Source organism: Anaerolactibacter massiliensis (assembly GCF_900290205.1).
In the GTDB taxonomy this organism is placed as follows: Bacteria; Bacillota_I; Bacilli_A; order Erysipelotrichales; family Erysipelotrichaceae; genus Bulleidia; species Bulleidia intestinalis.
Window position 1 is genome coordinate 1,164,640 of sequence record NZ_OLMH01000002.1, and the last position, 57,671, is coordinate 1,222,310.

General features: G+C 51.0%; 47 protein-coding genes and 1 pseudogene (2 of these 48 only partly in view). 5 read left to right on the forward strand and 43 right to left on the reverse strand.

Annotation, left to right across the window (positions count from 1 at the left end):
* The 27 genes and pseudogenes from C7E00_RS09135 to C7E00_RS16010 all read right to left on the reverse strand — a co-directional run.
* Window positions 1–100, reverse strand: the start of a protein-coding gene (locus C7E00_RS09135; RefSeq protein WP_105303998.1) for an ATP-binding protein. Its footprint begins 821 nt before the window's first position; the window shows 100 of its 921 coding nt (coding positions 1–100); its start codon is at window positions 98–100; the stop codon falls past the left edge of the window.
* Window positions 101–103: 3 nt separating this feature from the next.
* Entirely contained in the window at window positions 104–1,285 is a 1,182-nt protein-coding gene (locus tag C7E00_RS09140) for a DnaD domain protein (protein ID WP_105303999.1), read from the reverse strand.
* Entirely contained in the window at window positions 1,275–1,880 is a 606-nt protein-coding gene (gene coaE / locus C7E00_RS09145) for a dephospho-CoA kinase (RefSeq protein ID WP_105304000.1), read from the reverse strand. Before coaE ends, C7E00_RS09140 begins: the two co-directional genes overlap by 11 nt.
* 9 nt (window positions 1,881–1,889) lie before the next feature.
* Window positions 1,890–2,696 carry a bifunctional DNA-formamidopyrimidine glycosylase/DNA-(apurinic or apyrimidinic site) lyase gene (gene mutM / locus C7E00_RS09150; RefSeq protein WP_105304001.1) on the reverse strand — a complete coding sequence of 269 codons (807 nt, stop codon included), beginning with the start codon at window positions 2,694–2,696 and terminating at the stop codon, window positions 1,890–1,892.
* Complete coding sequence (polA, locus tag C7E00_RS09155; RefSeq protein WP_105304002.1) at window positions 2,696–5,308, reverse strand: DNA polymerase I; 2,613 nt, start codon at window positions 5,306–5,308, stop codon at window positions 2,696–2,698. The genes mutM and polA overlap by 1 nt, the downstream gene beginning before the upstream one ends.
* Before the next feature lie 71 nt (window positions 5,309–5,379).
* Entirely contained in the window at window positions 5,380–6,576 is a 1,197-nt protein-coding gene (locus C7E00_RS09160) for a metal ABC transporter solute-binding protein, Zn/Mn family (RefSeq protein ID WP_105304003.1), read from the reverse strand.
* A complete protein-coding gene (locus C7E00_RS09165; protein ID WP_105304004.1) occupies window positions 6,573–7,664 on the reverse strand; it encodes an AI-2E family transporter in 1,092 nt (363 codons plus the stop codon). Before C7E00_RS09165 ends, C7E00_RS09160 begins: the two co-directional genes overlap by 4 nt.
* Window positions 7,665–7,758: 94 nt before the next feature.
* Complete coding sequence (gene radC / locus C7E00_RS09170) at window positions 7,759–8,445, reverse strand: RadC family protein (RefSeq protein WP_105304005.1); 687 nt, start codon at window positions 8,443–8,445, stop codon at window positions 7,759–7,761.
* Window positions 8,430–8,903, reverse strand: coding sequence for a DUF3592 domain-containing protein (locus C7E00_RS09175; protein ID WP_105304006.1), 474 nt, complete (start codon window positions 8,901–8,903; stop codon window positions 8,430–8,432). The genes radC and C7E00_RS09175 overlap by 16 nt, the downstream gene beginning before the upstream one ends.
* Before the next feature lie 54 nt (window positions 8,904–8,957).
* Window positions 8,958–10,037, reverse strand: coding sequence for a PTS transporter subunit EIIC (locus C7E00_RS09180; RefSeq protein WP_105304007.1), 1,080 nt, complete (start codon window positions 10,035–10,037; stop codon window positions 8,958–8,960).
* Between the two features lie 7 nt (window positions 10,038–10,044).
* Window positions 10,045–10,776, reverse strand: a complete 732-nt coding sequence (locus C7E00_RS09185; protein ID WP_105304008.1) for an alpha/beta hydrolase — start codon at window positions 10,774–10,776, stop codon at window positions 10,045–10,047.
* 59 nt (window positions 10,777–10,835) lie between these two features.
* Window positions 10,836–11,852 (reverse strand): UDP-glucose 4-epimerase GalE, encoded by a 1,017-nt coding sequence (gene galE, locus C7E00_RS09190; protein ID WP_105304009.1) that lies wholly within the window; start codon window positions 11,850–11,852, stop codon window positions 10,836–10,838.
* Between the two features lie 17 nt (window positions 11,853–11,869).
* Window positions 11,870–12,931 carry an RIP metalloprotease RseP gene (gene rseP, locus C7E00_RS09195; protein WP_105304010.1) on the reverse strand — a complete coding sequence of 354 codons (1,062 nt, stop codon included), beginning with the start codon at window positions 12,929–12,931 and terminating at the stop codon, window positions 11,870–11,872.
* Window positions 12,928–14,094 carry a 1-deoxy-D-xylulose-5-phosphate reductoisomerase gene (locus tag C7E00_RS09200; protein ID WP_105304011.1) on the reverse strand — a complete coding sequence of 389 codons (1,167 nt, stop codon included), beginning with the start codon at window positions 14,092–14,094 and terminating at the stop codon, window positions 12,928–12,930. Before C7E00_RS09200 ends, rseP begins: the two co-directional genes overlap by 4 nt.
* A gap of 2 nt (window positions 14,095–14,096) precedes the next feature.
* Window positions 14,097–14,879: a phosphatidate cytidylyltransferase gene (locus C7E00_RS09205; protein WP_105304012.1), complete on the reverse strand. Its 783-nt coding sequence runs from the start codon at window positions 14,877–14,879 to the stop codon at window positions 14,097–14,099.
* Window positions 14,876–15,577 carry a polyprenyl diphosphate synthase gene (uppS, locus tag C7E00_RS09210; RefSeq protein ID WP_105304013.1) on the reverse strand — a complete coding sequence of 234 codons (702 nt, stop codon included), beginning with the start codon at window positions 15,575–15,577 and terminating at the stop codon, window positions 14,876–14,878. Before uppS ends, C7E00_RS09205 begins: the two co-directional genes overlap by 4 nt.
* 100 nt (window positions 15,578–15,677) lie before the next feature.
* Window positions 15,678–17,660, reverse strand: coding sequence for a PASTA domain-containing protein (locus tag C7E00_RS09215; protein ID WP_167836542.1), 1,983 nt, complete (start codon window positions 17,658–17,660; stop codon window positions 15,678–15,680).
* On the reverse strand, window positions 17,653–20,766 hold the full coding sequence (locus tag C7E00_RS09220; protein ID WP_105304015.1) for an N-acetylglucosaminidase: 3,114 nt from the start codon (window positions 20,764–20,766) through the stop codon (window positions 17,653–17,655). Before C7E00_RS09220 ends, C7E00_RS09215 begins: the two co-directional genes overlap by 8 nt.
* Window positions 20,767–20,778: 12 nt before the next feature.
* Entirely contained in the window at window positions 20,779–21,789 is a 1,011-nt protein-coding gene (locus tag C7E00_RS09225) for a hypothetical protein (protein ID WP_105304016.1), read from the reverse strand.
* 84 nt (window positions 21,790–21,873) lie between these two features.
* Entirely contained in the window at window positions 21,874–23,313 is a 1,440-nt protein-coding gene (gene gtfB / locus C7E00_RS09230) for an accessory Sec system glycosylation chaperone GtfB (protein ID WP_105304017.1), read from the reverse strand.
* Complete coding sequence (gene gtfA, locus C7E00_RS09235; protein ID WP_105304018.1) at window positions 23,286–24,782, reverse strand: accessory Sec system glycosyltransferase GtfA; 1,497 nt, start codon at window positions 24,780–24,782, stop codon at window positions 23,286–23,288. The genes gtfB and gtfA overlap by 28 nt, the downstream gene beginning before the upstream one ends.
* Window positions 24,783–24,793: 11 nt before the next feature.
* Window positions 24,794–27,121: an accessory Sec system translocase SecA2 gene (gene secA2 / locus C7E00_RS09240; RefSeq protein ID WP_105304019.1), complete on the reverse strand. Its 2,328-nt coding sequence runs from the start codon at window positions 27,119–27,121 to the stop codon at window positions 24,794–24,796.
* Window positions 27,118–27,564 carry an accessory Sec system protein Asp3 gene (gene asp3 / locus C7E00_RS09245; protein ID WP_105304020.1) on the reverse strand — a complete coding sequence of 149 codons (447 nt, stop codon included), beginning with the start codon at window positions 27,562–27,564 and terminating at the stop codon, window positions 27,118–27,120. The genes secA2 and asp3 overlap by 4 nt, the downstream gene beginning before the upstream one ends.
* Window positions 27,557–28,996: pseudogene (asp2, locus tag C7E00_RS09255) on the reverse strand (accessory Sec system protein Asp2). Before asp2 ends, asp3 begins: the two are co-directional and overlap by 8 nt.
* Before the next feature lie 31 nt (window positions 28,997–29,027).
* Window positions 29,028–30,632 (reverse strand): accessory Sec system protein Asp1, encoded by a 1,605-nt coding sequence (asp1, locus tag C7E00_RS09260; RefSeq protein ID WP_167836543.1) that lies wholly within the window; start codon window positions 30,630–30,632, stop codon window positions 29,028–29,030.
* A gap of 19 nt (window positions 30,633–30,651) precedes the next feature.
* A complete protein-coding gene (locus C7E00_RS09265) occupies window positions 30,652–31,851 on the reverse strand; it encodes a hypothetical protein (protein WP_105304024.1) in 1,200 nt (399 codons plus the stop codon).
* A 94-nt stretch (window positions 31,852–31,945) separates the two neighbouring features.
* Window positions 31,946–32,377 (reverse strand): hypothetical protein, encoded by a 432-nt coding sequence (locus C7E00_RS16010; protein ID WP_135358196.1) that lies wholly within the window; start codon window positions 32,375–32,377, stop codon window positions 31,946–31,948.
* Window positions 32,378–32,444: 67 nt separating this feature from the next.
* Between C7E00_RS16010 and C7E00_RS16015 the strand changes: the two genes are divergently transcribed.
* The 5 genes from C7E00_RS16015 to C7E00_RS09280 all read left to right on the forward strand — a co-directional run bounded on the left by C7E00_RS16015 (window position 32,445) and on the right by C7E00_RS09280 (window position 36,361).
* On the forward strand, window positions 32,445–32,753 hold the full coding sequence (locus C7E00_RS16015) for a hypothetical protein (protein ID WP_135358197.1): 309 nt from the start codon (window positions 32,445–32,447) through the stop codon (window positions 32,751–32,753).
* A gap of 345 nt (window positions 32,754–33,098) precedes the next feature.
* Complete coding sequence (locus tag C7E00_RS16020) at window positions 33,099–33,707, forward strand: hypothetical protein (RefSeq protein ID WP_135358198.1); 609 nt, start codon at window positions 33,099–33,101, stop codon at window positions 33,705–33,707.
* 51 nt (window positions 33,708–33,758) lie between these two features.
* On the forward strand, window positions 33,759–33,995 hold the full coding sequence (locus C7E00_RS16025) for a hypothetical protein (protein ID WP_135358199.1): 237 nt from the start codon (window positions 33,759–33,761) through the stop codon (window positions 33,993–33,995).
* A gap of 1,391 nt (window positions 33,996–35,386) precedes the next feature.
* Complete coding sequence (locus C7E00_RS16030) at window positions 35,387–35,797, forward strand: hypothetical protein (RefSeq protein ID WP_135358200.1); 411 nt, start codon at window positions 35,387–35,389, stop codon at window positions 35,795–35,797.
* A 132-nt stretch (window positions 35,798–35,929) separates the two neighbouring features.
* Complete coding sequence (locus C7E00_RS09280; RefSeq protein WP_135358201.1) at window positions 35,930–36,361, forward strand: hypothetical protein; 432 nt, start codon at window positions 35,930–35,932, stop codon at window positions 36,359–36,361.
* Between the two features lie 8 nt (window positions 36,362–36,369).
* Here the strand turns inward: C7E00_RS09280 and C7E00_RS09285 are convergent, their stop codons facing one another.
* The 16 genes from C7E00_RS09285 to C7E00_RS09360 all read right to left on the reverse strand — a co-directional run.
* Entirely contained in the window at window positions 36,370–37,077 is a 708-nt protein-coding gene (locus C7E00_RS09285) for a hypothetical protein (RefSeq protein ID WP_105304028.1), read from the reverse strand.
* Between the two features lie 288 nt (window positions 37,078–37,365).
* On the reverse strand, window positions 37,366–37,662 hold the full coding sequence (locus C7E00_RS09290; protein ID WP_105304029.1) for an HU family DNA-binding protein: 297 nt from the start codon (window positions 37,660–37,662) through the stop codon (window positions 37,366–37,368).
* 6 nt (window positions 37,663–37,668) lie between these two features.
* A complete protein-coding gene (locus C7E00_RS09295; RefSeq protein WP_105304030.1) occupies window positions 37,669–38,610 on the reverse strand; it encodes an ABC transporter permease in 942 nt (313 codons plus the stop codon).
* Window positions 38,611–38,612: 2 nt separating this feature from the next.
* Window positions 38,613–39,749, reverse strand: a complete 1,137-nt coding sequence (locus tag C7E00_RS09300) for an ABC transporter permease (protein WP_105304031.1) — start codon at window positions 39,747–39,749, stop codon at window positions 38,613–38,615.
* Window positions 39,746–41,296: an ABC transporter ATP-binding protein gene (locus tag C7E00_RS09305; protein WP_105304032.1), complete on the reverse strand. Its 1,551-nt coding sequence runs from the start codon at window positions 41,294–41,296 to the stop codon at window positions 39,746–39,748. The genes C7E00_RS09300 and C7E00_RS09305 overlap by 4 nt, the downstream gene beginning before the upstream one ends.
* A 288-nt stretch (window positions 41,297–41,584) precedes the next feature.
* A complete protein-coding gene (locus tag C7E00_RS09310; protein ID WP_105304033.1) occupies window positions 41,585–42,790 on the reverse strand; it encodes a BMP family ABC transporter substrate-binding protein in 1,206 nt (401 codons plus the stop codon).
* A gap of 143 nt (window positions 42,791–42,933) precedes the next feature.
* Window positions 42,934–43,482 (reverse strand): ribosome recycling factor, encoded by a 549-nt coding sequence (frr, locus tag C7E00_RS09315; protein ID WP_105304034.1) that lies wholly within the window; start codon window positions 43,480–43,482, stop codon window positions 42,934–42,936.
* Between the two features lie 19 nt (window positions 43,483–43,501).
* On the reverse strand, window positions 43,502–44,203 hold the full coding sequence (pyrH, locus tag C7E00_RS09320) for a UMP kinase (RefSeq protein WP_105304920.1): 702 nt from the start codon (window positions 44,201–44,203) through the stop codon (window positions 43,502–43,504).
* A 177-nt stretch (window positions 44,204–44,380) separates the two neighbouring features.
* Window positions 44,381–47,203, reverse strand: coding sequence for a diguanylate cyclase domain-containing protein (locus C7E00_RS09325; protein WP_105304035.1), 2,823 nt, complete (start codon window positions 47,201–47,203; stop codon window positions 44,381–44,383).
* A 60-nt stretch (window positions 47,204–47,263) separates the two neighbouring features.
* Window positions 47,264–48,235 (reverse strand): glycosyltransferase family 2 protein, encoded by a 972-nt coding sequence (locus C7E00_RS09330; RefSeq protein ID WP_105304036.1) that lies wholly within the window; start codon window positions 48,233–48,235, stop codon window positions 47,264–47,266.
* An 83-nt stretch (window positions 48,236–48,318) separates the two neighbouring features.
* Window positions 48,319–48,972: a hypothetical protein gene (locus tag C7E00_RS09335; RefSeq protein WP_105304037.1), complete on the reverse strand. Its 654-nt coding sequence runs from the start codon at window positions 48,970–48,972 to the stop codon at window positions 48,319–48,321.
* Entirely contained in the window at window positions 48,972–49,586 is a 615-nt protein-coding gene (locus tag C7E00_RS09340; RefSeq protein ID WP_105304038.1) for a hypothetical protein, read from the reverse strand. The genes C7E00_RS09335 and C7E00_RS09340 overlap by 1 nt, the downstream gene beginning before the upstream one ends.
* Before the next feature lie 11 nt (window positions 49,587–49,597).
* The gene (gene pilM, locus C7E00_RS09345; protein WP_105304039.1) at window positions 49,598–50,596 is read right to left on the reverse strand and encodes a pilus assembly protein PilM; all 999 of its coding nucleotides are present in this window, start codon (window positions 50,594–50,596) and stop codon (window positions 49,598–49,600) included.
* 14 nt (window positions 50,597–50,610) lie between these two features.
* Window positions 50,611–51,393 (reverse strand): prepilin peptidase, encoded by a 783-nt coding sequence (locus tag C7E00_RS09350; protein WP_105304040.1) that lies wholly within the window; start codon window positions 51,391–51,393, stop codon window positions 50,611–50,613.
* Complete coding sequence (locus C7E00_RS09355) at window positions 51,390–51,821, reverse strand: hypothetical protein (protein WP_105304041.1); 432 nt, start codon at window positions 51,819–51,821, stop codon at window positions 51,390–51,392. The genes C7E00_RS09350 and C7E00_RS09355 overlap by 4 nt, the downstream gene beginning before the upstream one ends.
* Window position 51,822: 1 nt before the next feature.
* Window positions 51,823–57,671, reverse strand: partial view of a CHAP domain-containing protein gene (locus C7E00_RS09360; RefSeq protein WP_105304042.1) — the 3' portion only. The gene runs 2,719 nt beyond the window's last position; 5,849 of the gene's 8,568 nt are visible here — the last part of the coding sequence; the start codon falls outside the window, past its right edge; its stop codon occupies window positions 51,823–51,825.

Genomic DNA, 57,671 nt, shown 5'->3' on the forward strand with positions numbered 1-57,671 from the left:
TCTTCACTGCCGGATCTTTCTTCAGCGAGGCAATCAGTTCCTGATCTTCCCGCAGTTCTTTTTCCGTCTTTTCCGGCATCCGGAACTCTGCTTTCTGCATAACTTATTTCCCCATTCTCTGAAGCTGCGCTTCCACAGACCGTGCTTCTTCTTCGCTGATCTTCTGTTCCGAAGCTGAATCCGGTTTCTGATAATATGCCGGCAGCACATTGCGATGCGGAGTTCTGCCGCTCTTATAGCCATTCATCTTCTTCGTTTCCGCAAGTGCCGTCTTCCGGTCATTCACGCCATCTCTTGCCCATTGCGAAGCAACGCTGTCGACAAACGACGGAACCAGCCGGTTTCCGCTCGTATTCAGCACATATTCCACGAGAATATTGATGACTTCTGAGCTGAAATGCATATCAAGCGACAGATGCTCGAGAATCTTCTTGTCGCCAAGCGTGACCTGGGCTCCGTTCTGCTTCGATTGCAGAAACGAAACCGGCGGAAGCTCATACGGATCCTTGACTTTCCTGACTTCTGTCTTCGCCCTTGCGCAGTACAGCTTCAGCTTCTCTTCATCAAACGTCATCGTGCTCAGATTGCATGCTCTGCTCACGCAGATCAGCATCTGATCCGGAGATATTCCGTAGATGCTGGCCAGCTGTCCGATCAGCTTCATGTTCTCCTGCGTTCTCAGTTCCACCGGGAAGATCAGATTCGTCGCCTTCTCGAGGAAGGACTGATAATCAAACGAGATCGAGACATCTTCCCCGCTGAACCGGTAGCGCGGCTTCACCTGCTGGAATGTCACCTCATTGTCATAATCCCTCAGCACGGAATGCGAGATCTTTCTGGTGATGTCTTCATATCCCTTCAGGTTCGTTCCAGTCATGAACTTTCCTGCACTCAGTTCCGCATTCTTTCTTCCCAGTGCCTGAACAAGTCTTGCATAGAACTCCCGGTTCTCCAGAAACAGAGAAGGAGACAGCGGCGCATTGAGATGATACAGATAGCTGTTCTTCGAATCGCCTTTCAGCACATAGCTTCTCACCAGCATCATCTCTTCCAGATGGATTCTGGCCCGTTCAATCTCATCTATCGAACGATTCAGAATCGCGGTCAGCCGGCTGTGCGGCTCCAGCGTCTTCTGCCTTCTGCCCTCGCTGTGCAGGGTCAGATACAGCATCACCGCATCCATGCCCACAATCGGCTGATACAGCGAAACAAGCGAAGAAATCCCATCCTCGCTCAGAAATTCCGTTCCTTCTGTCCGATACGTATCTTTCGGATCAAGCTCCATGCCGTTTCACCCCGCGAAGTTCTTTCAGAACTGCTCCGACTGTCTGATTCAGTTCTTTCAGGCTGCCATCATTGTGAATGATGTAATCCGCTTCTGCAAGCTGCTGCTCCTTCGAAATCTGAGAACGCAATCTTGCCTTGGCATCTTCTTCCGTGAAATTCCGGTATTCCACAAGCCTCTTCACCGCTGTTTCATCGCTGCATGTCACAACGAGGACCTCATCAAAATACTTCTCCCAGCCTGCTTCATACAGCAGAGGAATCTCAGCAAAGACGAGCGGATCTTTCTCATGACTGTCAAAGAATTTCTGCAGACCTTCCAGCACAAACGGATGCACGAGTCCATTCAGGGCATGCCGCTTCTCTTCAGAAGAGAACACGGTCGAGGCAAGCATCTTCCGGTCGATCTCCTCATGATCATCCAGGATCTCCGTTCCGAACGTCTTCACGATCTCTGCATAGACCGGCTGATCCCGGTGCATGCAGATGCGGCTGTAATGATCCGCATCAAATACCGGCAGATGCCTTCTCCTTAACAGAATGGATACCGTCGATTTGCCGGAACCGATCGTTCCGGTCACTGCAACTTTCTTCATGAATTCCTCCTAGTGCTGACAATGCGGGCAGTAGTAGCTGCTTCTGCCGCCGATCCATTTCATGCGGATCTCATTTCCGCACACCTTGCATACTTTCTGTTCATGGACCATGCACTCCAGCTGAAACCTTCCGGTAACCCCGAGACTCGATGTATAGGAACGGATCGTCGTTCCGCCCGCCGCGATCGCTCTCGTCAGGATTCTTCTCGTTTCCGTGACCAGATTTTCCCGGTCTTTCTTTGTCATCCTTGCACAGCTTCTGCCCGGGCGGATGCCGCAGGCAAAGCAGATCTCATCAGCATAGATATTGCCGATGCCTGCCACGAAGTGCTGATCGAGCAATAATGACTTGACCGGCTCTTTTCTGCCCTTGCAGTACTCCCTGATATAGTCCGCATTGAACGAATCCCAGAACGGTTCCGGACCAAGTCCATGAAACGTCAGGAGATCCGTATCCATCGGCAGTAAATTCATCCTCCCGAATTTTCTCGTATCCCGATAGCGCAGCTGTCTTCCGTCATCCAGCTGGAAGATCACATGCATGTGCCGGTCCAGCGGTTCTTCCGGGGCCTGCAGATAATACTTGCCTTCCATGCGCAGATGCGACAGGAACAGCACGGAATCCATATAGAGCAGCAGATACTTGCCACGTCTTTCAAACGTGCGGAAATGCTGTCCGATCAGCGTTTTCCGAAACTGGTCCGGATCGCATTCGAGAATCATCGGGGTCCGCACCGCAACATCCTCGATCTCTCTGCCCTGGATCTGATGTTCCAGCGTGCGGACGACGGTTTCTACTTCAGGCAGCTCCGGCATCACTTCGCCTCATACCAGTCAGAACCGGCCGCACACTCCACGGTCAGAGGAACATCCAGCTTCATCGCATTGCACATGCCGTCAGTCACGAGCTTCGTCATCAGCTCCAGTTCTTCCTTCGGCACATCGAAAATCAGTTCATCATGAACCTGGAGAATCATCTTCGATTTCACATTCTGCTTCTTCATCTCGGCATCGATCTTCAGCATCGCGATCTTGATCAGATCTGCCGCACTGCCCTGGATCGGCGCATTCATCGCGGCCCGCTTGCCGAACTCCCTCACCATCCGGTTCTTGTCATGAATCTCCGGAATCTCACGGCGTCTGCCGCAGAGCGTCGTCACATAGCCATGTTCCTCGCAGAACTCGACAATCGAATTCATATAGGTGCGGATCTTCGGGAATTTCTGATAATACGTCTCAATAAAGTCGGCTGCTTCCTTGCGGGAAATGCCGAGCTGTTCGGCCAGGCCGAAGTCGCTGATGCCGTAGACGATGCCGAAGTTGACGGTCTTGGCACGGCGGCGCTGTTCCGGGGTCACGTCTTCCGGACGATCGATTCCGAACACATCCATGGCAGTCTTCGTATGAATGTCGACGCCATTGCGGAATGCTTCGATCATCGAAGTCTCCCCAGCCATGCTTGCAAGCATGCGCAGCTCGATCTGATGGTAGTCGGATGAAAGCAGCACGCAGCCTTCCGAAGGCAGGAATGCCTTGCGGATCACTTTGCCCTGTTCATCGCGGACGCTGATATTCTGCAGATTCGGATCGCTGCTGCTGAGTCTTCCGGTCTGGGTTGCACACTGGTTGTAAAGCGTATGGATCTTTCCATCACTGCAGATGAAGCGCTGCAGTCCTTCTGCATACGTTCCGTAGATCTTCGAAAGCTTGCGGTATTCCAGCAGCTCGCCGATGATCGGATGGAACCCGTTGAGCTTCTCGAGAACATCTGCACTCGTGCTGCGCTTCTTCCCGCCCGGAAGACCGAGCTTGTCAAATAACACTTCCGCAAGCTGCTTCGGGCTGTTGATATTGAATGGTCCGCCTGCCTCTGCATAGATCGAATCCTGCAGGCGGTCCATCTTCTCTTTCATCTCTGCAGAAAGCTGACCGAGCGTCTCCTTCGAGCATGTGATGCCGGTCTCTTCCATCTCATAAAGGACTTCTGTCAGCGGCATCTCCATATCCCGGTACAGCGAATCCATCAATGACTCATGAATCTTCGGCATCATCTGTTCAAAGATCGCGTAGATGCCTGCCGCATTCTCGCACGCAAACTGCACGGCATCAGAGAGATCCGCAAGCTTCGGTCTAGCCTTTGTGCCGTAGATATCTTCCCGCTTCTTCGTCGTCTCAATGCCGCAGGCTTCATAGATCTTCTCCGGAGAAGTCAGGGAACTGTCGGCCAGGGAAGCAGCGATCATCGCATCTTCTGAAAAAGCAATCTTCAGCTTGGTGCGCTTGAGCTGGTGCATGGCCCGCTTGACATCAAAGCCGATCTTGGATGGCTGATTTCCGGCAAGATAGGCAAGAAGCTTCTGATCCTGCTCTGCATCTTCCAGTGAAATATAATAGGACATCTTCCCATCCGAGAGAGCCAGGCCGCTGATGGCTGAAGCATAGAACGGTTCCTGATCGCCATCGAGGTACACCGCCAGCTGCCGTTTCAGGAAGGATTCCGGAATCTCTTTCACTGCTTCATAAGTCTTTTTCGGAGCTGCAGATGGATCGGAAGACTTCTGTTCTTCCAGAATTGCCTGATACTTTCTCACCAGGCTGTTCATATCGACGCTCTCGAAAAAGCGGATCAGCGAAGCATAGTCCGGTTCGAACCTGCAGTCATCGGCCGTGAAGTCCAGCGGAACATCGCGCCGGATCGTCGCCAGGGTCTTTGAGAGCTGTGCAGAGGCGTGATTGTTCTGCACCTTCTCGCCGAGCTTGCCCTTGATCTCATGATCATGGGCAAGGACTTCTTCCACCGTTCCGTACTGCTGCAGCAGCTTGACTGCCGTCTTCTCGCCGATGCCCGGAATGCCCGGAATATTATCGGAATGATCGCCCATCAGGCCTTTGAGATCAATGATCTGCGCAGGCGTGATACCCATCTCTTCCTTCATGGCTGCAGGCGTCATCGGCGCCATATCGGTCAGCCCCTTCTTCATCAGCATGACCGTGGTCGTATCATCGACAAGCTGCAGAAGATCATGATCCGAGGTCAGAATCACCGTCTCATAATCCGGAGAAAGCCTGCTCATGGTGCCGATCAGATCATCTGCCTCGATATCCGGCATTTCCACCCAGCGAATATGAAAGCCGTCCAGATAGTCTCTGGTCATCTGAAACTGCGGCACGAGATCATCCGGGGCAGGTTTTCTGCCGCCCTTGTAGTCCGGATACAGATCATGGCGGAAAGTATGCTTGCCCGCATCAAATGCCACCAGCATCGAATCCGGCTGAACCAGATCGATTGCCTTCTGCAGCATGCTGGCAAAACCGAAGACCGCATTGGTCGGAATTCCTTTGGAGCTTGTCATCTTCTGTCCATAGGCTGTCGCATAATATGCCCTGAACAGCATCGAGTTTCCATCTACCAGCAGTAATTTCTTCATAAAATGCCTCCGTCCTTCATTCTACCATAGCCAAAGAACAGCCGCCCGCAGGCAGCTGTCCTGATGTTTCTTCAGTTTGCAGGATCGGCAGTCACCGTTCCTTCATTCTCGACTCTCGTGATCCAGTCGGTATTGCTCGAAGAAGTCACTGCCCCCGCATCTGGCGTGAAGGTCGGAGACGGCGTATCGAGCGGATCCGTCAGTTCCGCAGAAGAAGTATCGGTTTCCTGCTGCGTGTCATTGGTGTCGGCTGTCTGGCTGTCAGAAGCAGCTTCCGTAACCGGCCGGTCTTCCACCATCGTCTGCAGTGTGCTCAGATTCTCATACATGATCGAGAGATAGTCCTTGCCTGCTCCTTCATCATCCGCGGGCAGGCTCGACAGATTGCTAAGCTCGACTCTGGTGAGTCCGAGATCGTCTTCGATCCGGTTGAAGAGCTCGATCATATCATCCGTCATATTCGGTTCGTACACGATATAGCGCACGCCGTCATCCTGGATCCGCTGCTCGATCACAGCCAGCTGTTCTTCATTCGGCAGAACGCCGTACTTGGATAAGATGACCGGATAGACTTCAAAGCCATACGTTTTCTGCCAGTTGCCGAAGCTTGCGGTCATCGACACGAAGCGGATGACCTTGTTATTCTGCTGATTGCTGGTGGAAAGCGCCTGATATTGCGCATCAAGATTGATCAGATCATTCTCGAGACTTTCATAGTTTGTTTCGAACAGGGAAGTATCATCAGGATACGTCTCTTCAAGAAAGTCCCGGATATCCTTTGCCATCGACAGCATCGCAATGGGGTCGGTCCAGAGATACAGATCCTTCGTATCCGTGTCGACGAGATTGAATGCATCGCTCTTGTAGTAAGGACCCTCGACATAGGCTGTGCCCTCATCGGTGACGACAGCCGTATAGCGGGCAAAGTCATAGACGGCATTCATCGCCGACAGGTCGATCTGCGACGGCTGAGCCGCGGAGATCTCCGTGTTATACAGGGACAGATATGGTTCGAGTCTTCCGATATGCAGGAAGACGGAACTGTTTTCCAGAATGGACTGATAGTCGGCTTTCAGCGTGGAACGCTGCACGATCGTCTGTTCCTGGACGCTTTCTGCCGAAATACCGCTGACATCGCTGATCAGCCGGCTGACCAGGTAGCCGACCGGATAGACGGTATATGCAATGACCGTCTTCTGCACCGCGCAGCCTGCCGTCTGGACCAGAAGCAGAAAGGAGGCAAGCATCATGGTCAGAATTTTCTTCATGCAGTTTCCTCCTTCTTCTTTGCAGAACTGTTGGTTTCGATGGCTGCCCGGATGGCCAGATAAATCGGAATGCCGAAGACTACGCCCTCTGGCCCGAGCAGAACGCCCCCGGCAAAGATGCTGAACAATGCCCAGAGCGGAGAAATGTGCACATTGTGCGAATGCACCATCGGTTCAATCAGATATGCATCAACCTGAGACAGAATCAGAATCAGCGCTACCAGCAGGATCACCTGGTGCGAAGGCAGCTCGAGTGCTGTCACGATGCCGATCACATTCACGATCGTAGGTCCGATATACGGGATAATCAGGCTGATTGCCGTCAGCAGGCCCATCAGCAGCCAGTCCGGATGTCGGACAATCGAATAGACGAGACAGTATTCCGCAAACCGCACGAACATCAGCACGATCAGCGAGCGGATATAAGAGCCTAATTCCAGATCGATCGCATGGCAGGTCCGGACCGCCGGATCTCCGAAACGGGACATCAGATTCCGGATCGAGACCTTTGTCTTATCATAGCCCAGACACATATAGATCGAGATGATGAACGTCAGAATGAAGTTCGTGACTTCCGCAAACGCACTGTTCAGAAGATCCGGCAGCTGGCTGGTCAGATTCGGCAGCAGATTCAGGGCGTTATTGAGCGAAGCGATGATCTGCCGCACGGCTTCCTGAAGCCAGTTCGGCACATCGTCCGCAATCCCGGCATAGGCATCATAAAGCGAATTGACCCCGGTGATCATCGAAGTGATGAACGAGCTAAGCCGCGAGATCACCATCGGAATGATCGTGAACGTCAGCCAGAGCAGCAGCACGAGAATCAGAATATAGACTACGGGAATGCTGACACGGCGGGAGATCTTCTTTTTTTCCAGCCACAGGATCAGCGGGTGGATCACATAAGCACCAGCAAAGCCGAGAAAGAACGGCCGGATGATCACACGGAATTTCACCCAGATGCCCTTCCACACGACATCCGTCGAACGGATCAGAAGAACCACCAGCAGGATCATGATGATCTTGATCAGTGTGCGGAACGAGACGTCCTTATCCAGTTTTTCAGCAATCCGGTTCCAGAAGTTCATATGCGCTCTTTCAGACAGTTATTTTAACATCCGCCACTGCTTTCTTCCACCGCAGAATGGAAACGGCTCCCTCTTGCTCAGAAGGAGCCTCCTGTTAATCCGTCAGCAATCCTTCCCTGCGGAAGCTGTAGACACCCTTGCTGGAAACGATCAGATGATCGAGCACCGGGATGCCCATCATCCTGCCTGCTTCGATGATTCTGGCAGTCGCATCCAGGTCTGCCTGGCTCGGGGCAAGTGTCCCGCCAGGATGATTATGCACGACGATCACATTCACGGCCCCATGAAGCAGGGCTTCCCGGAATACTTCTCGCGGACTGACCATGCTGGAATTCACGGTGCCGATGAACAGCGTCCTTGCTGAAAGAATATGATTCGCCTGATCCAGAAAGATGGCCATGAACTGTTCCTGATCGCCGCTGCCGATCTCCTTCTTCAGCCAGTCATAGAGTCCTTCCGGACTTCTCACGACATCTGCTTCCGCGGCCCGCTCATACGAGATCCTCCTGGAAAGCTCCATGCAGGCTTCCAGTTCCAGCGCTTTGACTTCTGAGATTCCAGGGACCTGCTTCATGTCGTACCGGCTAAGCTTCAACAGCCCGTTCACCCCGCCGCTTTTCATCAGCAGATGATCAGCCGCATCAAGGGCAGACGTGCCCCGGATGCCGCTGCGGATCAGAATCGCCAGCAGCTCGCGGCTGGAAAGACTGCGGATGCCATGCATGATCGCTTTCTCCCTGGGCCGTTCGCTTTCCGGCAGATTCTTCAGACGCTCTGCCATGTCTGCACCTGGTTCTTTGCCTGCAGCACACTCTTCCAGTGCACGGCATAGATCTCCGGATTCTCCGGATCCACCATCACTTCTACTGGCGTTCCCGGCTGCACGAAGGAGAGATTCCGGTAGATCGGATCCGAGCAGAAATGGCATACTTCTCCAGTTGCCGGATTCTGCCATGCACATTCCAGAAGATACGGAGAGATGCCATTCACGGAAACCGAGAAGTCGATATAGCACGTGACTACTTCGGCAATAACTTTCGTTCCATGCTTCTCGGCAGCAGAAATCCTGCGGATCCTTGCAATCGCCCGGATGAGAATCAGCACTCCGGCTGCACTGAACAGGATACCGGTGAGGATGATTCCCGGTCCCGCAGAGTGAAACAGGATCAGTCCGGCAAGGCCGATGCCCGCAAACAGAATGCCGGGAATGAGTTCAGTGATGAAATTGAGTCTGCCCATAAAGAATACCTTCCTTCTTCTCTATCCTTAGCAGAAGGACGGAAGGATCCCCTGTCATTTCTTCCTCGTCCGAAGATACGCAGTTCCTGCAAAGACCATTGCCGCAAGTGCTCCGAGGAGGAGAATCCTCTGCGGGTTCTTCGAAGCTGGCATGACGCCGCTGAAGAAGAAGTCCGCAAACCCTCCGGACAAGGCCAGCCCGGCCCGGAAGGAAAGAAGATCTGCCAGCACTGCGGAAATGCCATAGGAAAGGCAATAGCCTAGATACAGAAGCGGATGCACCAGCAGCAGATATTCATAGGGAAGCACCGTTCCCCCGAGAAACGAAACCAGACCGATCATTCCCCAGCGCCGGTTTCCATCGTGATTCTGATGCACCGCGCAGGCCGCCGGAATGCCGCCCATCATGATCGGAAAGAAGCCTGACATATAGAGCCCTGATGGCCAGGAGACATCTTCGGAAGTCTTCCTTGCCCAGAAGTACGAAAGATCTCCTAAACCGGTTCCTGCATTCCATACCATCCGGTTCAGGCCGCGCTCCATGCCGAATGGAGCCAGAAGCCGTTCGAAGACATGGAACCAGAATGCACCTCTCACGCTGCCATCGGCACACCATCTGCCAAGCGCTGTGATGCCATCATAGAAAGGCGGCCAGAGAAGTGAGAACAGAACTGCAGAGAACAGAGAACCGGCAATGAGGAGCAGTGCTGCTTCCAGCAGCTTCTTCCAGAAGTCGCAGGACTTCTTCAGAACCCGCTGAAAGAGAGTGCAGGCAAGGATTGCCGCAATCATTCCGAGCAGTGCATACGGGATATCATTCCGGGCAGTGCTGAATGACATGAAGCGGGAGATGCCATGAGCAAGCACCTCATAAGACAGAAATGAGAGCAGAGAAGCACTGACATGGAATTCGTCCGTAAGGCCAAGGCCAAGACAGATGGAAAGCACGATGCCAGGATGATCCCAGCCGAGACTTCCGATCCATACGAATATTCTTCCAGGTTCTGCAGTCGGGGCATAGGCATTTCCGCCCAGCATCGTCTCGGGACAGAGGGCATATCCGAGCGACAGAAAAGCCGCAAAGAACAGCATCCCTCCTGCCGCAATGGAATACGCTTCTGCAATTTTCTTCATAAAGTCCTCAATCGTTCTTCAGAAATTCCCGGATCGCTAGAGAGGTCTGTTTCTGCTGTTCTTGGCGGGAGATGGATGCGACGCCATCTCCGCTCTGAATGCCGTAGTTTCCGAACTGGGCATGGTTTCCGCCCTCCAGAACAACGATCGTCGTATCATCCGGATCATACTGCGGATTCTTCTGCAGCATTTTCTGATGGCCGTCTTCTGATCCATAGATGCTTAAGAGACGGAAGTTCTCTGCATGCAGGTCCGCTGTCGGATACCCTGCGAGAAGAATCAGACCGTCATACTCTTCAAGATGCGAAGCAGAATACTGTGCAGCCATCGCTGCCCCGAGCGAATGCCCGGCCATATACCAGCTTGTCTCTTCATAGTCCTGACGGATCTGATCTGCCTTATTTACTGCGAAGAAAGCCATATGGAATGGCATCTCAAGCAGAAACACATCGCAGCCCTCAGCCGCAATCTGATGCAGCAATGGCGCATAGGCGATCGTCTCCACCTTCGCACCAGGATAGAAGATCATCGCGGTCCCTTCGCCCGGTCCGTCAAAGAGATATCCTCCTTGCGGAATTTCAGCGATCGTCACGGCATCATCGCTCTGCATCGCGGCATGTGCGGTTTCATCGGCGTGATAGTATGTTCCGAAATAGATTCCTGAGGCAAGAAACAAGGCTGCGATCACCGCGAGGATCACCCATGTTTTCTGCTGACGTCTGTGCTTTCTCTGAACCATGTCTTTTTCCCTCCTCCCTTAGGAAGAAAAGCCCATCCGGGACGGATGAGCTTCGAGGATCAGTGAATGCCGTCCGGATTCTTCAGCGTGAAGTTCCAGGAATCGCGGCACATATCATCGATATCATACTTGGCTTCCCAGCCGAACAGGCGCTTTGCCTTGGAAGGATCGGCATAGCATTCTGCGATGTCGCCAGGTCTTCTCGGCATGATCTTGTACGGAAGCTTCTTCCCGCATGCCTTCTCATATGCATGCAGGACATCCAGGACGGAATATCCCTTGCCAGTGCCGAGATTGACATGCTCAACACCTTTGTGTTCCAGCGCATACTTCACCGCTCCGATATGTCCATCTGCCAGATCCACGACATGGATGTAGTCACGGACACCGGTTCCATCCGGAGTCGGATAGTCATTGCCCCAGACTCTCAGATATTCCAGCTGGCCGTTGGCAACTCTTGCAATATACGGAACGAGGTTGTTCGGGATTCCGTTCGGAACTTCTCCGAGCAGTCCGGACGGATGCGCTCCGATCGGATTGAAATATCTTAATAACATGACTGACCATTCCGGATCCGATTTCGAGACATCCTCGAGGATGCGCTCATTCATGAGCTTGCTGGTGCCATATGGGTTCGTGGTTCCGCCGACTTTGGAATCCTCGGTGATCGGGCACTTCTCCGGTGCTCCGTAGACGGTAGCGCTGGAGCTGAAGACGATGGTCTTGCAGCCGGCATTGCGCATTGCCCAGTACAGATTGATCGAACCGGAGATATTGTTTTCATAATACGTCAGCGGCTTCTGAACGGATTCTCCGACTGCCTTGTAGCCGGCAAAGTGGATGACGGCGTCGATATGATTCTCATCGAATACTTTCTTCAGTCCATCCTTGTCAAGCACATCAGTCCGGTAGAACTTCGGCTTCACACCGGTGATCGTCTGAATGCGGTCCAGAACGGCTTCATTGGAGTTATAGAGATTATCGAGCGCGATGACCTCATATCCAGCCTGAATCAGGGAAACGCATGTGTGGGAACCGATATATCCGGTTCCTCCGGTTACGAGAATAGTTGCCATGTGTGAATACCTTCTTTCTATCCGATCATTCTGGAAACATCATTCCAGGTAACAAACAGCATCAATGCGATCAGCAGCACCCAGCAGGCTCCCATGAGCCCGATCTTGACCTTCTCATTCAGCTTGCGATGAGCAATGGCTTCGGCGATCGTGATCACGACCTGGCCGCCATCCAGCACCGGTAACGGAATCAGATTGAAGATGCCGACATTCAGCGAAAGCTCTGCCATCAGGAACAGGAAGCTCGAGAAACCATACGAAACAGTCTGTTCCGTCGCCTGATAGATGCCGACCGGTCCGCTGAGCTGATTCAGATTTCTTCCAGCAAAGAGATTGCGGATCGCGCTCATCATGAGCTTCGTCACCGTCCACATCTCCTGCGCTCCGAAGCCCCAGCAGTTCAGAAGATTCACATCTTTCATTTCTGCCGAAGGACCGCGGATGCCGATCATGTAGTACTGGTATTCTTCGTTATATTCCGGAGTCACGGAGACGGTGAGTTCTTTGCCATCTCTCAGCACCGTCAGCTGGATCGGCTGATCCGACATCGAAGACAGTTCAAGCTGCAGGTCTTGATAGGTTGATGGATGATACTCGGTTCCATCAGAAAGCACGATTGCTTCAATCTCATCCCCTGCTTCAAGTCCTGCTGCTTCCGCAGGACCCCCGAAAATGACTTCTTCAATCACCGCTTTCGGAGATACCGCAAACGATCCTGCATGCAGGATGATCAGCGAGAAGATCACCCAGCAGAGCACGAAGTTCATGAATACTCCCGCCAGCATGATGATGACTTTCTGCCACCATGGCTTATCGGTCAGACGCCTGCCGTCGGGAACTGTGACATCCGGATAAGCCGCATCGCCATCCTGCTCTCCCGCCATTGCGACAAAGCCGCCGATCGGAATCGCCCGGATGCTGTACTGCGTCTCGCCTTTCTTCCGCTTCCAGATGACCGGTCCCATGCCGAACGAATATTCGTAGCAGTATACGCCGAATTTCTTTGCCGCAAAGAGATGACCTGCCTCATGGATGCAGATAATCACCGTAAGAAGAAGGATAAAATAGATAATCGTCATTCGTTAATGAGTACTCCTCTGATCTGTTCTTCCGCATAAGCTCTGCCCCAGGCATCTGCCTGAATCAGGTCGTCCACGCTGGAAAGCTCTGCAAACGGCGCATGATGCACCGTATCAATCACAATCTGCTCAATCGAGAGAAACGGAATCTCATGTCTGCGGAAAGCCGCATTGGCAGCCTCATTTGCCGCATTCATGATCGCTCCGAGATTGCCGCCCTTCTTTCCTGCTTCATAGGCTAAGGCAAGCAGCGGATACCGCTCCGTATCCGGTTTCTCAAAATGAAGCGTTCCGATCTCTGAAAGATCCAGAGGGTGATCCTGATGCAGCGGCAGACGGTCCGGCCAGCTCATCGCATACTGAATCGGCAGCCGCATATCCGGTGCTCCGAGCTGAGCCATCACGCTGTGATCGCAGTACTCGACCATCGAATGAATCACGGACTCCCGATGCATCAGCACGTCGATCTGCTCATACGGAAGATCAAACAGCCAGTGCGCTTCCGTCACTTCAAATCCCTTATTCATGAGATTTGCGCAGTCCACCGTGATCTTCGGTCCCATCGACCAGTTCGGATGGGCCAGAGCATCTTCCAGCGTCACATGCGCAAGTTCTTCTCTCTTCTTATCCCGGAAGGCGCCGCCGCTGCACGTGATGATCAGCCGCTTCACCTGCTTCATCTGATTGCCCTGCAGGCATTGCCAGATGGCCGAATGCTCGCTGTCGATCGGATACAGCCGCACGCCGTATTCCTGCATTGCCTTCTTAATGAGCGCTCCGCCGCAGACCAGCGTCTCCTTGTTGGCAAGGGCCACATCATGATGCGCCTTCATCGCGGCCAGGGTCGGTGCAAAGCCCGCAAACCCGACCAGCGCATTGATCAGCACATCATAATCCGATCCCGATGCCAGCTCTTCCATGCCTGCTTCTCCCCATAAAAACTTCGTATGAGGAAATTCTGCAGCTAAGGTTTCAGCATCTTCTTTCCGCATTACGGAAACCTTGGTCACCGGAAAGATGCCAAGCAGCTTTCTGGCCGTCTCAATCCTTCTGCCTACTCCGAATGCCGTCAGAGAAAAGCGATCCGGATGCTGAAGAATCACATCGATCGTCTGCGTGCCGATCGAACCGCTCGCTCCGAGCAGTACAAATCTCTTCGTCATATTCAGATCCCCCATGCCAGCATCAGTGCATTGAATGCCATGAAGCAGAACACCAGGCTGTCAATCCGGTCCAGGATGCCGCCATGACCAGGCAGCAGCTTGCCGAAATCCTTGATGCCGAAATGCCGCTTCGTGCTCGAGAACGAAAGATCCCCGATCTGAGCTGCCGCAGGCAGTACCAGAGATCCGCTTACTAACAATCCGATGGGCATCTCCGGCACGAAGAACAACCCATAGACAAGAGAAATCACAAGTCCGGTCAGATAGCCGCCGATACTGCCCTCCCAGGTCTTCTTCGGAGAGATGCGCGGAATCATCTTATGCTTTCCGAACTTTCTGCCGAAAAACCAGGCTCCCGTATCGCACAGAAAGCAGGCCAGCGCGACATAGATCATCGTATCAGGCCCGAGTATGGTTCCGTAGATTCTGCATACGCCATTCCATGCCATCGCCAGGATGCACGAAATCGCATAGATATAGACGACCTCATCAGTCGAGAATGGTTCATAGAAGATATGGATGGCAAACAGCACGATGATCCATAATGCAAACCCGGCAATGATCAGCTCGCCTTCCAGATGGTACAGCAGGATGATCGCCGCCGCCGTCAGGATCGTCATGCCCATGTGCGGCTTCTGATCGCTCATGCTGGCAAGCTCATACGCACCGAAAAACGAGATCACCGCCATCAGGAGATCAATCCAGATTCCGCCTGCCAGAAACGGCGGAATGATAATCGCAATCAGCACTGCCGCGGTGATGACCCGCTTCTTCGTATCACTCATGCCTTCACGCCTCCGAATCTGCGATCACGGGCCTGGTATTCCTCCATGCAGCGCCGGAATACCTCCGGTGTAAACTCCGGCCAGCTCTCCGGCACGAATTCCAGTTCCGCATAGGCAATCTGCCAGAGCAGATAATTCGAGATCCGCTCTTCCCCGCTCGTGCGGATCAGAAGATCCACCGGCGGGAAATCCTTCGTCATCAGATACTTCTCAAAGCCCTTCTCATCGATGCCGAGCTCTGCTTTTCCTTCTTTGACATCTCTCGCATACTGATTCGCAGCCAGCACGATCTCCCGATGCGAGCCATAGTTGATCGCAATATTCAGATTCAGACCGGTATTATCCTTCGACTCTTCCACCGCATCCAGAAGCACCTTTCTTGTGCTCTCCGGCAAGGCATCCAGCTCGCCGATCATATGCATCTGATAGCCCCGGTCCAGAAACTCCTGCATATACTTCCGGAAGAAATAAGCAGGCAGCTTCATGATATAGCCCACTTCCTCCTGCGACCGCTTCCAGTTCTCCGTGGAAAACGCATAGAGCGTCAGATACTTCACCCCGAGCTCATCCGCAGCAATCGCAATGGTACGGACATTATCCGAACCGACCAGGTGACCGTACGTCCGCGGCTTTCCCTGGGCCTTCGCCCATCTGCCGTTTCCGTCCATGATAATCGCAACGTGTCTGCATTCTTTCATAGCCATGTTCTCTTTTCAGCCAGAAGAATTATAGCATAATCACCAGGGCCTCCGCTGTATGCATGGAACCAGCGAGTCCCTGGTGATCTGTTTCTTCTTTTCAGTCTGCGGAATAATACTCGATCGTGATCTGGTCCTTCACATTGATCGTGGAACCAGGTGCTGGTGAAACCGACTTCAGCGCATTGATGCTCGTCGTGCTTCCCGTCGAAATCTTCACGAAGTTCAGGTTGTAGAATCCTGCCGCATTCAGCGTCTGCGTCAGGCTCGAGACAATCTCCGAACCTTTCATGCCATCATACAGGGCCGTATAGATCGTCGGAATCGTCGCCGTCACAACCGGTTCCGGTCCCTTCGAATACGTGATCGTGACCGCTGTTCCTGCTCGGACTTTCGTTCCGGCAGAAAGCGACTGACCGACCACCTGACCCGCGGTGACATCGCTGTAATAGCTCTGCTCCAGTTCCGTGACCGAAAGACCGAGACTGCTCAGCGTCGAAGAAGCATCCGAATGGTCCTTTCCGGTCACATCCGGAATCGTCACATAGGAGCCGATCGATACCTGGCAGGAAATGCTCTTTCCGCTCACGGTGCAGCCGACGATCTGTCCTTCCGAATACTGACTGCTTTCCACATCCGACTTCGTTACGGTGTAGCCGTTCTTTCTCGCATCTGCAGAAGCACTGTACAGAGAGCTCCAGCTGGAACCAGCATTCACGAGGCTGCCCGGATCCCAGGAATAGGAACCCTTTGAAACCACACAGTTAATCGAGGCTCCGGATTCATAGCTGCCCGTATCATTGGACACCAGGACGTCTGAACGGTAGCTGTCGCTGTAAACATAGGAAACATTGCCGAGATTCAGACCCATCGAGCTCAGATAGCTCTTGAAGCTGTCCAGAGACTTGCCAGCCTGACTGGTTACGCTGTATTTCTTTCCGATGGCAACCTGAACCGTCACGCTGGTACCCGGAGCCACCAGCCCGCTCACGCTCTGGGACAGAATGGTACCCGCTGCCGAAGTGCTTTCCGTTTCCTGATAGGAAACCGTGATCTTTGCGCTGCTGCTGTTCTCTGCATTCAGGGAAGAAAGATACGCTTCAAATGCGGATTTTGTCTTGCCCGTATAATCCTGCAGATTCACTTTTCCTGCAGAAACAGTGAATTTCACCGTTGTCCCTTCTGCAGCCGTACCGGAATCCGGAGACTGCGACAGGACGATGCCGGCATCGCTGCTGCTGTAGAGAAGCGTGACACTGCTCTTGAGCTTCTGTGAACTTGTCCAGGTCTCTGCTTCGCTTCTCGTCTTGCCGACATAGCTCACGATTTTGATGGCCTTGCCCGAAGATAAGGTCACGGTGATCGAAGAACCGGGCTTCACCTTCGTTCCGGCCTTCACGCTCTGCGAGAGGAAGCCGCCGCTGGCTACCGTATCAGAAGCCTGGGCCGCAATCGTCAGCGTGATGCCATTCTGCGATGCCCATGCCTGCATATTCTTCCGCGAATACGAAGAGAAATCCGGAACGGTCACTTCAGTCTTTTCGTCGGAATCGCTGCCGCTTGAGAATGTGATCGTCAGCTCATCAGAACGTTTCATGGTCGTGCCTGCATCTGCAGAAGCCTTCAGGAACACACCCTTTTCTACCTTGTCATCGCTCTCAAAGGCATAGCTCACTGCCGTGAACTTATGGTCTTCAAACCACTGCTCGACCGCTGCCTGCTTCTTGCCGGTAAAATCAGGCATCTTGAATTCCTTGTCCGGATCCGGTCCATTCGACAGCGTGATCTCCAGAACCTCTTCAGACCCTAAGACCGAATCTGCTTCAATGCTCTGAGACAGGACGACATCCTGATCCTTTTCTTCATCATACGTATAGTCGAAGGTGCACTGATCAGAAGAAACCGAATTCTCTGTCATCCAGCTTTCGACATCGCTCTTCGTCTTTCCGACGAAGGCCGGAACCGTGATCTTCGCCGTTTCAGGGGCCGAGGAAAAATAGTACGCTGCCGTTCCGACCGTCGCCGTTCCCAGACCGATTGCAACCCCGAGCAGGATCTTTGTTGTCTTTGCAAGTCTAATCATTCGCATTCCCCTCATCTGCCGCAATCGTCAGCTCAAAGCGATCATGAATCTTTCCCTTGGCGATCGTATAGGTTCTTCCTTGATACGTATCCGTGACCGGATCCATGTCTCTGAGACTGTAAAGCTCATAGATATCTCTTGCCGAATCCGTCTTCAGATCCAGATACAGCGTATAGGTTCCTTCTGAAAGAGAAGCAAGATCAATCGATCCGTCAAAGCATGCTTCATCTGCCGTGTAATCCGACTGCAGCATCTTTCCGAGATCTACCGGACATGCCTTCGTATTCATGGAATACGAGGTTACAGTTCCATTCTCATCCTCGATCAGAATCGTATAGGACGGATGATCGTCTGCCGTGATGGAAGTCCCTCTTAGCAGACCATATGCATCGATACTGAACTTGCCATCTTCAATCGTGAGTGAATTCGTTCCGAAGACAGAAGCACTGCGGATCGGCTTGCTGATGACAGACTTATCAATGCCGGACGTACCGATCGAAACCTCGAGACGATAGTTGTACATCGGTTCTGCATAGAAGCTCACGATGGATCCGTCGGTTCGATTCTCACTCTGATCGATATCATCCTTCGTGCAGTACAGAGGCACTGTCCCGGATTCCTCCCCATTGGTGACTTTCACCTGGATCTCATACGTTCCTGCCGCAAGCCCTGAGAGATCTGCAGAGACTTCATAGAGTACATGCGAATACGTATACGAATCGCCGAGGCTGACCGGAGACGGCAGATCGCTCATCTTTGCATCAAAGACCTTCTCTTCGTCCGTTTCCATATTCCGGAAGATCAGAGAAACCTGATTGCTGTCGCTGGCATCCATGCCCTTCAGGAAGGCCATACCGCTGATCGTCAGCACCTGATCCTTCAGAGAAGCACTTTCGACGCCTCTCATCACATTCTCGCTAACATCTTCCGTCGGCTTGATGGTGCATCCGGTTCCTTCGGTGTAGTTCTCATATCCATCTGCACAGACACAGGAACCAGCTGCTTCATCATACGACGCATTCACGCCGCAGCTCACTTTCTGCACCGTCAGTGCCAGTCCATCTGTTCCGGACAAGGATGCCGACGAGAAGGCATACGAATTGCCATTGGCAGTATGCGGATCCGGAAGGCTCTGGATCAATGGCAGCCAATACGTGCTGCTGTATTCCGATACTGCCGAATAAGACCTTGCAAAACTGAAGAAATATGTTCCTTCCCCAAGAGAGGAAACATCAAGATCAGTGCTCCACTTCACGACATCGCTGTCGGCAGAAACCGTAAGCGGAATCTCTGAAACAGAAGCGAAGGCATCGCTCTGAATCGTCAGAGTTTCCGTGACCGTATTCTCGCTGTCGGTCAGAATGCCAGGCACATAGCTTCTTCCTTCCAGATGCAGCGTGCCATTCTCATTCCAGCTGAGCGCATCCAGCGTCTGCACCGCGTCACCAGTCGCCGTTCTTCCGGTGATCTGGATCGGCGTCGTATTGATCAGCGTCACCTGATCCTTGCGGATCCAGCCGACCATCGTATCGAAGTTATAATCAAGCCCTCCCATACTGCTGAGGTGGGTGACGACATTGCCGGAAGTATCCAGCACATTCGTGGACTGCACTTCATACCATCCATCCCGTTCTGCCAGAATCGCAAGCGTATGGTTCTTCTGATAGCGGGAACCGTATTCCGTATTGTAGAGCACGGATCCGTTGACTGACTTCAGGATATCCACATGGGCATCATTCTTTACAATGCCAAGACTCACCGAATTGAAATCAGTCAGCTTTCCGTTCCAGTCGTTGTCGCACTTGTCAATCGCATAGGCAATCGAAGCGATCTTGACGCCCCAGTAGTTGTCCGTAGCATATTTCACATTGAAGCCGGAACCCTTATTGCCAAGATGCGACCCGAAGTATCTTGCATCATTGATGTCCAGATATCCTCTCAGATTGATGCTCATATGTTCATTGATCGCCTGCTCGACACTGCTGAAATACGAAGCCTGATCCGGGTCGGAATCCACCGCATTCCAGCCGAAGAGATTGTTTCTTTCCTGAGCATAGGCGCTCATGCCATAGCCTGACTCCAGGCATGCCATCGCAAAGATCTCCAGGGCATTGACCCCATACTTGTCCTGGGCAGAAAGCCAGATCGAACCCGTATTCCAGAGCTTGCTCGAGGAATCCTTCCCGACTGAGCTCAGAAACTGATTGAACGTGCTCTCAGAGATTCCGGTCTTCGAGCGCAGGAACACGAATTCATAATACGGATAATACACTCCCGCCTGGTTCTGGCAGGTACGGTCGGTATAGAACGTCGTGTTGTCATAGCTGTAATAGACATCACCGACTTTCATCCAGTCAGCTGCCGGTCCGACCGCACTGGTCCATTCCTGAACCTTGCCGCCATTGGACGGATTGCCCCAGCCGCTGAAATAATGCAGCACGAGATCGGCATAATTCCCGTTCTGCTCCACCTTGTAATACTGCTGATGCGCATAGGTCAGAAACGGCTGTTCGCCGTCATACGTCGAATTGCCGCCAAGGTACATGCCCCAGCCGTTTTCAATGACTGCCATCGGAATGAGATCGACATTCTTCAGGTTCACATAGCCTTCAAAGCCCGCCGCATCTACGAGTACCTGCGCATTGCCGTCGCTGTCCGGAACGGAATACAGGCCGAGATACTGCAGCTCCCGGTGCCAGGTGACTGCGGTCGTCTTATTGTAAGCAGGCATGGAGCCGGAAAGATCATAATACTGGTAGATCGTGACGGTATTGGCACCGGAACGCTGCGGATACGTATAGACGACGCCGGCACTCATATCGATGATTCTGCTTGGCGAATACGAAGCACTGCTGCGGATGACGCCGGCATCGCCGAGCGCATACATCTGCCGCTTCGCTTCGGAATAGTCGCCAATGCAGGCAGTCATCTCAAAGCCTGCATTGCCGCCAGACGAAACGACCTTGTCTACTTCATAGAGACTGCAGGCCATCGGGTAATAGTCATATTCTTCCTTTGCCGAGACTTCCACGGTCATTGCGGGCAATGCAGTGACCAGAGAAACCGCGAGACTCAGCACTGCTGTCAGAATCGGAAACGTTCTCATTCTGTCACTCCTTTACTCATTCAGGTTCACATTGACCGTGATCCACGTATCCTGGCCGCTGACTTTCAGCTTCAGCACGCCGGTATACGTGATCGGATGATCTTCCGGATCATATGCATAGAAGAACAGATATCCCGAAGACGTATCCGAAATCGTCTTTCCGAGGATATTCTGGAATTTCAGTGTATGGACCTCTAGCGGCAGCGCATCAAATACTTCCGAGGAATTCGCCGGCACATACTGTGCACTTTCCAGCGAAATCGTATCGCCATACAGCGACACGGCATCGACCTCAAACGCATAGACCCGGGTCGTCGAAGGAAGCAGGTATTCCTGGTCCTGGCCATTCACGGTCTGATACAGCGGTTCGCCGGTGATCTCTCTTGCCTTCGAGACCGTCATCTGATACGTCTTGCCATCCGTGATGACATCGCCATCCGTGTAAGCAAGCATTTCTGAAGTCCCCTTCGGGTCAGAGAGCAGGAAAGAAAGTGCCTTGGTCTGGAAATCCATGGATACCGTAAGGCTGCTCAATGAAGAATCCTTCACGGGAATGAAGATATTCGCATCAAACGGAGAGGTCTCCGAGATCAGCGAGAACAGCACATTCTGCCTGCCGAGAAACAGGTTATTCTCTTCCAGCGTATTCACGTAATCAGAAACCTGATCCAGACGGATGCCTTCACTAGTCGTGAAATGAGACAGCGAAACATTAAGCGGACTCTCTCCCTCAATATGCACATTGGCAATCACGAACCGGAAATCAAGACCATCCAGCGCAAACACCTTGTAATCATTCACAGAAATACTCAGCGAAGACATCTCGGTCGTCTGGGAAGGAACGCTCATCGCCCCGGCGGTCGCAAGCGAAGCTTTCTCGCCGATCGTATCAGGATCCGAAGAAGCAGCACTGCTGTTCTTCGGATCGTGCAGCAGAAACAGAAATGCTGCAATCACAGCAGCGAGAATAACCACGATTACGATCAGAAGCCGGGAAGTTTTCTGTTCATCTTTTCCTGTCATGTTCCTTATTATAAACGATCTGCACGCATTCTGCTGATTCTCCTGGGATGGAAACCATGAAAAAGATCTGCCGCTGGCAGCAGATCAGTGATTCAGAAACAAGTGCTGATAAGAGGTGATCGGCTCTGACATCGCTGCCTGTTTCTGAAGAGACAGATGTTCTTCCTGCATGGATTCTGATGCCATCAGCTTCTTCACTTCTGCAATCAGCCCTTCCGCATCCGCAAACACATGCTCTTCCGCCACATACTGCGGCCGATGCAGTGTGGATGAAAAGCCCATGATCAGCATCTCATTGAGGAATGCATGCTTCACAGCCGAGACGATCTCACTCCCGTAGTTGATATCGAAATACCAGCCGCACGCCGCAAAGAGCTGATTCAGGATCTGCCGGGAAGCAGCAGGATACAGCCGCACATTCGGATAAGACCCGAAGGCCAGCAGCTTCGAAGACATCTCCGTGACTGCCGCAATCCGGAATTTCATCTCCGGCAGTCCCTTCACGAGTTCTTCCAGCGAAGCGATCTGATCCGAGTTTGTGCAGATCAGCACCTCATTCCGGTTCCTTCCTGCATGGTCAAACGCGTACACGAATCCAAACGGACGCACCTCTTCCGAAGAAGCCCCGAGCGACAGCAGCTTTCGGCAGCTCTTTCTGTTCTGCACGAGGATTTCCTTCGTATGCGAGTTTCCTGCCAGGATCATCTGCATGTTTCCGGGAATATCGTCTCTTGGCTCCTCTTGCCAGAACAGGACATTGCCTGCTTTGCAAGAAGCCAGCCTCTCGCTGACAAACAGCGGCGTCGACAGCGAATTATAGAAGATCCGCTGTCCTTCATAGCCAAGCTCCCTGATCAGAGAAACCGCCAGTTCCGTCCGGCCGCTGAACAGCTCCGTCATCCCATTCCGATTGACCAGAATATCTCCGGTCACATAGTTCTCGACGATCCGTTCTCTTCCTTCTTCATCCATCCACGAGCAGGAGAACCGCTCGCCTTTCTCATTGAAGATCGTTCTTGCATAGAGAAGACCATGGAGATCATAGTGATCGGTGAACCGCACGGTTCCGTTTTCATCCAGCCAGTCCGCATCGCTGACAATCCGGCTATGCGGAGTCTTTGCATAGAAGATCCGGGCTCTCAGGTGATTGCGGTCATAGACCCTTGCCGACATGCCGTCCGCACTGATCTCCCAGTAATCCGGCAGCTCGATCTGATTGAAATACCTGCTCGTGCCCGGCAGCCAGCCCGCATGTCCTAGACGGTACGCCTGAATCTCAGCCTCGCTTTTCTTCCTTGGCACATGGACTGCTCCGCAAAGCGCACCCGCAGTTTCATCGTAACAGAACATGCGGTACAGAGAAAGGACATCATCCGGCAGCGACGCTTCTTCGGAAAGCACGACCACCTGCCCGGAAAAACCCGCACTCCGGAACGAATCTTTCAGCATCTCTGCTGCTTCATCATAATGATCAAGAAGCAGGATTCCTTCCTCTTTTACTCTGCCTGTATCACGCTTTTCCATTTCTGCACCACGTTTTCTGTGAGATACTCTGAAGCAATCTCATAAGAACATTCCGAATATGCCCTGCGATCAGCCGTCAGGAAATACTGCACAACCGCATCAGACAGTGCCTGTACCCGCTCCTGGTCGCTCATCGTTTCCGAAACCGGAATCAGCGTTCCGTTCTTCCCGTTACGGATAAAGGAAGGATTTCCATAAGGAACATCGAAACCGATCATCGCCAAGCCGCTGCCGACTGCTTCCATGAGGCTGAGCCCGAATCCTTCGCTCGTCGAACCGGAAAGATACAGCTCATAGTCCTGATAGAGGTCTTTCATTTCCTGCTGACCGAGCAGATGAATATACCGCGAAGCATTCCGTTCCCTGATCAGACTTTCAAGCCGCTGATACTCGCTGCCTGCTCCGCAGATATCCAGCGTCAGTTCAGACACATCCGCCTTGGCAAGCACGCAGGCTTCAATGACCCAGTCCAGATGTTTCTCGCTGGCAAGCCTCGATGCAGTCACAATCGAATACGGTTTTCTGGGTTTCTTCGGATAGATCAGCTGATCAAGGCTCCCGACCGGGATCACCTCGATCTTCGGAACAGCTCCGACATAGTGTTCAAACTGCGCTGCCATCTTCTGTTTCTGAGCAATGGTCGAGGTGATGAAGAAGCTGATATGGCGGTACAGATCAAAGGGATACTCATAGTAGTTATTCCAGAGAATGTGCGTATCATCCGTTCCGGATACGCTGTAATGATCCGCATGCACGACGATGCCGATTCTTGCCTGGCCGGCATTCTCGAAGATTGCCTGGCCGATGCCGGTCGTCCGATCGACGATCACGGTATCCTGTCCGGAAAGATGCAGGCACTGCACGAAGTAGCCGACGAAGTCTTCTTTCGAATAGAAGATATGATCCGGAAAGCGGAACATTGAATTCTTCGGACCGGTCAGTTCTTCATAGGCAATGGACCCATCTTCATGAAAGAACCTTCTCTGATACAGGTGCGCGCTTCCATCCAGGGGTGCATAGTATTCCGAATAAATTCTTCCGTATGTGAAGTAGTCCTTGCGGATCAGAGCCCCATGCGATACAAACTCCACCCGATGAACCAGATCCTGTTTCTCATCCGTGAAGTAGATGGTGCAGTAGTGACCCGGATCCTGAAACTGCAGCCTTCCGATCCTGCCTGTTCTGCTCACGCTGAACTTCTGATCGGCAAGCGTCGCTTCGAACTGCTTCAGCGTATAAGTCACCGGCGAAATGCGGAAATCGGTGAAATACGTATACAGCCAGATCACTTCGTCATCCGCAAAGCCGATATGCTTCGTGAAATGCTCGATGTTCTCCTGGGGAAACATATCAGTGAAGATGAACTTAGCCGGTTCTTTCAGCACCCGGAACATCCTGGCCCGATAGAGCTGCGCATATTCGACGCCGCTGGATGCCCAGCCGATGCCGAGATTGAAATTGTAGATCATCGCGCTTCTCCTTACGGAAACAGAATCATCTGCTTCCCGTCAGACCCCTGCCCTATTTCAGCCAGGAAGAAGTTGCGGGCAATGTTCTCCATCATCGTCTGCTCCATATTTTCAAAGGAATGGTATGCCTCCCGGCTGTATTCGAAGATCGGGTTCCGCTGGGCAGTTCCTCGCGAGGTGATCGCATACTGCAGCTGCTGCAGATAGTCGACTTCCTCGATCCATCCTTCATCCAGCGCCTTCAGCATGCATGCGCGCTCGAACTCCTGCAGCTGCTCTGCATTCTCAAACGAATCTTCTTTCTGCTTCAGCAGTCCGTCCGCATAAGCCTCCAGCCTGTTCAGAAGACCCGCAGAATCTTTCTGAGGGGACAGAGAAAGCACTTCCGGATTCACTTCATACGAAAGATGATCGAGCACATAGCGGCAGAGATCGCTTTCTGAAAGAGAGCGATGGCTCTTCACGAACCGCTTCAGGTTCTCATGCACGATCTGCTTCAGCAGATCTTCCTGCACGGCTTCGCCATCCAGCAGCCGATTTCTTGCGGCATAGAGGATCTCTCTCTGTCTTCTCAGAATCTGATCATACCGGACTGCCTGCTCGCGGGTTGCGACACTCTGCTCTTCCATGGTCCGCTGAGCCCGCTGGATCAGGCGCTTCAGCCGCCCATGGGAGATGGATTTCTTTCCGGAAAGCACCGCTTCCGTCTGATCAGGAAACATTTCCGTCACAATCTCATCTTCCAGCGATACGAAGAACTGGCTGCTTCCAGGATCGCCCTGGCGGCCTGCTCTGCCTCTGGCCTGCCGCTCCAGACGGGTATTCTCCATGCGGCCGATGCCGATCACCGCCAGTCCGCCAAGTTCCTGCACACCGTCTTCCAGCTTGATATCGGTGCCTCTGCCAGCCATGCCGGTCGATACCGTCACCGCATTCTTCCTGCCGGCCGCAGCGATGATCTCCGCTTCCCAGTATGCATTGCTTGCATTCAGAACGCTGTGCGGCACATGGCGATCTACCAGCATCCGCGAGAAGATCTGCGTATCCTGGATCGTCGCCGTGACGATCAGCACCGGCTGCCCGGTCGCGTGATGGTTCAACGCTTCTTTCAGGGCTGCTTCAAACTGCTCTTCAGCCGTCATGAAATACCGGTCTTCCCGATCGATGCGCTGCAGCTTCTTATGAGGCGGAACAATGACCACCCGCTTGTGATACACCTGGCGCAGCTCTTTTCTCGCATCAAAGAAGGTGCCGCTCATGCCGCACATCTTCGGAAACATCAGGAACAGATTCTGGTACGTGATCGAAGCGACTGAACGCTGCTCCTGGGAAAGCTCCAGGTGTTCTTTCTGTTCAATGGCCTGATGAACCCCGCCCCTGAGCTTCATGCCAGGCAGGCTTCTGCCGGTGCTGTTATCGAGCAGGACAATCTCCCCGGAATCGGAGATCATGTAGTCCTTCTGAATCAGAAACAGCACTCTGGCTCTTAAAGACAGCTGAATATGCCGGTTCAGCTCGAAGTTCTCATGCGCATAGAGATTGTCAATCCCGAAGAACCGTTCTGCATAGGCAGTCCCTTCCTCCGTGAGCCAGACTGACTTCTCTTCGGTCTCATAGTCTCTTCCTTCTTCCAGCGTCGAAACAAAGAAATCCGCACTGGCATAAAGATCCGACTGCACTCTTGGCGAACCGGAGATGACCAGGGGCATCTGCGCGCCATCCAGCAGTACGGAATCAGCTTCATCGATCAGGATGAACTCAAACGGACGCAGGAACCGGTCTTCCGCCCGCATCACGAGGTTGTTGAGCAGGTAGTCAAATGCCAGCACGCTGTGCGTCGTATACAGAATATCTGCCGCATAATTCACCCGCTTCTCATCATTGGTAAAGGAATGATCCGGAGTTCTGGAGACCCCGGCCCTCTCCGTCAGGCCCATGAAGGAAAAGACCGGCCGCATCTGCTCTGCATCACGATAAGCCAGGTATTCATTCGCCGTGACCAGAATCGTGCTCTTTCCGGTTAAGGCATGGAGATACAGCGGCATCGTTGCCGTGAGCGTCTTTCCTTCGCCGGTATTCATTTCCGCTAAGCACCCCTGATGCAGTGCAGCAGCCCCGTAGATCTGCTCGTCAAACGGATAGATCCCGAGGATTCTGCGATCTGCCTCAGCAATTGCTGCATAGGCTTCCGGAAGAATCTCATCCAGGCTCTTTCCTTCTGAAAGCTCCTGCTTCAGTCTCTTCGTCTCCAGCCTGAGCTCCTGATCGCTCAGCCGGGAGATCTTTACGGCAGATGCTTTCACGGCATCTGCAATCTGTTTCAGCTTTCTGTCTGTCATTGTCTAGCGGTCTCCGTGATCGTGAAGGAATGGAAATGGAATGCATGGGCCCCGGCACAGATCAGCTGTGCTTCATAGCTGTATGCCTTCAGCGGACACTTCAGATCCATCTCCGGCTCGTCCATGACCCGACTTCCTGCTTCCTCTCCGTTTTTTCCATGAAATACAAAACGCAGAAAAATTCCCTGCGGCACATCCGTGTCGATCTTCAGGGAAACATGATAGCTTCCTTCCCCATCAATAATGGGAAGCGAAGGCTCGATTCTGCCGGCCTGATAGTTAACCATCGAATACCAGACCTTGATCACCGTTCCGGCCGGCATCAGTGCATTACGGAATTCCACATCATCCTGGGCAATAAACCTGATCTCTGATCCGTACAGATACGTATCGCCGGCATTTTCGTTCCAGGTTATCGTCCAGCTGTTTTCAAGTTCATTCATCCTGCTTCTGCTCTCTTCCGAATTCTTCCCGCAGCACACGGTGATACTGCCAGATAAACCAGCTGACAATGCCATGCGTATCATCGTTATGACGGCCATGCAGGCCTTTGCCGATCAGCTTTGCCTGACTGCCCTTCATATGTGCCAGAAGCTTCTGATACGCATCCTAGTCATAGTCATCTTCAATCATGTAAGCCGCATAGATCGTCCGGCCGGACCAGTCGGTCTTTTCAAACCGATCCCAGAAACGCGCATTAAGCGCTTTTACTGCCTCTTGGCTGAGACTGCCTTCCGACTTCCACAGCACATCGAGCGAGGTCGCAAACAATCCCGGTCTCACAAGGCGTTCATTTTCAGCCACATTGCCGAGACTGACTAATGGTTTTCCGACAATCACATTGCCAGCCGCAATGCGCATCGCATAATACAATGCCGCAAACGTGCCCATCGAAAGTCCCGAGAGCACGACCTGATTCTCAGAGAACCCGAGTTCCCCGCACGCTTTTCTGATGGCGCTGACAATCAGCGATTCATATTCCTCGCTGCCAAGATAAAACGCTCCGCCCTCAAGCCTTGATTCGCTGATCAGAAGAAACGGGCATCCCATCCTTCTCATCATCCGGTATCCTTCAAAGCCTTCCATGGTCTTGTAACCGGAGAAATACACACATAATGGCGGTTTCAGATCCCCCGGATCAAAATACGTGAATACTTCTTCTCCATCAGCAGTGACAAGCCGTTTTCCGCCAGGGAGAAAGGCACCTGCGCCTCTTCTGGAATAACGGTCATGCAGCGCCCGGATCTTCAGTTTTCCATGCCCGCACGCATTCAAAGAAACAAATACCGGCCCGGAAAGCTTCTCGTTATCAATCGTCACCGGCTGCCTCAGATCTGCTTCTGAGAAGGTCCAGGTATTCTGAATCGCCGAAACACTGCCCCGCGGGAACTGGATGATCTGCAGTTCGATCGAGACACTATCATCCTTCTCATACTCCAGCCAGAAATCAATTGCCTGGCCTTCTTCCACCGGGATATTGCCGCGCCAGAATACTGCCTGGTGCATCGTATCTCCGAACGATCCTTCCAGGACTGCCTCCGTGTATCCATGCCACGTCACGGAACCGTGGAAATACGGAGAGACCGACATCATATGCGGATCGAACTTCTCGCCATACGACCTCGACTCATAGTTCTTCAGCTGATCCGAAAGAAACGGCTTCAGATCTGCTGCAGAAATCTCCTGTCCGGCTCTCGCTTTCCTCAGCCATTCCATTGCGGAATTCTGCTTCAGCCCTGCCAGGAAGAACAGGCAGTGGGCCCGCACATGGCGATTCAGATACTTCGCTTCTTCTTCGCTGAGTTCTCTCAGAATGAAGGCGATGTCATATTCGGGATCCGAAGCATTCAGCTCCGGCTCATAATTCCATTTCACATCCTCGCTGAAAACAACCTCCAGAGAGAGATCATTCCCGCCCAGCTGCAGTGCCTGAATGCTGATCAATCTGAATCACCTCCTTCCATGCCTTCTCAAGCTCCGGCGCCGTGAACCGGCTGCCAAGATCATAAGACGCAATCTGCGCTTCATTGAAATGCGCCACGCTGCCCAGATAGTAATCCGCTGCTTCGGGCAGTCCGGAAAGGTCCTTCAGGATCTTTCCGTTCCTTCCGTCCTCGATATATTCTGTCTTCTGCATCGTGATCTGCGGAATGCCCATGCTCATGGCAGAAATCTCCAGGAACTGATCCGGCAGCGGTGACAGATCGCATACTACCCTCTGTTCCCGGAGCGTTCTGCTCACATGCATCTCATCCACGCACTGTGCGACAGAAAATACTCTGACCAGCGGATCTTCTAAGACATCATTCTCTCTGACTCCTTCTTCAGTTCCTGCCATCTCCGGATTCATGCCTGCTCTGCTGAGGGCATTCTGAGCCCGCTTCAGCAAGCCGATCTTCTCGTCATACTTCGAAGACCGCGTGAACAGGCAGACCCTTGCCCGATGATTCTGATTCCGGATATATCCGCCCAGCAGCACGATCATGCGGTCAAACTGCTCTTCGGACAGATCATCGCAAGCCGCCAGAATATTCTGAACATGCAGATGCTGGCTGATGCCGAACTCAACTCTCGTCTCATAAGGCGTGATGACCCGGATCGGCGTATCGCGATGCAGATGCTTCTTCACTTCTTCTGCAGTGCTTTGTTTATCCGCAACGATGCAGCCAGCCGAATCCAGCAGTTCCTGTTCTGCTTCTGTGAAGGCATGTGCCTCCATTCTGCGTTCGAAGAACGACAGAATCTTCGGCCTCTCTTTCAGAACCGTATTCAGCAGCTCGGAATGCAGCGGATGCATCGCAATCGTGAACACATCTTCTTCTGAAGTATCCTTCAGAAAATCAGCCAGGACTTCGGCAATGACTTCATCAAGATTCTGATAACGCTGCTTTGCATAAGGAACCTTTTCATTGCCATGCAGGAAGAATGCACTCTCCGGGTTGATGACGACATGTCCATCCTCCAGATATCTTGCAAACTTCCATACTCCCTGCTCATCAAAATATCTCTGGAACGAAGCAACTCCGTTCTCATAAGCAATCTGCTGCGATACAAACCCGCGGTCATCATAGAAATTGCTCGCACTCATCAGGCCATTCCGGAACAGATCCACCCGGAACATGTTTCCATCTTCTGCGAAGCTGATCTCTGCATACTTCTCACGATTGTGCATGACGAGCACGGCAAATGGCGAATATACGAATTCCACGTCTTCCGGCCACGAAAGATCATGAAACGAGAACGTATGCATGGCTCTTACTGAAATGCCCTGCATCGCATCAAAGCACGACCAGTACGGCACATGATAGACCCCCTGGCGATGCAGGAAATGGCGGAAGTTCGGGGAAAAACTCAGCAGCACGACCTCCAGAGGAGCAACCTTGCGGCGGAAGAACAGCTGGACCTGCTTGACGGTATCATCGAACTCCGTGACCGTCCTTGACCGATACCAGACCTGTTCGTTTTCTCTCCAGTCATTTTCCTGATACCACGCCGGAATGAAATACTGCATAGCTCTCTCCTTTCTCACATCACAAGAAGAACCGATAGGCGTCATACCGGTAGTATGTTCCGATTTCCTGCACGAAGCTGCAAACGATACTGACAAGAATCATCACCGAAGACGGCACCATCGCAAGCGCTGCAGGAATCTGTCCCCTGAGCGAAAGCCCCATGGAAACAGCCATGCACAGCATCTGCAGGAACCCGCTGAGAAAACTCCACTTCAGCACAATGCCAGTCAGATACCTCTTCGTCTTCTTTCCTGCTGCTAAGCCGATGATGCTGTCGCCATTGCGCTGCAGCTGATGCGCTGTTTCCTTCGGATTCAGCATCAGCATCGAGAACACCACGGAAAGCACCACAATCAGAATCAGATAGACTCCGACCCCGAGCGGCTTGGTAAGCACCAGATTCTCACTTGCCGAAGCAAGCGATGCATTCTCCGGGAAGAAATACGCCAGCATCTTCACGAAATAATATGGGGCGAAAAATGCGGAAGCCGCAAACATCACGGGCATGATGCCCATCGGAGCCCGCTTATAGGCAAGATAGTTCTGATCCGCATGCACGTTATGAATCGATACTCTCTGCAGCGGAATCCGGATAATCGAATTTTCCATCAGAACCGTTCCGATAATCACAATCACGCACAGCCATATCATCTGCCGGAATTCGAAGAAATGATTCGCATTCATGTTCTGAACCAGCGAAGTCACGATGTTGATCAGAATAATCGGCATCGAAGCACCGATGCCATGTTTTTCATTCTCAAAGCAGAGATAGCTGATTCCTGCTGCTCCGGCAATCATCTCGAGAGTCACGATCAGCCTCAATGCCCAGATCGGTCCGAGATCGTTTTGGTAGGTCAGCTCATAAGACCTCATGATTGCCATCACGATGCTGAACAGGATCGCAGCTGTGCGCATCCAGCGATCACTTTCCATTTTCGAAATCTTCGCTCTTGAAGCGGAGCTGCGGAACGCAAAGATAATCTGCACCAGCAGCGAAGCATTGATATACGGCATGATGCCAAGTGCCATCACCGTCACCCGATAGCGATCCCCGCTCACCATCATCGAAAGCAATGCCTGCACATCTGCGGCACCGGTATTGAGGGAATCCGGATCAATGCCATACAGGACAATGCTCCGGCACAGCAGATAGACTGCGGCAACCAGAATCGTGAACAGAATCCGATTCCGCAGCTCATGTGTTTTCTGTTTCTCCATCCAGAATGAATCCTTCCTATAAACCTGAATTCTTCAGATACGCATAATGGTCATCCGCCGGCTGACGAATGACCAGTTATGTGTTTCTGACTGATTAATGCTTTCTCACCTGAAGCAGAACCGCCCCATTCAGTTCTTCCAGTTCCTTTGACTCGGTCCCAGCGGCTGAAGCCGTCCGCGAAGCGCTGACTTCATTTCCGCTGACATTGCCCTCTGCCATATGATTGCTTGACATCTCACTGAAGGAATCTTCTGCCGACATCCGGATGCTGTTTGAAATGCTGTTGCTGTTCAGAGACTCAGACTCCGAAGCAGCCGTCGAAGCAGAAGCAGACTTGCTTTCGCTCGCTGCGGCACTTGCACTGTCACTCGAGCTTGCTCTCTGACTGCTGCTCTCAGAAGCCGAAACAGACTCACTGACAGATGCTTCATCCAGAACACTCCCGGACGAAACACTTTCAGAACCAGTCTCCGAAACTGCACTAGCACCCGGAGCAGTCGCACTGGCAGACTGAACTCCTGCCATTACAGTTTCTGCTGCCGTCTCAGATTCACTTGTGCGATCTGAAGCAAAGCTTCCCTCCGAAGTACTGATGCTTCCGCTCCCAGAATCAGCCATACTTGAAGAAGTACTGACAACAGCCTCCGTGCTCTGTGAAGCAGAACGGCTTTCACTGACTGATCCACTTTCAGAACCAGAAGTACTCTCAGAACCTGATATGCTTCCGCTGATGCTTGCAGACTCGCTGCTGCTAGCTGATGCACTCTCACTTTCTGATTCGAACCTGCTGCCTGAAGCTGAAAGACTCTCGGTCTCTGATTCACTTGTGCTATCATACTCAGACTCGCTTGTGGAGGTGCTTACGGAAACAATTTCAGATTCGCTGGCGCTCTTGCCCTGACTCTCCGAACCACTTATGCTTTCAGACTCACTGCTGCTAGCTGAAACACTCTCGCTTTCGGATGCACTAGTGCTATCAGACTCAGACTTACTGCCTGAAGTCGAAAGACTCTCACTCTCCGATTCAGACTCACTTGTGATGGTTGAGGTGCTTTCAGATTCATTATCTGATTCGGAAGTACTGATGCTTTCGGATTCAGATGCACTTTCAGATTCTGATGAGCTCTCAGACTCAGACTCGCTCTCAGAGCTGCTAATGCTTTCAGATTCACTGATACTCTCAGACTCAGACTCCGATTCACTCTCAGATTCGGAAGTACTCACACTCGCAGAAGCTGATGTACTTGTGCTTGAAGAACCGCTGATACTAGCCGAAGTGCTAGTGCTCTTAGATTCACTGGTGCTCTGGCTTGCAGATAAGCTTGAAGAATTACTACCGCTGACACTAAGAGAAGTACTCTTGCTGAGGGAAGCACTGATGCTTTCAGAAGCACTGACAGATGCAGAGTGTTCAATCTCGGAGACTAAACTGTTGCTGCTGCTGTCACTGACAGATGCAGACATGCTTGCAGATTCTTTTCTGGATTCTGATTCCGATTCGCTAGCATGTCTGCTTTCGTTCTCTGAGTCTTTTCTGCTGGCAGAATTGCTATTGCTGATCGAAGTGCTGATACTCTCAGATCCATCTGCACTGACAGAGGCACTGGTGCTTGCTGAAGCAGAAATGCTTGCGGAAGTACTGGAGCTTTCACTCAGAGATTTGCTATCTGAAGCAGATGCGTCTGCGCTTTCGGAAGCAGACCTGCTTGCAGAGGTACTGGTTTTCCCGGAAGCACTCTCACTTGCGGAAATGCTTGTGCTGCCGGAATTGCTGATGGATGCAGACTGTTCAGTGCTCAAGGAAGCACTTGCTTCTGCAGAAGAGCTTGCTGATTCAGAAATGGAACGGCTCTGAGAACGGCTTTCTTCTGAAGCAGTGCTTGCCGAAGCAGATTCACTCTCTGAAATGCTCTTCGTTTCAGAGAGGGACTGGCTCTCGGAACTGCTCCTGAAAGCTGAGATGCTTGCTGATTCAGATGCGGCAGTGCTGATGGATTCTGATTCCTTTAATGAAGTGGATTCACTTTCAGAAGCTTTCTCACTTGCTGAAGCAGAACCGGATTCAGAGAACTTCCTGCTTTCTGATTCCGAAGTGCTTGCAGAAAGGCTGTCCTTGATCGAGCTGCTATCTTGTTCAGACTGACTCAGACTGCTCTTACCTTCATCGGATACAGATTCACTCTGTTCTGCAGAAGCAGAAGATGAGGTTCTCGCACTCAAAGAAGCAGAATCGCTCAGTTTTCCGCTAAGGCTCTCTGAAGTACTGACGCTTTCAGAGAAAGACTGACTGGATGATCTGCTTGCCGATCCTGAAGCAATGATGCTATCAGATACGGATTTGCTGGTGCTTGCTGATTGACTCTCAGATTGACTGATATTCCTGCTCTGACTCTCCCAGCTGCTGATGCTTTCAGACTCGCTCTTTCTTGCAGAAGCGGAAAGACTTTTACTTTCAGATTCACTGGCGCTGGCGGAACCACTCTCACTTGCTGCTTTACTTTCTGAAGCGGAAATGCTCTTCGATGCAGATCTGCTTGCGCTTGCGGATGCACCGCTCTCAGATTCGCTTGTGCTCTGGCTCTGGCTCTCGGATCTGCTTGCGCTTGCTGACTGAGAATTCCTGGCAGACTCGGAAGCCGATTCCGAAGCAGATTGACTGTTTTTTTGAGATTCGCTCTCAGATGCCGAACGGGAAGAAGCGGATTCAGATTGTTTCTTTGAATCGGATTCGCTGGAAGAAGAGAGACTTTCGCTAAGAGACCTGCTTGCACTCAGGCTGGAAAAAACTGATTCAGAACTGCTTCCGGCTTCAGAGGAAAGCTCGCTCAGACTCTCAGAGACTGAAGTAAATGCACTGCGGTTGCTGTGATATTCATCTACTCCATTTTCAAAGTCTTTTTCCGAGAAATATGCATATCCTTTTTTGCCGAAACTTACGACGTCCTTGCGATTTGTAGGAATAAACTTTCCATTTGCTCCAGGCGTTTTCTGAACAACAAGAATTCCGCCGATCACGTTCGGATCAGAAGACCCCTCAGAGCCTTCCTGCTTCTCAATATCAAAGAGCGGATTCCCATTCTTATCGACTGTGATGTAATCAAAATAAGCTGTATGAGTCTGCTGGTCTTTTCCTACATAGGTCACTTTCACATAGTTTCCTGCTCCGGAATTCTGTTCCCATCTGCCTTCAGAGATCGAGGTAACCTGACTTTCCTGATAGAAACGGTATTTGACTAAGAGATCAGCAAGTTCATTGCCTTTTGTCCAGTAATCTCCAGAAACGATCGTGCCCATGGCAAGAAAATCTTCCTGACTTTTTTCAATTTAGCGCGAGCAGTCTCAATCTGGGAAATCAATTGTTCCAGATAGGAATTCTCAAGATGCGACGAAGAGAACGCTTCAGAAGCAGATGCATATGCGCAACTTGCTACGATGATTTCAGATGCCAGACTTGCCTTCTCACTCTCATAGACAGAAGCAGATTCAGAAGCCTTAATAACACTTTCTGAAGCACTGGCAGAAGCAGAAACAGAATTGGATTCTGAGAGTGCTGCGGATTTTGAATCAGAAACAGAGGCCTCGCTCAGGGAAGTGGAAGCAGCTTCAGAAGCAGAGTCTCTTGCGGACTCTGAAAGAGCCGCAGAGGCACTGGCAGAAGTGCTTAAGGAAGATTCGCTGGCAGACATGCTGGCACTGGCGGAATCAGAAATCGAAGTGCTGGCACTTTCTGCGCTTCTGCTTTCGGATTCAATGGTACTGAGGGAAGTGCTTTCGGATGCGCTGAGACTGTCCGCTTTGCTGCCGCTGATGGAATCAGCTTCACTCTGCGAAACTGCGCTGATGCTTGCAGAAGCACTGTCACTTGCTTCAGATTCGCTGAGGCTTCCGGAAATGCTCTCGCTTTCGGATGCGGATGCGGCAGCAATGGAACCGGAAGCACTGTGAGAACCAGAGGCAGAAAGAGATTCGCTTGCACTGCTGGAAGTCTTCTCGGAAAGAACTGCGGATGCAGAGGCAGAAGCCGACTTTGCGGCAGAAGCAGAGGTACTGGACGAGTCGCTTGCAGAGGTACCTGCATTGCTCAGAGACTCACTCCTTCTCAGGGATTCACTGGAAACAGCAGAGAGCGAAGTGCTTCTGCTGAGAGATTCGCTTTTTCTGATGGAAGCGGTGCTTTCCGATAAAGAGGTGCTTTCAGATTCGGAAGCAGAACGCATGGAAGCAGAGATGCTTCTGCTTTCTGAAGCTGATGCTGCACGAGCGGAAGTGCTCGAAGAAGCTTCCGAAGCACTGGTGCTCTCTTTTGCCTTCATGCTTTGGGAAGAAGCAGCGGATGCCGAAGCAGAAGTGCTGATCGATTCAGAAACGGATCCGGAAATCGCGTTCAGGGAAGCATTCTCCTCTGCCAGAGATTCTGAAGCAGAGATAGAAGAAGATGCTGCGGCTGATTGCGAAAGAGAAGCAGAATCTCCGGAAGCATCGCTTTCTGAAGAGATGGCAGATTTCTGAGAAGATGCCTAGCTTGCATTGACAGAAAGCGAAGCGCTGGTGCTCTCTGAAATGCTCTGGCTCTTAGACTGGCTTGCGGCCTGCTCATTCTGGCTGGAAGCGGATGCGGCTAAGCTCTGGCTTGCAGAAGTGCTTGCTGCTGCAGAACCAGCAGAAAGGCTGAGGGATCTGCTCCTCGAGGCAGATATGCTTTCTGCGTTCAAAGAGGAAGATTCTTCTGAAGATTTCACTGCGGCAGAACCGGAAGCTTCAAAGAGAGACTGATTCTCCTGAGCCAGCGATTCAGAAGCAGCTGCAGAAGCGGATTGCATGTCAGAAGTCTGTGCTGAGCGCATCTCGGCAGCAGACTCAGACTGAGAAGCAGCAGAAACTGTGGAAATCGAATCAGATTTTTCGGCAGATTCACTTGCCAGATAAACAGATTCCAGCTCGCTCTGCTGCTGGGCTTCGGCTTCGGACTGAGGCTGTGCCTCTGCTTCGTTTTCAGATTCCGGGCTTACGGATTCTGCTTCAGACTCAGATGCCTGGGCATTTGCTGTATAGTCGCTCTCACTGTCCGCAGCACTCTCAGATTCCATTTCCTGAGCATAGACGGTATTCCCATGGGCGGCGAAAGTCGCTCCGATGACGGTTCCGGCGGCAGCAGCACGCCCTAAGAGAGAGCTCTTCCGCTTTCTGGAAACTTTTGATTTTCTATCTTCTTTTCTTGTTTTCATAGACCTACCCTGTCTGTTTTCTGATTAAAAGAAGAAACAGGAAGACCAGAGGAAATATTTCTTATTTTCTGAAAATAAATCTTCCTGTATGCTTTGCTGAGCGATGCGTAAATTCTGCGGTTTATCCAAAAAAGAATATCAAAAAACCGCATTATTAACGCAAAGTCATTTTAACATTGAGCGCATGTTTCTGCCAGACAACTGCTTGTAAAATTCCTGTGATTTTCAGTTAAAGTTTCTGAAAGAGCTTTTAGATAAAAGCCGCCGGCTTCAGCCAGCGGTTATGGTTCAATCTGAGATTTTGTCTTTTAGTGCTTTTGCAGGATGGAAGACAACGGTACGGGATTCGGGGATACGTACTTTTTCCTTCGTGCGAGGATTGATCCCGCCGCGTTCCGGGCGCACTTTCTGTTCGAATCTGCCGAAGCCGTGAATGGAGATGTTCTTCCCTTCTGCAAGTTCCTCCTTCATGGCTTCGAATACGGTGTCGACATATTCGCCAGCCTGCTTGCGGGTAATGCCTTTTGTATCTGAGATGGTGCGGGCAATATCCTTTCCGGTGAATATGATTTCCGGCTTATACATAGCCTGCTACCTGGATCCCTTCTCGTAGGGGATGCCTTCTGCTTTCGGTGCGGCAGAGTTCCTCGATGTGAATGCAAGGACGATCAGCGAGATGATGTAAGGCATCATGTTATAGATCTTCGAATCGATGTTCAGTGCATTCAGGAAGGCAATGCCGGAATAGACATTGGATAATGCCCGGAAGAAGCCGAACATCAATGCGGCTAAGGCAATGCGCTGCGGTTTCCACTGACCGAAGATCATAACGGCAAGAGACAGAAAGCCGAAGCCGGCAGCGCCTACTTCGAATTTCCATTCGGAGACACCGGCGGTGATATAGACGATCCCGCCCAGTCCGCCGAGAAGTCCGGAGATCAGAACGCCCGCCCAGCGCATCTTGTAGACATTGATGCCGACGGAATCGGCTGCCTGAGGGTTTTCGCCGCAGGCAATCAGACGGAGCCCGAAGCGGGTCTTGTACAGGATGATGTAGGCAAGAATCAAAGCGACCAGGGCAAACAGCATGAACCAGCTGAATTCAAAACCATTGATATTCACGATCAGCGCTTTCTTCTGCTGGATGTACTGAATAGTATTCGAGACGTTGTTCGGGTCTTCCGCTGTATTGATGGCTCTGGCGATGATCGTTGCGAATGCAGTTGCCAGCAGGTTCATTGCAGTTCCGACGAGGGTCTGGTCTGCATTGAAGTTCACGCAGGCAAAGGCCAGCAGCAGCGAGAAGACAACGCCGCAGGCAATTGCTGCAAGCGTCGTGCCGAAGATGATGGCCGGGGCTGAGGCATCAGCACCCATGTACTTCATGGCAAGCGCGCCGCCGAGGGCACCCATAACCATGATTCCCTCCAGGCCGAGGTTGATGACACCGGAATGTTCCGAGAAACATCCGCCAAGAGCTACCAGCATCAGCACGGATGCGAAGATCAGAGTATATTGCACTAACAGCAGCATAGTTATTTCTCCTCCTCTTTCTTCTTTTCTCCGTCATTCTTCTCTCGGCGGCCAGCTGCGTGCTGCTTCATCATGAACCGGAAGAAGCCGACAAATCCGCAGAGATAGATGATAATCGAGGAAATCAGGTCTGAGATCTGCGATGGATAGATTGCTTTATCAATCAGCGAACCGCCATCGGTGATCTGCTGAATGAAGAAGGAAGCGAAGATGGAACCGATCGGAGAAAGTCCTCCTAAGAAGGTTGCAGCGATGCCGTTGAAGCCCATAGCCGGGACGGAAGTCTGGGTCGTGGACCATTCCTGATAGGTAGAAAGGAACAGGAACGCTGCCCCGATACCGGCCAGTGCACCGCCGATGGCAAGAGTCAGGATGACATTCTTCTTTTCCTTCATGCCGGCATAGCGGGCTGCCTCACGGTTGTATCCGGTTGCCTTGAGTTCATATCCGAAGCGGGTCCGGTTCAGGACGACGCTGATGAGAATGGCAAACAGAATCGAAAGCGGAATCGCAATCGTGACCGTGCGGTTGTTGGCAAAGAGCTTATCCAGTCCGAGACTCGGCAGTACAGCCGAAGCATTGGCACTGGCCAGTTTCTTCGTATAAGGGCTGGCACTGTCTTTCGGAGCTCCGGAACCGAGGATCATGTTCACGAAATAAAGACCGATCCAGTTCAGCATGATGCCGGAGATAACTTCGTTGACATTGCGGTATGCCTTGAGGGCGCCGGAAATCGCGCCGAGCAATGCCCCGGCAGCTGCCGCAAAGAGCAGACACAGATACCATGGCCAGTTCCACGCAAGGGCAGCATATAATGCAGCTCCTGCTCCGACTTCATACTGACCGGCTGCACCGATATTGAAGAGTCCGGTCTTGTAGCAGAAGCAGATGCTCAGTGCGCACATCAGCAGCGGTGCCGTCTTGGCAAGTGTATTGCCGAGTGCTTTGAGTCTGGCAGGTCCGGTGGACTTGGTCAGAAAGTTGAGGAGAATCGTGATGATTGCTTCGCCTGATCCGGAAGGATTGATGATGGTGAGAACCACCCAGCCGATCAGAAGTCCGACCAGAATGCAGATCATCGAGGAGAGGAAGGTACGGAATCCTTCGCTCTCCAGCAGGCTGCCTTTCCTGTTCTTCATGCGTCTGCTCCTTCCTTCATGCGTTTCGCACCTGCCATGTAGAGGCCAAGTTCATCGGTCGTGATCTTCTTCGGATCGAGGTCACCGACAATCTCTCCTTCATACATGACCAGAATGCGGTCGCTGACATTCATGACTTCATCCAGTTCCAGAGAGACCAGCAGCACGGCATCGCCGGCATCGCGCTGGGCGACCAGCTGACGATGGATATTCTCAATTGCGCCGACATCAAGACCTCTGGTCGGCTGAACCGCAACGAGAAGCTTATGATGCTTATCAAGCTCTCTTGCAACAATTGCCTTCTGCTGGTTGCCGCCGGACATGTTGCGGACAATCGTAGCCGGTCCAAGCGCGGAGCGGATGTCATATTCTTCAATGAGCTTCTCTGCATAGCTCCGGATGGCCGGTTTTTTCAGAAAGCCTGCCCTGGTAGTGAATTCCGGCTGAAAATAGCGTTCCAGCACGAGATTGTAATCCAGCGGATAATCCAGAACCAGTCCGTGTTTCTGACGGTCTTCCGGAATATGAGACATTTCTTCCGAGCGTTCGCGGATCGGTGCATTCGTGATGTCCTTTCCGCACAGCTTCACCGTGCCGCTGACCGCATTCTCAAGACCGGTGATGCCATAGACAAGCTCGGTCTGGCCATTTCCGTCAATACCGGCAATGCAGACGATTTCTCCGGCATGAACATCAAAGCTGACATGCTTTACTGCATTGTTCTTATGAACCTTGCTGGCAATCGTGAGATCTCTGACTTCGAGAACCGTTTCTCCCGGATGGGCCGGCTTCTTGTCCACGACCAGCTGGACGGGTCTTCCGACCATCATGCGGCTCAGTTCTTCCGGCGTCGTGTCGCTGACATCGACCGTGCCGATGCACTTGCCTTTGCGCAGGACCGTAACCCGGTCAGCTACTTCCATGATCTCATTGAGCTTATGGGAAATGAACAGGATCGACTTCCCCTCTTTGGCCAGATTCTTCATGATCTGCATGAGTTCTTCAATTTCCTGCGGAGTCAGTACTGCCGTCGGCTCATCGAAGATCAGAATGTCATTATCCCGGTAGAGCATCTTGAGAATCTCGGTTCTCTGCTGCATGCCTACGGTGATATCCTGGATCTTCGCATCCGGATCTACCGAAAGGCCATAGCGCTCGCTGAGCTCCACGACTTTCTTTCTGGCTTCCTCCTTCTGCAGGATGCCATGCTTCGTGGTTTCTACACCGAGCATGATATTCTCAAGAACGGTGAAAACCTGGACCAGCTTGAAGTGCTGATGAACCATGCCAATGCCATAAGCATTGGCATCATTCGGATCATTGATCTGCACTTCTTTTCCATTCAGCTTGATGACTCCTTCTTCCGGCTGAATCATTCCGAACAATACGGACATCAGGGTTGACTTGCCTGCGCCATTCTCTCCAAGCAGCGCATGAATCTCTCCCTTCTTCAGCTGAAGGGTAACATCATCATTTGCGACAATTCCGGGGAAACGCTTTGTAATATGCAGCATTTCTACTGCATACGGGCACTGTTCCTCTGCCATAATTGTCCTCCCTTCCTATTTTCTGAAAACGGTTGCTTTACTATAAATTATACCGGAATCAGAGACCGATGAAGGAATAAATTCACTTCACCAGATCATGCATGCAGGACTTTCATGAGAAAAAGAACGAATTCCCGCATTCCTTTACGCAGTCTTTTCAGAAATACTGAAGCAATGATGGTTTCAGAAAAACCAGCTCTTTCATAAAACCGGAAGATTCAGGTTCCTGCAAAGCAGAAAAAAAGCAGAGGGACGAACCCTCTGCAGGCAATGATAGTGTGATTCAGATCAGCCCTTGATAGAACCCTGATCATCAACGGCGATATCAACCGTCGGCAGTGCATCGATGGAATTGTCAACCGTGATCTTGCCGCTGTGCAGATCTGCAACCAGCTGCTTGTAGTCATCCTGGGTGAAGCCATCGCCCCACTGCGTATCATCAGGCAGCTGCACATAGTTCTCGCTCGGCTCATCGGAGACGATGCCAAGAGTTTCAACCTTGCCCTTGTATTCATCCCACTTGCCATCGCGGATTGCGGAAAGCAGCGTATTGACCGTAGCAGCCAGACCCTTCATCGCAGAAGTGACCGTGATGCCCTCGCCATAGTCGCCGTCAATCGTAGCAGCCTGGTCAACATCAACGCCGATCACCTTGCCGCCGGTCTTGACTGCTGCTTCTGCAGCCGAGCTGTAGATGCCGCCGCCGCATGCGAAGACAACTTCTGTGCCGCTCTGATACCAGGTATCCATGACGGAAGTGATATCAGCGTCGCCGTAGAACTGGCCGCCGTATACATACTTCACTTCGACATCAGCAGTATTTCCGAGTTCCTTTGCCGCATCGTTAGCACCCTGAACAAAACCGGAGCCATAGCGGACAACAGACGGAACTGCCATGCCGCCGAGGAAGCCGAGCTTCGTATAGCCGAGTTTCACAGCAGCATATCCTGCCATGTAGCCAGCCAGCTCTTCCTTGTAGACTGCGGAATAGACATTGTCAGCAGAGAACGTTCCGCCTGCAGCCGAATCGAGGTCAGCCTGCGCAACGTCGAGAGCGACGAACTTCACATCCGGATAAAGCGGTGCTTCATCTGCGATTGCCTGTGCAAATGCAAAGCCCGGCATGACGATGACGTTGTAGCCTTCGGAAATTGCATCTTCGATCGAAGCTTCACGGTCTGCATCTGCATCGCTTGCCGGCTTCTTGTACTCGAATTCGATCCCGTTCTCATCGCAGAATGCCTTGGATGCTTCGTAAGTAGTCTGGTTGAAGGACTTGTCAGTGATGTCACCATAGTCGGTGATCATCGCAACCTTCATGTCAGAAGATTCTGCAGCTGCTGCGGCAGTTTCTGCCGGTGCTTCGGAAGCGGCTTCGGAAGCGGCCTCTGAAGCAGCTGCTGCTGAGGTAGCTGCTGCAGAAGAACCTCCTCCGCAGCCGGCCAGGCTGAGAGACATCAGCGCGGCAAGGGTCAATGATAAGACTTTTTTCATCAGTTTTCTTTCCTCCTTTGTAAAATCTGATGTGGTTGCTTTACTTCAATTTTAAACGCTTGCACTTTGCATTGCAATTCCAGAATGGACATGGATTCCTTGTACAGAAAACATCCGGGCAGCAATGCTCCGGATGTCATCGGTCACACTTTCAGAACTTCCTTGTTCTTCTTGTCAGCGAGTTCATCTGCCTGCTTGTTGTACTTGTCAGTCAGCTTCTGAATCTCGTTCTCGGCATCCTTCTGGATGTCTTCATCCATGGTCTTGTCCTTCTTGATTGCCGCATTCGCATCTCTGCGGATATTGCGGATCGCAACTTTGGTTTCTTCAGCAATCTTGCCGACCTTCTTGGTCATCTCCTTGCGGGTTTCACCGGTCAGCTGCGGCACAGACAGACGGACGACCTTGCCGTCATTCTGCGGAGCGATACCGAGATCAGCCATATTGATGGCCTTTTCGATATTCTTGAGAGAAGATGGATCAAATGGCTTTACGACAAGGGTTCTTCCTTCTTCCACCTTGATGGAAGCGATCTGGTTCAGGGGTGTCGGACTGCCGTAATAATCCACGTTCACATCTGCAAGCATGTTCGGATTCGCCATGCCGGTACGGACAGTATTGAGTTCTTCTCTGAGGTGTTCAATCTGTTTCTGCATCTTTGTTTCGGATGATTCAACGATCGGGTAAGCCATACTTTTCTCTCCTTATGTCCTATTCAATGACGGTGCCGATTTCTTCACCGCGTACTGCCTTCACGATATTGCCAGGCTGATTCATGTTGAACACCATCAGCTTCATGTGGTTGTCCATGCACATGCTGGTCGCCGTGCTGTCCATGACCTGAAGACCCTTGTTCAATAGATCCATATAGGTCAGATGACTGTAGCGGGTCGCATTCGGATCTTTCTTAGGATCAGCGGAATAGACGCCGTCGACGCCGTTCTTTGCCATCAGAATCACATCTGCCTTGATTTCTGATGCACGCAGCGCCGCCGTCGTATCCGTGGAGAAATACGGACTGCCGGTGCCGCCGCCGAAGATCACGACTCTCCCTTTTCCCAGATGTCTGACCGCTCTTCTCTGAATGAACGGTTCCGCAACCTTCGGAATATCAATGCTTGTCTGCACACGGGTATCCACGCCGATGCCTTCCAGGCTTGATTGCAGAGCCAGCGCATTGATAATAGTTGCGAGCATGCCCATATAATCACCCTGGACCCGGTCAATGCCGATTTCCGCAACCGTCTTGCCGCGGATGAAATTTCCGCCCCCGACTACGATTGCGATCTGCACGCCAAGTGCGCTTGCTTCTTTGATTTCCTCAGCCAGATGTCTGAGGATTGCAGGATCAAAATTCTTCTCCTGACCGGAAAGTGCTTCGCCGCTCAGTTTCAGTAGTACACGCTTATACATTTCTGACCTCATTTCCCGGAATTCATTATAGCATCCCGTTATTGTCCTGCTACAGCAATTTCATAGCGCATCCCTGCTTCCCTGACCGGTTTCTCCAGAGCTTTTCTCCTGTCAGATCCGAAGCAGAAGTCCTTCAGACTGCGGTTCTTTCAGAATCAGAATGTTGTTTTTCGAACATTACGCTTCTGGTGTCCCAATCGAGTTCTGCAGCGGCCCGAAGAATACGGTCAGCACTGCAGTCCGATGATCAGAATCATTGCAAGCCGCAAAGCGGCATGCACCGTTCATGGATACCTGATCCGGAAACCGGATTGCCCGCCATCTCTGATCCTTCAGGGCTCCTTCAATCTGCTTTTCAGCAAGAGAACGATATGGTTCCGTTTCCAGCTTTTCGTTCAGCTGGCTGATCCCATGAATATCAAAAACTTCAAGCAGATCCAGAAACTCGTGATTCCAGCGCAGGCACCGGCAGTGCCCTTCTTTCTCTTCAAAGACTGCTGAAGGAGCTGGTGCCATCTTCGAGGGCGAAATCCTGAGCCGGATTGAACCGATTGTATCGTAATAAGTCCGCAGGGACATTTCTTCCAGCGGCGGCAGGAAGCCGGCCTTCAGGCGTTCTTCCAGCTGATCGGCCGGGAAAGCTGCTTCCGCTGCAGTCTTCTGCAGCTTCTGGCATCCTTCGAGCATCAGCATCGTTTCTTCTTCGCTTCCGCTGGTACCGGAAACGACGGACGTCAGATGAATCGTTCGGCCAAGTGACAGCATCCCTGTAAGGATTTCCTGATACCTGCCGGTTTCCTGATGATGCTTCAGCGTGGAAAGATTGATCCGCATCGCATCAAACTCCGGCTCCAGCAAGCCGTTCATCGCCATACTGCCAGCTCCGAAATCATCCAGCCATACCCGGAAGCCCTGCTGGCGCATCGTTCTGACTTCGCGGTTCAGAGCCCGATTTTCTGTGCTGAAGGCACTCTCAGAAATGCCGAATGACAGGATGCTGCGCGGAAGCCCGGAAGAATCAATGAGCTGCAGTCCATGTCTTCGAAATTTCTGATCCAGAAATTCCTTGGAGGACAGCTTGCGGACCAGCGGTACGCATGCCTGTCCTGCCAGTTTCCGCTGAGCCATGATCGCAATGCTCTCATCCAGCAGATAGCGATTCAGTTCCGTAGCCCTGCCTGCTTCTTCAAGCGCCGGGAGATAGACTTCTTCCTGCATCAGTCCCCATTTCGGATCATTCCAGACTGAGATGATTTCGAGTTCACAAGTCTTCTGACTCACAAACCGGACTGCCGGCAGAAACCGCACCTCAATTCTCCGCTTCTCAATTGCTTCGGTCAGATGGGTCAGAACATAGGCATTCCGGCTCTTCTTCTGCTGAAGATTCCAGTCATACCAGAAGCACATGAAATCCGTATTGCGGATCTCTTCCGAAGCCAGACGAGCACAATCCACGCTGTCCAGCGCACCGGAAGTATTTCTGCCGCAGGCATAGAGACCCATATGGATCCGCATCACAGAAAGCACAGCCGAAGCAGAAACCATCTCCGGGAAGGTCTCCTGCATGTGCTTTACTCCTTCCCGATCTGTCAGAACCAGGAAATGATCTTCCGAGAAGCGGCAGACCAGATCAGAAGGAAATACCTTCCGGAGATCTTCGGCAAGCTCTTTGAGCAGCTGATCCCCTGCCGCAAAGCCCTGATTCCTCTCAAAGCTCTGGAACTCATCGATGCTCGTGTAGATCAGCACCGGATCTTTTCCCGCCTTGCGCAGTGCTTCTGCCTGAAGATCTGACTTCACGCGGAAATACATCGCATTGGGAAGACCGGTCAATGGATCGGCATCCAGCACGCGCGGCGCATTCTCATGATCGTATTCCGGCTTCCGGGAACCATCCAGAAACGGCGAACCGCTGATTCTTCCCTTGCCGGACGCTTTGCCTTCATACAGCTGCTCATCCGCCTGCGAGATCATCTTTCTCAGATCATCCGTGCCATGCGTATTGCCATAGACAAACCCGAGCGTGAACTCCGGGCATAATTCCAGCGTCCCGAACATGCGGGGCTTCAGGCTCTTCTTCCACTTCACGGCGGTCCGTTCGAAGTCCTGCCTGTCAAGGCCGGTCTGGATAATCAGAAACTCGTCGCCGCCGAACCGGTAGACCCCAGCTTCTCCGAACTGCTTCTTCAGGTTGTCCGCCATATCTTTCAGGATCAGATCGCCGACATCATGACCATACGTATCGTTGTAAAACTTGAAATTATCGATATCTGCCATGCCTACGATGAGCCGCATATTCGCATAGCGGTCATAATCATTCCGCAATCCCATGCGGTTTCGAAGACCAGTCAGCTCATCACGCTCACTGACATTCTTCAGCCGCTGATTCGTTTCCGTCAGCCTGGCTTCCATGCTTGCAAGATCGCCGATGAAATCCCATCTCAGAAGTGCAACCGCACTCATCAGAATCGTCAGAAACCACATGACCGGATGAAACGCGATCCGGATCTCCATCGCACTCGTGATGATAAACGGAATCAGCAGGTACGATACAAACGGCAGAACCAGACCGTAGATCGGCGGAATGCAGAGCCCGCAGAATACGGCAGCCGTCAGCGGAACAAAGAAGATCTCCTGGCCCTTTGCCAGGTAATCCAGGGTCGCAATGCAGGGACTGACCAGGCATATGGAAAAGATATAGAAGTTCAGATACTTCCTGTATTTTTTTTCTGATCTACATACTTCCCGTTTCTTTGAGGCAAGCAGCACAAGCCCGCTGATCATCACTTCTGCACAGAGCAGAAGATAGACGATCCTCGGGCATAGCCCGATCTTCCATACGGTATTCCGATAGATGACAAACAACGCAGCCATCGAAAAGACTGCCAGGCTTCCCGAAAACCTCAGATTTGTCCGGAATGCCATCTCCAGATGAGAAGCCGGAAAAGCTTTCGCATCAAAATGGTTCCGGCACCATGTTCGAATGTGTTCCGTCTGCATGATCTTAAAAATGAATCTGCCCCTTTGTTAATTCTATTTTAACACCATGCGGAATAACCGTCAGTCTTTATCTTCTTTCTGATCAGAAGTCCGTTCGCTGATGATATAGCGCGGGCGATGCTTGGACTCCATGTATGTCTTTCCGACATACTCGCCGATAATGCCGAGGCTTAATAAGATAATCCCTCCTAAGAAGCAGATGATGCATACCAGCGAAGCCCAGCCTGCCACGGTATGGCCGCTTACGGCTCTCACGATTGCCCAGATGATGCCGATGATGCCGATCAGTGAGACGAGGATGCCGAGCTTTGCGATCAGATGAATCGGCTCAATCGAAAGACTGGTGATGCCATCCACCGCAAGATTGATCATCTTCTTCAGCGGATAGTGGCTCTTCCCTGCCAAGCGCTCATGGCGCTCATAGTACACGCACGTACTTTTGAAGCCAACCAGCGGAAACATGCCTCTGAGAAAGATATTCACTTCCCGGAAGTCGGCAAAATGCTGCAGCACCCGTGAACTCACCAGACGGTAATCCGCATGGTTATATACCGTCTCTACGCCCATCCGATTCATGAATTTATAGAATGACTCCGCGCTGGTCCGCTTGAACCACGTATCTGTATCCCGCTTCGACCGCACGCCATATACAATCTCTGCCCCGTTCAGATATTCCTTCACCATCTGATCCATGGCATTGATGTCATCCTGGCCATCGCAGTCAATCGAGATCGTGATATCGCAATGATCCTTGGCTTCCATGAGTCCGGCAAGCACGGCATTCTGATGGCCGCGGTTTCGGGACTGGGCAATACCGAGGTAGTGCTTATCCTGTGCAGCAAGGTCCGCGATGATCTTCCAGGTGAGATCTTTGCTCCCATCATTGACAAACAGAATTCTCGAATCTTCCGCGATCAGTCCCTGCCCGGCAAGATCCTGAATCTTCTTCAGAAACTGCGGTGCAGTAATGGGCAGCACCTCCTGCTCGTTGTAGCAGGGAATCACGATCCAGAGCACTGGTTTTTTCGTCATACATGATACCTCTTGAGACATTTTACCTGTCACGAAGTTCTTCTGCAATTCCCATCAGAAAAGCAGGAGCTCATTGCCCCTGCTTAATTGCTGTAAGCCTGTGCCCGATTCTGGAGTTCATCGCCAAGCGTATCATCCGTGGTGCTGTCATCCTGGCTGACCGTAAGACCAGAGAGATTGGAAGCACCTTCGGTCGTCTCGAAGAAGGTTACCTGAATAGATGCATTCAGGTCATTGCCATCCTGGATGCCCGTTCCCGCATTCCGGTCATAGCCGGAAACCGTCACGTCTCTGATCAGACAACGGTACTTCATCTCAGACATCTTCTGCAGAACATTCCGGAAGTTCTGATAGGAAGTGCAGTGGAACGAGATCGTCACATCTCTGCGAACAATCGTCTGAGTCAATACCGGATCGCTCCAGGAGAGGCTGACATTGTCTGCATCTTCATCAAAGATCTCACCCATGGCTGTGATCTCTGCGCTCTGATTGTTGTAGATGCTGAGATCCCCGGTGACTTTTCCTTCCGAGTCCTCAATGACCCGCTGCATCTGGCTGATCTTCGATGCCTTGGCGGTCTCGACCTGAATCTCCGTCACCAGCGTATCCGTATTGTAATCAGCAAGCCTTGCCTGCACATTGCGGTAGACGACTTCATAGTAGAAGAACCCGAGGAACAGAACTGCACAGATCAGAAGAAGGATCTTCTCCCGTTTCGTGAATTCATGTGACAGCATCACTGATTCCCCCCTTCTGAAGAAGTAGCCCAGGTAATCACGACACTAGCCGTCACGAGGTTTCCGGTCTCATCCCCGGAAGCCGCTGCGGTCGTTACCGTAACATACCCATTTCGGGAATCATTCTGCAATGCCTTCAGGAATGTCGATACCGTGGAAAGATCCGTCACCCCAGTCTGCACCGTAATAGTGCTGCCGCTGATCGAGACATTCTCCAGTTTCACATACGGCATCATATCGGCATCCAGCATATCGAAGACACTGCCCTTGTCAGCTTCCATCTTCTCTTCATCCGTCATGTACCAGTCAGTCACTTCATCATACTGTTTCTTGACAGAATCATAGCTGCTGTTTGCTTCCTGCAGCTTCGTGAGCTGCGCGGCCATCTGATTATACTGCGCTTCCGCAGCATTCAGCTCATCCAGGCGATCATAGATCCCCACTTTCACGAATCCTGCCAGAACCGCCAGAAACACCGCAAACCAGATGATTGCTTTCTGATCCTTTGCTTTCTGCTCGTCGATGACGAGATTGATATACGTCTTTTCCGGATAGCGTGCTTTGACAGGCTTCAGACTGATTTCCTTTGAAAAGATGCTCTTCTTTTCACTCATCGATCAGCACCTCACTCCCCATAGAAGCAGATCCCGCAGGCTGCCGATCCGCTGATCAGCGCTTCCTCATCAGAAACTGCTGCATTCTTCAATGAACTGAGCAGAACCACCTTCAGCGGAACCGTATCGCTGATCTGCTTCACCAGCGGTTCAATCCAGGCCCCGCCCCCGGTCACATACAGCACTTCCAGGGAATTATCCCGCTTCTCATACGTATAGTAATTGACTGCCCGCATCACATTGACGGCAATCTCACCGGAAATATCTGAAACCGCCTCACTGTCCAGAACGCCATCCTTATTCTGCTTCAGGTGCAGCGAAGCGATATGAATATCGCAATTCATCTGTTCCGCAATCCGCTGTGCCATAGTTTCACAGCCAATCTCATAAGTCCGCTTGGTATCATAGACGCCATCTGAGAACATCAGAATATCAGAAGAATGATAGCCAAGATCCAGAACTGCAAAATCCCGGTTTCTGCTTTCCGGAACCAGCCGGTTCAGAAGACAGCCGATCGCAAGGGAAGCCGGAGCAGCCTCGACAAGCTTCAGACCGATCCTCCGAAACATGGTCTGGTAATCCAGCATCTTCTGCTTTGAAACGGCTACTCCGAGCAGATCCATTCCGGTATCCTTCCCGGATTCATCGCTCTCAATGCCGATCATCGCATAGTCAAACAGGTAATCATCTTTCTCTCCCGTAATGAAATCATGAAACTCAAACGGAAGATTCACCTTCAGCTGGGCTTCGGTCATAAGCGGAAACTGCAGACGGCGGATAATCGTCTCTGCATCCGGGACAGCAAGACATACCTTCTTTGCAGTGAACTTCTGCTCCTTCAGCACATCCTTCAGGAAGTCAGAAAGTCCGTCCATGGAGACAACCTCACCATTGCGGATGATATTGTCAGGCATATCGGCGGCGAAGAACTTGACCAGCTTATGATCCCTCACTTCAGCAATTTTCAGACGGCTGGAGCCGAACTCCATACCAAGCAATCCATTTGCCATACGTCAAAACCCCTTTAGAACAAGCTGAAATACCAGCTTACAATCGGCAATCCAACCAGCAGGCAGATCACAGAACTGATCGAGATCGACGGCCCGAACGGTATCTTCTGCCGGTGTAATAATAACACGAATAAAAGGCCCACGATGCAGGACAGGATAAGATTCAGAAAACCTTCTGCCGGGCCGAGATACAGCGACACCATGAAATACAGCTTGATATCTCCCCCGCCCATGCTGTCCTTCCCTGTGATCTTATCAAAGAGAAGCGAGAAAGCAAGCATGCCTCCGGCAATCGCAAAGCCTCCGATCAGTCCATTCTTCACCAGGGAGCCGATGGATTCACCCATAAACGGAAGACAGATTCCCCACCAGACAATCCCGGCAATGATGAATCCATCCGGAATCTCATAGCTCTCCAGATCCACCAGCGATAATCCGAGAAGAATGCTCGCCAGTCCCATGGCCCTGACTGTTTCCATGCTCAATCCGAACCACTCCGCAAAGAATACGAACAGAAGTCCTAAGCCAGCCTCTGTCCATAAGCAGTCAGAAGGAATCTTCGCTCCGCAGTATCTGCATCTGCCCTTAGCAAGCAGATAGGTGAATACCGGAATCAGATCTCTCCAGCCAAGCACATGACCGCAGGCATCGCACTTCGAACGCCCATGAATCCAGTCCTCATGCCTTACAATCCTTCCGGCAATGCAGTTCATGAAACTGCCTAAAGCAGCCCCGAGAAAGAAGCATAATACAATCACCCAGATCTGGAATCCGATGGAAAAAGAACTCAGCCTCATTGCCTGCCCTCTTCCCAGCTCAGCATGATCTTTCCCTCTGAGCACACGACTTTGATCACCATGGTTCCGGGATCTCCATAGTACTTCTTTCCATCAATGACCATCGTGGAATCCTCGTTATATCCATAAGGCTTCTCTCCAACAATGGTATTCTTCACATTGTCGTAATACGCAACATATCCGCTGCTCGTCCAGTGCGGACATCTGCCATCGCTGCCATCAACCGGACAATTCAATCCATTGTTTGAATTGATCCTGGCAAGCGATTCTGCGGTATTCGCAGTCAGGCCATCATTGCCATGATCCACCCGGATCTTCATCCAGTCTCCTCCCTGAATCAAAAAGAACACCGCGAAGAAGATAATCAATGGAATCAGAATCAGTTCCAGAACACTGATCTCTCCTCTGTTTCCCCCTAGCTTCTTCATATCATTCCTCACTAGACGCAGAAGCTGACGGCGTCTCAGAAGCTGCCGGCACAATCTCCTTCACGGAAGGAACCGGTGCAGATTCTGCCGGAGCGGAACTTGCTGCAGCAGAAGGAGAAGCTTCGATCTCAGTTACAGAAGGAACCGGAGTATTGGCAGGTTCTGAGGTCTCTGAGGGTGCTGCAGTTACAGTGATTTCAGAAACAGATGGTGCTGAAGCAGATGCACTTGCAGAAGGAACCGCAGTTTCAGTGATCTCAGATACCGACGGAGCCGGTGCAGAAGCACTTGCCGATGCAGAAGCTTCTGGAGTCAGAGACGGCTCTGCAGTTTCTTCCGTCACCTGTTCTTTTCCGAGCGAAACGGTATAATTCACGGCAGCACCCTTTGCAAAGGTTCCGCTGTCATGCGCAATGATCGTTCCTGCTTCCGCAGTATTGCTGTATGCTTCGCTTCTGGTTCCGACAGAAAGACCCTTCTCAGCAAGATCCTGAAGTAACGCTGTTTCATTGTTTCCTACATAATATCCATCCGAGATGACAATCGTCTCTTCGGTTTCTTTCTGTTCTGTTTCTGCTTCTTCGCGAGCAGCCTGTTCCTTCTCCATCTCGGCGAGTTCTTCTTCCGTAATGTCTGAGGTTCCGGATCCGCTCAGCCAGATATATCCGTATCTCTTCTGACCATGCCGGTCGCCATAGGCAGGCCACCAGCCCTCATGATACATGCCGCTGTAATTGCCTTCCTTGATATAGACCATCTGTCCATCTTCGCTGACATCTGTCACAAAGCCGACATGATTTGAAAACACAATCAATGAATTCTCCGCAGGTTCTGAAGACACGGTAAAACCAGCTGCCTTTGCCCGGATCAGCCAGTAACCGGCATCACCCCATGCAGGAAGACGGATTCCCATCGTCTCATAAACAAGCTGCCATGCAGTCCACGTGCAGTTATTCGTATTGCCAGGATACGGATTATAAGCAGCACTTACGGAAGACGTCCAAGTATCCGCAAACGCAAGCAGGTCATTTCTGACCCACACTGCCTTCAGCTTCATATCTCCGGTCACCGTAATCACCGCATCCGGATCATAGTCATAATGGATGACCCCTCCCTTTCCGGACCCATCCATCACTTCCAGAGACTCCGTTCCCTTATTCTCCTGATCCTCTTCAGAATCCACCAGTCTCCATCCAGCGAGGGTATAGCCCTCATGCACCGGATGAATCAGAGAAAGCGATACAGTCTTGCCAACTACTATCTTACGCTCGATCGTAACTGCTTGTTCATCCTCAGTCACGACGTCGCCCGCTTCCGTAGAAATTCCTTCCATCTCTTCAGAAGGATCTGCAGAAGCAGAAGGCTCAACAGTTCCTTCACTCTCCTCTTCCTTCAATAGGGGCAAAGGCAGCTTCACTGCATGCAGGTATGGAACCGCAGTACCTCCGCCAGCAGCAGGACTCATCGACGAACTTTCAGAAGCACCAGGCAGCGGACTTGCAGAAGCCTCTGCAGTAGCACTCGGTGACGGATTTGCCGAAGCTTCCGCAGAAGGACTTAAAGAAGGAGTCTCTGTTTCTTCCGGAGAAGAACTTGCAGAAGGAGAAGGAGAAGCCTGCTCTTCTTCAATCTGCTGAGACTCTTCTTCTTGAGGATCTTCGATAATGAAGAATACCTTGGCACCAGAAGCTTCAGACTCAGTCCAGTCTCCGATATAAGTACGCTTCACTTCTGAATCAGAAGCAGAAGACTTCAGTGAAGTATAGATCGGGTAAGGATAATTACTGCCAGTTAGAGAAGAATCAAAAGGCACTGTATTTTCAGCATCTGAAGTACCAGAAGATACCTTATTCTTAAGTGCATCTGCTGACACTTTATTGATTCCAACTGCTGAATCAGAGATTGACGATGTATTTCCATAGCGATCTATCAGGTTTAGTCCGATAATCGAATCACTCTGATCTAGATAATTCGTATCTTTTAAAACAATATAGCTTTTCCATGTTGCAGGATCAGTATTCCCAAACCCATTCAGGATAGAAGCCGCCAAATACGGATTATCCGGAGAAGGAGTTATTATCTTTCCTGCAAAGTAACAGTCAGACATTTCAACATCATGCGTGTACCAGTAATCATTTCCGTATTGAGCGTAAGTACTGTAACCAATCAATCCGCCGCCCATCTGACCATTAACTACAGATACAGATGCGGAAGAAAAGGATTTTCTGATAGTAATAAAACCTTTATGCAGCCCGATTAAGCCTCCGGAAATTCCTTGATTGGAAGTAATGTCTGCCTTTTCTAAGGATGTGGAAACCGTCTGCAACCCATCCGAATTAGTATGACCGCCAGAATAGGCATTTAATACTTCCGCAGTGTTTGTTTCCCAATCAAGATATCCGATCAGCCCGCCTGCAGCATAACTGCTGGATCTATTAGTGTTATCTGTATTCTGAATAACATAAACAGAAGCAGCGCAATGATTAATCTTCAGATCATCATTGTAACTTTCAGAAAATGCATATCCGATCAATCCGCCGGCATATTGCGTACCCGAAACCTCAAAATACCGGCCACCAACAAAACTGTTTTCCAGATCTATAGAAGCCTTTCCCGCATATCCGATAATGCCTCCAGCAACCGTTCCGGAGACTGAGCCTGCGATAGTCGGACCCTCAGCAGTTGTTCCTTTTATGATCACATTTGTGATTTTCAGACTGGCGGCAGAATTTGGTTGGGGCTCTATCTTACCAATCAAGGTTCCAGAATATTTAGAAGATTCAATAACCGGATTATTGATGTTCAGATCTGAAACACTGAAATTTTTATTAACCAATGCAAATAGACCAGCTTCTTCCAGGTCCAAGGTCTTAATATTACCCAGTTGATCATAATAAGACATCGTTCCGCATATTCTGAGATCGCTGATGGAATAGCCATTTCCATAGTAATTCAGAAGCTCTTTCTGATAGATACCGATCAGAGAGTTTTCTGGTGTCGCCATTACTACCGAATTATTAGTATAACTATTGACCCCATCTGCAAAAATATGGGTTCGGCCTGATTCAGAGCGGAAATACTCACTCACATCAATATCACCATATTGTTCTGCGTTCTGAATGGTTACATGATTCCACGCTTCTGAGTAAAGAGAAACATCATAACTGAGATTTTCCAGATGTCTGGTGTTATGAATCAATGCGGTATTGCTGAAGTTATTCTTATCAAGTTCATAACGAACAGAAATGACTTCAGCAGAAGGAGAATACAAAGATGACTGATAAGAAGCGTTAAAGGACCCGTCACCGAACAGACTATTCGTAACAGCACTGAAATAGGAATCGTTAGATGCATAATCAGACTGGAATGTATCAGCTCCTGAAAAATCAGCAATGATCTGAATATCCTCACCAGGCAGGAAACCAGAGAACATTTTTGCAAATCTTCTGTCATCAGAAAAATCTCTATTCTCTGTATCAAACGTTCCTGCGTTGCCGCCGGAAATATCATCCAGAACAAGCCGGATCTCGGAGGAAGAAGGATCAAATGATGCATACAGATGATTAACAGCACTTTCAATGTTCACCTGATTATCTTCCGAAATAGAAAGCTTAGCAAAAGCAACCTTCCCTGAGGTTTTCCCGCAGATTGCAACATTAACCAGGTTGTTCCAGGTGATGTTGGAACGATCTATTTTCAGTATTGCTTCTAGAACATCTCCATTGCTGATATCAAGACTTTCAGTCCCAGCATTCATCCAGTCTCCAACATGCCGTGTCTGGCTGCTGTTCTGATCTGTTATGGTATACGTCTTGAAGGGATAATCGTTCTGAAGACTCTCCGAATCATATTTCACCGTAACTTGATTCTTTCCCGCAGCAAAAGGATCTGAACCAGCAGTTCCGCCAGATACCTGGATCGTTGTGGACCCCGAACCAATCACAGAAATCCGGTGATTGATATTTGCCAAATAATAGTTATCAGTTCCTGAAACAGCATTGTCCCCTGCATATCCAATAAAGATTCCGCTGACTGAGTTAATTCCGACCAGCCCAGTTGAATAGCATTCATTCACGTTAACTGTCCCGCCGGAAATGGAACCGATCAAACCACCCGCAGCTTGAACTGCAGAAACGGAAGCAGTTGAATAGCTCTGACTGATTTCAAGGTCAGAATTTTCAATCAAGCCAATCAGACCGCCACCAATCGACTTCGATGAAGGAAGATAAATATTGAAATTAGAATTTGAATACTGACCCTTTTCAATATGTCCTCCAGACTGAGAACGTTCAATGGAAGAGCCTGTTCCTGCATTGTCAATACTGCCGATTAAACCGCCGCCTTTGTTGCTCCCGCTACCAGAAATATTCTGAACTCTGATCAGAACTGCAGCCTGGGAATCAGAGATCTTCACCGGTTGATTATTTGCATTGACAATTCCAACTAACCCACCCGCAGATGAATTCCAGTTAGATACAGAGATCGTGATATTCTTCCCATAAGCAGAACAATTGCTCATATTAAATGAGCCGTTTGCTACTGCAGCGATTCCTCCTGCATAGCTGCTGCAGAGAACTGAAATCGATGAATTGCCAGTCAGAGTTACATTCTGAATAGTGCCATTAGTGATACTTCCGACCAGCCCAGCAGCTGATCCAAACGCAGTCCCGGTAGTTGCAGTGACATTATTCAATGTCAGATCATGGATATTGACTCCATCAGCTAATTTCAAGAAAACTGCTGCCCCGCTATCCTGAATATTATGATCTTTATTGAATCTATGAACTTTTGCGAGATCAATCTTGATATTTTCGATAGTAAAGCCGCTGCCATCATATTCTTTAATCGAAGTATTCACAATCGGATAAAAAGTGTCTTCCGAGGAGGCACTATAGTATGGACCAAATACAGTAACAGAAGAAAGCCCATTCTTGGCTTTCAGATCCGAAACAAAATCAACCGTTTTGGAATCTTTCAGGTACGATTCTTCCTGAGATGCCATCCAATGAATATTGTCTTTCTGAACTGCTTTGGAATAACTAATTCCTAACATTGAAAAATCAGAATCGAGATTCTCAAGATGCCGACTGTTCTCTATATAAGCAGTATCTCCATCTGTAGCATTACCGAATAAACTGTTGAAAGTAACTTTGCCTGCATCAGACGAATCAAATTTACTATCCCATCTAGAAACCACTGAGAATTCAATTGATTCCCCAGGGATAAATCCGGTTTGGAAGAAAATGCTGTGAAATTTATGTTCTTTTATCGTAAGATCGTCAAAATCAATTGCATAAAAATCATAGTCAGAAGGATTTGCAATCGGATCTGCCTCTGGTGAACCGGATGATTTCTGATATGCTTTTTTGAATTCTGAATACTCCTCAGAGCGAAGCATTGAATACTGTGCAGATTCTGTAGTCTGATGCAGATTCGAAGGCTGGCTATTTGCTTTCCAATTCGGATCCCTGTTATAACCATAATCCATAAAATTTTCCCATGAAATAATTCCATTGCTGACCTTCACAGGAACATAAATCACTTTTTTAGATGTCAGTCCTTGAACTCTGATGGTAAATTTATCGCTGGTAAGCTGATCTTTCTTCGGAATATTAAAATGAACCGTCAGCTTATTTCCGTTTTCAGCCACCAGAGCAGTATCAGCGGTTACTTCAGCAGGGATCTGCCAGTCTCCGAAGTACTGATTGTCATTCGAATTCAAATCATAGGATGATCCGCTGTAGTAGGCTGCGTTCAGCTGAGAAGTCGTCATGAACGGATAATCAGATCCTAGCTTGCTGTCATTCGGATGAGCGTTCTTCTCTTCTACCGCAAACGGCGTATTTGCAG

Coding starts and splice junctions, on each gene's coding strand:
- C7E00_RS09140 (WP_105303999.1), bottom strand. CDS start 1,285: ATGGAGCTTGATCCGAAAGATACGTATCGGACAGAAGGAACGGAATTT.
- coaE (WP_105304000.1), bottom strand. CDS start 1,880: ATGAAGAAAGTTGCAGTGACCGGAACGATCGGTTCCGGCAAATCGACG.
- mutM (WP_105304001.1), bottom strand. CDS start 2,696: ATGCCGGAGCTGCCTGAAGTAGAAACCGTCGTCCGCACGCTGGAACAT.
- polA (WP_105304002.1), bottom strand. CDS start 5,308: ATGAAGAAATTACTGCTGGTAGATGGAAACTCGATGCTGTTCAGGGCA.
- C7E00_RS09160 (WP_105304003.1), bottom strand. CDS start 6,576: ATGAAGAAAATTCTGACCATGATGCTTGCCTCCTTTCTGCTTCTGGTC.
- C7E00_RS09165 (WP_105304004.1), bottom strand. CDS start 7,664: ATGAACTTCTGGAACCGGATTGCTGAAAAACTGGATAAGGACGTCTCG.
- radC (WP_105304005.1), bottom strand. CDS start 8,445: ATGGCAGAGCGTCTGAAGAATCTGCCGGAAAGCGAACGGCCCAGGGAG.
- C7E00_RS09175 (WP_105304006.1), bottom strand. CDS start 8,903: ATGGGCAGACTCAATTTCATCACTGAACTCATTCCCGGCATTCTGTTT.
- C7E00_RS09180 (WP_105304007.1), bottom strand. CDS start 10,037: ATGAAGAAAATTGCAGAAGCGTATTCCATTGCGGCAGGAGGGATGCTG.
- C7E00_RS09185 (WP_105304008.1), bottom strand. CDS start 10,776: ATGGTTCAGAGAAAGCACAGACGTCAGCAGAAAACATGGGTGATCCTC.
- galE (WP_105304009.1), bottom strand. CDS start 11,852: ATGGCAACTATTCTCGTAACCGGAGGAACCGGATATATCGGTTCCCAC.
- rseP (WP_105304010.1), bottom strand. CDS start 12,931: ATGACGATTATCTATTTTATCCTTCTTCTTACGGTGATTATCTGCATC.
- C7E00_RS09200 (WP_105304011.1), bottom strand. CDS start 14,094: ATGACGAAGAGATTTGTACTGCTCGGAGCGAGCGGTTCGATCGGCACG.
- C7E00_RS09205 (WP_105304012.1), bottom strand. CDS start 14,879: ATGAGTGATACGAAGAAGCGGGTCATCACCGCGGCAGTGCTGATTGCG.
- uppS (WP_105304013.1), bottom strand. CDS start 15,577: ATGAAAGAATGCAGACACGTTGCGATTATCATGGACGGAAACGGCAGA.
- C7E00_RS09215 (WP_167836542.1), bottom strand. CDS start 17,660: ATGATTAGACTTGCAAAGACAACAAAGATCCTGCTCGGGGTTGCAATC.
- C7E00_RS09220 (WP_105304015.1), bottom strand. CDS start 20,766: ATGAGAACGTTTCCGATTCTGACAGCAGTGCTGAGTCTCGCGGTTTCT.
- C7E00_RS09225 (WP_105304016.1), bottom strand. CDS start 21,789: ATGACAGGAAAAGATGAACAGAAAACTTCCCGGCTTCTGATCGTAATC.
- gtfB (WP_105304017.1), bottom strand. CDS start 23,313: ATGGAAAAGCGTGATACAGGCAGAGTAAAAGAGGAAGGAATCCTGCTT.
- gtfA (WP_105304018.1), bottom strand. CDS start 24,782: ATGATCTACAATTTCAATCTCGGCATCGGCTGGGCATCCAGCGGCGTC.
- secA2 (WP_105304019.1), bottom strand. CDS start 27,121: ATGACAGACAGAAAGCTGAAACAGATTGCAGATGCCGTGAAAGCATCT.
- asp3 (WP_105304020.1), bottom strand. CDS start 27,564: ATGAATGAACTTGAAAACAGCTGGACGATAACCTGGAACGAAAATGCC.
- asp1 (WP_167836543.1), bottom strand. CDS start 30,632: ATGCAGTATTTCATTCCGGCGTGGTATCAGGAAAATGACTGGAGAGAA.
- C7E00_RS09265 (WP_105304024.1), bottom strand. CDS start 31,851: ATGGAGAAACAGAAAACACATGAGCTGCGGAATCGGATTCTGTTCACG.
- C7E00_RS16010 (WP_135358196.1), bottom strand. CDS start 32,377: ATGGCAGGAGTTCAGTCTGCCAGTGCGACTGCTCCGGGTGCTAGTGCA.
- C7E00_RS16015 (WP_135358197.1), top strand. CDS start 32,445: ATGCTTCCGCTCCCAGAATCAGCCATACTTGAAGAAGTACTGACAACA.
- C7E00_RS16025 (WP_135358199.1), top strand. CDS start 33,759: ATGCTCTTCGTTTCAGAGAGGGACTGGCTCTCGGAACTGCTCCTGAAA.
- C7E00_RS09285 (WP_105304028.1), bottom strand. CDS start 37,077: ATGAAAACAAGAAAAGAAGATAGAAAATCAAAAGTTTCCAGAAAGCGG.
- C7E00_RS09290 (WP_105304029.1), bottom strand. CDS start 37,662: ATGTATAAGCCGGAAATCATATTCACCGGAAAGGATATTGCCCGCACC.
- C7E00_RS09295 (WP_105304030.1), bottom strand. CDS start 38,610: ATGCTGCTGTTAGTGCAATATACTCTGATCTTCGCATCCGTGCTGATG.
- C7E00_RS09300 (WP_105304031.1), bottom strand. CDS start 39,749: ATGAAGAACAGGAAAGGCAGCCTGCTGGAGAGCGAAGGATTCCGTACC.
- C7E00_RS09305 (WP_105304032.1), bottom strand. CDS start 41,296: ATGGCAGAGGAACAGTGCCCGTATGCAGTAGAAATGCTGCATATTACA.
- C7E00_RS09310 (WP_105304033.1), bottom strand. CDS start 42,790: ATGAAAAAAGTCTTATCATTGACCCTTGCCGCGCTGATGTCTCTCAGC.
- frr (WP_105304034.1), bottom strand. CDS start 43,482: ATGGCTTACCCGATCGTTGAATCATCCGAAACAAAGATGCAGAAACAG.
- pyrH (WP_105304920.1), bottom strand. CDS start 44,203: ATGTATAAGCGTGTACTACTGAAACTGAGCGGCGAAGCACTTTCCGGT.
- C7E00_RS09325 (WP_105304035.1), bottom strand. CDS start 47,203: ATGCAGACGGAACACATTCGAACATGGTGCCGGAACCATTTTGATGCG.
- C7E00_RS09330 (WP_105304036.1), bottom strand. CDS start 48,235: ATGACGAAAAAACCAGTGCTCTGGATCGTGATTCCCTGCTACAACGAG.
- C7E00_RS09335 (WP_105304037.1), bottom strand. CDS start 48,972: ATGCTGTCACATGAATTCACGAAACGGGAGAAGATCCTTCTTCTGATC.
- C7E00_RS09340 (WP_105304038.1), bottom strand. CDS start 49,586: ATGAGTGAAAAGAAGAGCATCTTTTCAAAGGAAATCAGTCTGAAGCCT.
- pilM (WP_105304039.1), bottom strand. CDS start 50,596: ATGGCAAATGGATTGCTTGGTATGGAGTTCGGCTCCAGCCGTCTGAAA.
- C7E00_RS09350 (WP_105304040.1), bottom strand. CDS start 51,393: ATGAGGCTGAGTTCTTTTTCCATCGGATTCCAGATCTGGGTGATTGTA.
- C7E00_RS09355 (WP_105304041.1), bottom strand. CDS start 51,821: ATGAAGAAGCTAGGGGGAAACAGAGGAGAGATCAGTGTTCTGGAACTG.